We start from the raw sequence: 55,316 nt of genomic DNA, 5'->3' as shown, positions 1-55,316 counted from the left end.
GAGCCCGTGTTCTTCACGAGGACGGACACCGTCGCGTTCGGGTCGTCGTACACCGCGCTCGACCCCGGGTCGGAGATGATCTCTATCTCGGTGTCGATGCGTTGCTCGGCGTCGACGCTCCGCGTGTCTATCGCGTTACTCACCTCCGCGACGTTCGTCACCATCGTCCCGGCGACGCTCGCCGCGATGATCATCGCCGCGATGAACAGGATGAGACTGGAGACGGAGCTACTCGCCATCGCGACCACCTCCGCCGTCGACGGTCGCGCTCGATGACGCCTCGCCGTCCTGGCCCCGTCCCAGCGAACTCGTTCGACCGTCCGTGCTATGCGTATTCATATGTCGGTCTCCGTTTCGGCGATCCCGAACTCGGTGACGACCTTCACGCGATCCGGTCGCGTCGACGTCGACACCTCGATGCGCAGCGTCTCGCCGGGCACCCAGATGGTGCGCGAGCCGTCGCCGTCGACGCTCGTCGCGTACCCCTGCCGGTACGCGCCGTCGACGAGCACGTCCGTGTCCGCCACGGACAGCGTCCGCGACCCCGTGTTGTTCACGCGCACCACGAGCGTGTCCGTCGTCGCGTTGTACGTCACGTTCCCCAGGTCGATGTCGGAGTTCCGCTGGGAGAGCCCGCGGTCGCCGCGGTCGTCGACCGCGGTCTGCACGCGCTCGTTCGCGGTACTCATCATCGGGTACGCGGTACTGATCGCTATCAGGACGCCGACGAACAGGACCGCCATCGACCCGCTCGTACTGAAACCCATCCTATAACCCCGTGTCGTCGATGGTCCGCTGGACCGCGTCCAGCTTCATGATGTACTCGTAGCTCTCTGCGTGATCCTCCGCGGTGAGTTCGTTCGGGTCGCGGCTCGGGTCGACGTTCATGTCGAGGTCCGGCCCCGAGATGACGGACTCCAGGTACGCCTTGACTCGTGGACTGATCCACCCGATCTCCTCGTAGTACGCGACCGCGCGGAGCGTCGCCGCCGGCCCCGCCGTCGACACGAGACTCGTCAACCACTCGAAGACGATTATCTCCGTCGCGTACGTGTCCGCGAGCCCGGCGAGCGCGACCGCGTCGGCCGACCGGCCGCCCTCGTGCTCCCGCGAATCGCCGTCGTCGCGCCACGTGCTGGCGTCGCGTCGAGCGTCGTCGAGCTGACTGCGTTGACTCGTCGGTTCCGGGTCGTGTTGACTCATCGATTCCTCGGCCGTCGTCGGTTCGACCTCGATCTCGTTATCGACTGGTTCATCGTCCTGTCTCGCCCCGGCAGCCGCCGCGTCCTCCTCGACGGCGACGGTCCCGCCGTCGTCCGACGCCGCAGCCGCCTCCTCGTCGGCCGCCGCCTCCTCGTCGCCGGCCTCGTCGTACTCCGCGCGGAGGTCGTCCAGGCCGACCGTCGCCGCGTCGTCTTCCGTCGCCTCCGCCTCCGCCTCCGCGTCGTCTTCCTCGCCTTCCTCGTCGTCGGCGTCCGCGCCGTCGACGACCGCCTCCACGACCTCGCCGTCCGGATCCGGTTCCTCGCCGCCGACGACACCGAACCCGTCCGCGTCCGGGTCGGCGTCGCGCGTCGGTCCTTCCATGAACGGATTCACGTCCGCGGTCAACTGGTCGTAGATTCCGAGCAGCTGGCGGACGGTGTCGTTCACCTCGTTCAGTTGCTCGGCGACGTCCTGCTGGGAGCCCTTGATGGTCTCCAGCTCGGACTGGTTCTGCTGCATGCTGCCTTCCATCTCGTCGAGGCGTCCTTCGAGCGCCTCGACTTGCTCCTCCTGGTCGAGTTCCTCGAGCTCGACGTCGAAACTGGACTCGGGCGGACCCGACGCGTCCTCGCTCCCCTGCGCGTCGATCGAGTCGGAGTCGGAGCCACCGCTGGCGTCGTCGCGGCCAGCGCGGTCTTGGCTCCCCTCCGAACTCAGGAAGTCGGCGAGGACGTCTCGAAGTCCCATCTGTGGTGTGATTCGTGGTCGTGATTCGAGCGAGTCTGCCCGAGCGATACCGGATACGCCACCTGTCAGTACCGTACAGATGACTAAAGAAGCGCGCACACCCTCGCTCCGCGTTTCGAGGCGTGAGTCGAGACTCGAATCGGCCAACGAGGGCATACACGTCTTGAATAACCGAACTCGCGTTCACGTACTCGGGGGCACTCCCCCCGTATCTCGTGATGAACCTTCCCGACTCGCCCCGGCGCGGGGCTCGTGGCCGCTCCCGGTCGTCAGCGGACGACCAGCGAGCAGTCCGGCCCTGCGGCCGACGGACGGCCGAGTCGGGGACAGTGCGTCCTCACGCGAGGCCGCACCTGAGTCGGGTACGTTCGTTCACGGATGGTGAACTACCGATGCACGTACCCGAAGCACACGACAGACGCGGTCAAGTCGGTATCGGGACCCTGATCATCTTCATAGCGATGGTCTTGGTCGCAGCCGTCGCGGCAGGTGTCCTCATCAACACGGCGGGGATGCTCGAAGCGAAGGCGTCTGATACCAGTCAGGACTCGCAAGCACAGGTCTCCAATCACATCATCGTCGTCAGCGCGGTCGGTGAAGTCGACACGTCGGCTAAAACCGTCTCGCACCTGAATCTGACGTTGATGAAGGCAGCTGGTGCCGGCGACATGGACCTGGAGAAAGCGTCGTTCGAGTACATCTCGGACAACGCAGCGAAGAGTCTGAAGTCCACGGATTCAGCGGTGACGCTGTGGAACACGGATAACACCTCAGATTCGAAGGTCCTGACCAGCCGAGACGACCGTATCGTATTGCGTATAGACGTCACCGACGCCGACCTCGAAGGCGGCACTGGTCTACAACCCGGTGAGAAGGCAATGATCACGATCGTCACTGCGTCCGGAGCGAAGTCACTATACGGAGTGAACGTCCCGCAGACGATCAGCGACGAAGAGTACGTGAAAGTCTGATGACCGCCGGCGGTGTCCCTCGCGGGCACACGATAGAAAACAACGTATGACCACGAACGAACCCGACACGAACGACACGACGCCCGAACGCGCTCGCAGCGACGGCAGGTCCTCGGAGCGGTCCGGGGGCGTGCTGTCGCCCGACGAGCTCGCGCTCGACGACGACGAGCACGTTCGGCAGCTCGACGACGACCGCTACCTCGTCTCTACTGGCGGGACTGGGTCGTCGGCGAGTGGTGGGCGAGCACGCCAGACCCGCTCCGATGGGGGTCAGGTGGTGACCGACGGGTCGCCGTCGCCTACCGATGCATTAGCGCAGTCGTCCGCTGGGTTCGGAGTCGATTTGGCCGTCAAAACCGAGGCCGGTGTTTCGAGACGTCGGGTAACGTCGAACGACATTCGGGAGGTGTTCACCGAGATGCTACGCTGGTACGCGCTCCAGCTCGATTCGGACGCAGATCCTGCGGAGACGCTCGCGGTGTTGCGGGCAGCCTCCGAGCTAGACTTCTGAGCGTTCCCTGATACTTTCTGGTAGGTTTTCTAACTTGTTAGCGGTTGCGTTCGTTCGAACGAAATCACACGAACCACACGCAGGCAACGATATACGGGAGCCGTTCTGGGTCTCGTTTCGAGACCTGAGTCGCGCGCCGAAACGGCGACCGAACTGATACACCCCTTGATAGTAACCCGGATGCATGCACTATTCGGGGCGCATCCCCACACGACAAAGAATGATAGTGGAAAACCCTACGAACGACGATACCCGCGGTCAGGTCGGCATCGGCACCCTGATCATCTTCATTGCCATGGTGCTGGTCGCCGCGGTCGCAGCCGGCGTACTCATCAACACCGCCGGACTGCTCGAGTCAACCGCCTCCGACACGGGGTCGGACTCGCAAGCACAAGTCTCCAACCAAGTCGACGTGATCAGCGCCATCGGGCACGACAACGACACCGACGGCACCGTCGAACGGCTCAACTTCACCATCAAGAAGTCCGCCGGGTCCAGCAACATCGACCTGGAGAACCTCACGGTGAACTACCAGTCCGACGCCGCGTCCCAGACGCTCAACTTCACGAGCGGGGACGCCAACGCCGTCCAGTTCAACACGACGGAACTCACGGGCGACGGTGACAACGTCCTCGACGACACGGACGAGCGGTTCATCGTGACCGTCAGCGCCCAGACGATCGAATCCGGACTCAGCGAAGGTGGCGAAGCAACCGTCACGTTCGTCGACCAGTCCGGTGCGTCGACGATCTACGGCGTCAACGTCCCAGACACCATCAGCGGTGAAGAGTACGTGAGCGTGTAACAATGTTCGATGCAATCGATACCAACGAACGCGGTCAAGTCGGCATCGGCACCCTGATCATCTTCATCGCGATGGTGCTGGTCGCCGCGGTCGCAGCCGGCGTGCTCATCAACACGGCAGGCCTGCTCGAGTCCACGGCCTCCGACACGGGGCAGGACTCGCAAGCCCAGGTCTCCAACCAGCTCACGGTCGTGAGCGCATCCGGGCACATCGACAGCGGGAACGTCTCCTCGCTGAACTTCACGGTCATGAAGTCCTCGGGGTCGGGCGACATCGACCTCTCGGCGGCGACGGTGCAACTCAAGACCGACGAGGTCTCGAAGACGCTGACGTTCGCCAACGACACCGCTGCGGGCGCGAGGACGTTCGCCGTCTACGAGATCAACGACACGGACATCAACAACCCGCTGCACGACGGTCCGGACGGCGCGTCCGTCGTCCTCGACAGCAGCTCCGACCGGCGGGTCGTCCGTATCGACCTGAATACGATGAACAACCAGCTCGCGGAACTCCAGGAGGGCGAGGAGGCGACGGTCACGTTCGTCGACCAGTCCGGTGCGTCGACGATCTACGGTGTGAACGTCCCGAACACGATCAGCGACGAGACCACGGTCGCGGTCTGACGCACACCTTCGACCCGGTATCGGCCGGGTGAGCTCGTCCCCGGGCGCATCCCGCTCCGGCGTTGACGCCGGGGATGCGCCGGTGGCACGCGGCAGGATGTGTGCGCCGCTGGCAGCGCGTCTGGCGCCGGCCGGATGCGCTCGTGGACTCGCCATCCGAACAACGGAATGATAGTGGCGAACCCAGTTCGAGGCACGACACACCGACGCCGTCACGCACGCACGTGACGCGGCGTGAACCCAGGAGGCTCACGCCACGTCGGTCCGGTACGCACGAACGATCGAGGAATCGCGAACGACCATACGCTTCGGCGTATCCCACATCGGTAGGCAACCCGAGTCGGCCCGCAACGAGCCGGCTCACAGTTCACCCAACGCGCGGGCCACGGTCGCGTGACGACGCGACCACGGCCCACCTCGCGGTTTTCTTTCGACGCTACGCTCGACAGCGACGGTTCGCGGTCTCGACGCCAGTCGCTCCGCGGCGGCGTCTCCCAGTGCGAGCGCGGGGAACACGCGGAGTTTTTCAGCCTCGACCGTCGAGTACGTTCCATGACCGACGTCAGCGCGCGCCGGGAGGCGTTCCTCGCCGGTGACCGACCGGACGACGTGGCGATCTACCTCGCGGACGACTACGTGGACGACCTCGGGCGCCTGGAGAAGTACGGCGTCCGCACCGCCGACGGTATCGTCATCGTCGTCGACGGCGAGAGCGGCCGGAACGCGTTCCACGCCGCCACGGGGATGGACGCGATGAACTTCGCGCAGGGCGCGATGGGGACCGAGAGCCCGATCGAGCACGACCTCACGACCGGCGAGTGCCCGGACGCCGAGGACGACCCCGACGTCGAGCACGTCGTCGAGTTCGTGTTCGCGTTCAGCGAGGACGAGAAGGACGAGGAGGAGTTCGACGGCCTCTACACCGAAGGCGACGTCGTGCACGCGTACGCCCACTGCGCGTGCGGGACGTCGTACTCGGACAAGTGGCTCGCCGCCGACGACTGACGGACTTCTGGTCGTTCGCCACGCGAACGCGGCTCAGAACGTGACGTCGCTGCTGTCGACGACCTCGCCGAACAGCCAGTCGGCGTGCTCGAGCGCGTACTCCTTGTGGTCGGCTTCTATCGCGCCGATGGCGTCCTCGACCATGACGGGCCGGTAATCTCGGAGGCCCGCGGACCCCGCGGTATGGAGGACGCAGACGTTCGCCAAGGTCCCACAGAACAGGAGGTCGTCGATGCCGCGCGCCGACAACCAGCCGTCGAGTTCGGTGTCGTGGAACGCGTCGTACGTGTGCTTCTCGACGACGTGGTCGTCGTCGTGGACGTCGAGTTCGTCGACGACTTGGGCGTCCCAGGAGCCCTCGAGGACGTGCTCGCCCCACTGCTCGAACTCGTCGTAGTAGTGCGCGTCCGCGAACTGCTCGGGCGGGTGGACGTCGCGCGTGAACACCACGCGAACGCCGGCGTCGTGCGCGCGGTCGACGAGTTCGGCGACCGGGTCGACGGCGTCCTCGCTCCCGGGTGCGTACAGGCTTCCGTCCGGATGACAGAACCCGTTCTGCATGTCCACCACGACGAGCGCTGCGGAATCCGAATCTGCGTGCATACGTGAACGTCGGCTCGCCGCCCTCCTAATCCTTCGGCTCCACCTCGTCGACCACGACCCGACGAGTCGCGTCGGACACGACGACGCCACGGTCGGCCACCAGCACCCGGGTCGCTTCGACCGGGCGTTTCTTTAATTCGTAGCCCCCGATGATAGCCATGAAGCGACTGGCAACCGTCCTCGTGGTCCTCGCGGTCGTCCTCGCCGGCTGTAACGCCCCAGCTGGCCCCGGAACGACGACCGGCGGCGCGACCGAAGCGACCACAGTCCCCGAGACGACCAGTACCCCGCCAACCACGACGACCACCGACGATAGCGACGACGCACCCCCCGACCCGAGCGAGGACGTCATCGGGTGGGAGGACGGCGTGTGGGCGAACGAATCCATCGACGTCGACCAGTCCGACGGCCTCACCGACGAAGAGATCGAGGTGTTCGTCTCCCGCGCGATGGCGCGCGTCGAAGTCATCCGGAACAAGGAGTTCAAGGAACGCGTCCCCGTGGACGTCATCCCGCGCAGCGAGTACGCGAACCAGTCCAGTAACTCCGGGACGCCGAAAGTGCAGTCCGACTGGAACAATCAGGTCTGGGAGGCACTGTTCATCTCCAGCGAAGAGAAGAACGTCACCGACCAGATATCGCAGTTCTACTCCTCGGGCGTCGGCGGCTACTACAGTCCGAGCGAGGACGCCATCGTCATCATCTCCGACAACCCCGACACGCCAGTCATCAGTAACGCGACGCTCGTACACGAACTCCAGCACGCCCTCCAGGACCAGTACTTCGACCTCACGCAAGCGAAGTACGCCGCGCCGACCCAGGACGGGAACCTCGCGGGTGACGGCGTCATCGAAGGTGACGCGAACTACGTCGAGTACGTGTACGAGGACTACTGCATCAACGGCACGTGGGACTGCGTCGCCACGCCGTCCTCCGGCGGTGGCGGTGGCGAGTTCAACTTCGGAATCTACGTCACCATCTTCAATCCCTACGCGGACGGCCCGAACTACATCGACCGCCTGAAGCAAGCCGGTGGCTGGGACCTCGTCGACGAGGTCATCCGGAACCCGCCCGCGTCGACGGAGACGGTCATCCACGCACGGACGCCGGACGAGGCGGAGCAGCCCGCGACCATCGAGTACGAGAACACCGCGACCGACGGCTGGGAGACGTTCCCCGGCCAGGGCGTCGACGGGTACGATACCGTCGGCGAGGTGTCGATCTACTCGATGTTCTGGTACGCGTCGTACCCCGAGCGCGCCGGTGGTCTCGGCCAGGACATCGTCGACTGGCGTGCGCTCCTCAGCGCCGAGGGCGAGTTCGACCGCTACAACTACAGCGCCCCGCCGTCGGACGGCTGGGCGGGCGACCGCGTGTACCCGTACACGTCCCCGAACAGCGACGAGGACGGGTACGTGTGGGTGACCGAGTGGGACACCGAGCGGGACGCCGAACAGTTCCGGGCGGCGTACCTCGAACTCCTGAGTGGTCTCGGCGCGGAACAGGTCGACGAGAACACGTGGCGCGTGCCGAGTGGCGCGTACGCCGACGCGTTCCGCGTCGTCATCGACGGGAAGCGCGTCGTCGTCGTGAACGGGCCGGACGTCGACGCGGTCGACGCCCTCAAACCCGAGTACGCGTCCGGGTCGACGAACGCGACCGCGTCGACGAACGCCGTCGCGGTCCTCGCCTGAGGTCGGTTCGCGAGGCGGTCGAGTCCCGCGTGAACGCGCGACCGACCGCGACCGCTCGCAACACTCCTTTTACACCGTCGCCGCCAAGTGCACGTGATGCGTCGAGTCCTCGTCGCTGTCGCGCTCGTCACCGTCCTCGCGCTCACCGGCTGTTCGGCGTTCCTCGACGTCGGCGGCATCGATGAACCCGAGTCGAACCGCCCGGACCCGAGCGAGGACGTCCTCGGCTGGGAGGACGGCTACTGGTGGAACGACTCGGTCGCCGTCACCGCGAGCGACGGCCTGTCGAAGGCGGAACTCGAGGTGGTGAGTGCGCGCATGATGGCGCGCATCGAGCGCATCCGCGGCCACGAGTTCACCGAGGACGTCGAAGTGCGAGTCCTCTCTCGCGAGGAGTACCGCTCGGGCGGGAGCGACGACCCCGAGGGGTCACCGACCGAGGAGCAGCTCTGGGAGGCGACGTTCGTCGTCGGCGAGGACGCGGGCGTTGCAGCGGCGTTCGACGAACTGTACGGGTCCGCCGTCCAGGGGTACTACACGAACGGCCGGATCGTCGTCATCGGGAGCGGCGCGGACCTCGGTATCTCGCGGGCGACGCTCGTGCACGAACTCGAGCACGCACTCCAGGACCAGCAGTTGACGCTGCGCGTGGACGGTCGAACGCGTGACGCGACGCTCGCCGGCCGCGGTATCGTCGAGGGTGATGCGAACTACGTCGAGTACCTGTACGAGCAGCGGTGCGCGAACGGGACGTACGACTGCGTCGACGTGCCCGAGAGCGGCGGTGGGGCGCCCGCGGAGTACAACCGCGGGTTGTTCGCGTCGACGTTCGTCCCGTACGCGGAAGGGTCGACGTTCGTCGCGGCGATCCACGAACGCGGCGGCTGGGACGCCGTCGACGCCGTGTTCGAAGCGCAACCCGAGAGCACCGAACAGGTCATCCACCCCGAGGCATATCCCGACGAACGCCCCGACGAGGTCGACGTCGAAGACCGGTCGAACGCGGACTGGAACCCTGTCGGAAGCCCGCAGGTCGTCGGCGAGGCGACCGCGTACGCGATGTTCTGGTACAACGGCCAGATACCGAACGACCACTACGCGAGCAACGACGACCCGTTGTCGCGGTTCACGTACGACCACCCCGTCACGGCGGGGTGGGGTGGCGACCAGCTGGTCGCGTACGAGAACGACGGCGCGTACGGCTACGTTTGGCGGACGACGTGGGACAGCGACGCGGACGCTCGCGAGTTCGCGGACGCGTACCGCGACCTCCTCGCGTCGAAGGACGCGACCGCTCGAGGTGACGGCGTGTTCGTCGTTCGCGAGGGCGCGTTCGCGGACGCGTTCCGCGTCGTCCGCACTGGCGACACCGTCCTCGTCGTGAACGCGCCGACCGTCGACGCACTCGACGGCGTGCACGAACCGCGGAATCGGGCACTCGACGGCGTGCACGAACGCCGCGATCGGGCAGTCGCGCGCGCCGGGACCGACTCGCTTTTCGGCGGGCCGCTCGAAGCCGGCGTATGAGCGAGACGTTCGACACGATTCCCGACGATGCGGTGCTGTCGGGGCGGGCGACGGACGCGTACTTCGACCGGACGGTCGAAGCACTCGAAGGTGCTGGCCGGAACCCGCACGTGGTCGCGGAGGTGACGGCGGACCAGTTCCCGGACGGCGAGTTCGAGGTGTTCGCGGGCGTGAAAGACGCGGCGGCGCTCCTCGAAGGACGCGACCTCGACGTGCACGCACTCCGCGAAGGCCGCGCGTTCGACGGCGGGCCCGTGATGCGTATCGCGGGCGACTACCTCGAGTTCGCACGCCTGGAGACGTCGCTCCTCGGGTACCTGTCGCACGCGAGCGGGTTCGCGTCCGCGGCGCTGCACGCGCGCCGGGCGGCGCCCGACTCGAACGTCCTGAGCTTCGGTGCACGCCACGTGCACCCGAGTATCGCGGCGGTCGTCGAACGGAGCGCGCTCCTGGCGGGCCTGGACGGGTTCAGTCACGTCGCCGCGGGCGACGTCCTCGGCCGGGAGGCGAGCGGGACGATGCCCCACGCCCTCATGTTGTGCTTCGGGCGCGGGAACCAGGAGGCTGCGTGGCGCGCGTTCGACGACGCGGCGCCCGCGGACGTTCCACGGGTCGCGCTCTGTGACACGTTCACCGACGAGAAGGACGAGGTGCTGCGTGCGGTCGACGCGCTCGGCGACGACCTCGACGGCGTCCGCCTCGACACCACGGGCAGTCGCCGCGGCGACTTCGAGCACATCGTCCGCGAGGTCCAGTGGGCGCTCGACGTACGCGGCCACGAGGACGTCGACGTCTTCGTCTCCGGCGGCCTCGGCCCCGAGGAGCTACGCGACCTCCGGCGCGTCGTGGACGGGTTCGGCGTCGGGAGCGCCATCACGGACGCGAACCCCGTGGACTTCGCGCTCGACATCGTCGCGGTGGACGGCGACCCGGTCGCGAAACGCGGGAAGCTCGGCGGCGTCAAACAGGTGTACCGCACCGCGGACGGCGCGCATCACGTCGGGCTCGCCGACCGACCCGGCCCCACGGACGGCACGCCGCTGCTGGAACCACTTCTCAAGGACGGCGAACTCGTCCGCGAGTTCGACCTCGCGGACGCGACCGACCGCTGTCTCGCCGACGCCCGCCGCGTCGACTACTGACGCGTCGCTCGTAGCGATTGCTGCAGTCAGGGGGCGAGCAGGCGACTCGTTGCTAGCGGTGGCGTCGACGCGAGTCGCACTCCCGCCTGGACGTCGACGCACCCACGCGTCGGGCACGCCGACCGTCGCCGCGGCTCCGTACTTCAAATCTCGCTCCAGAACCAGCTCGCGGTGCGTCGAGGTCGCTAGCGGAGTTCCTGAACGCTCCCGTTGGGTTCGCGCTCGCGGAACACTTGCCCGTCGAACAGCGTCACCATGACGTCCTCGCGTTCGTACGCGTTCGGCGCCAGGCCGGCCTTCCGGCAGACGCGCGCGAGGTACTCCTCGGCGCTCCAGCCGTGCTCGAGGGGGACGGTCGGGTACAGCCACCCGGACTCGGTGCCGGTATCGATCGCCGCGCCGTGGCGCCCGATCTCGATGTCCGCGACCGGGTCGTCCGTGAGGACGACGTTGTTCACGTAGCACAGCGAGACGGTGAGGTTGTCGAGCTCGGAGGGCGTGATCTCGGAGCCACACGAGTCCTCGCTCGCCGCCTTGATGGCGGCGTCCACGATGACGTGCCCGACGCGTTCGTCGCTCTCGTAGCCGCCCGCGCACCCACGGAGGCTCCCGCGGCCGCGAGTGGATTCCAGGCGGACGAACGCGCCAGTTCGCTCGTAGAAGGCGTCACGCATACTCCCCGGTTGTTCGCGCTGCCCGTTGACGACGAACGACTCGACGGCCTCACGAGCGAGTTCGACCGCTCGTGCACCGTCATCGTACGAGAAACTGGCGGTTGTCGCCTTCGACATACACGTATTACCGGGAGGAACGCTCTTGAACGCTTTCGTTTCGACTCGACCGGTCACCGCAGGAGTTAACCACGCCAGTGGTCTACGTCGAGTCGGTAGAGAGAGCCCGGCCACCGCTGCCCCTCCGGGGCGAGCGAGGAAAGTCCCCCCACCGTCCGGGCAGGCGACTGGACGCAAGTCCAGAGCGGGAGACCGCTGGCGCTGGAACAGAAACGACACCCCGTACCGCGAGCGATGAGGCGCGAGCGGTGACGCGAGTCACCGCTCGGCGCGAACGGCGCGAGCCGTGAGCGTGCGAACCGACCCGTGAGGGGAGGGAGCTAACCCGCCGAGCCGAGACCGGTGCGAACGGATGGAACGGCGAATCCTCGCCGGTGCAAGTCCACACCACAAGGTAGCCCGGACGCGGATGTGGACGCTCAGCCGAATGCCGGGCCGAACAGAAGGGGGCTTACTCCTCTCAACCACAACCGTTCGTCGAGCGACGGCTGTGCAACTCGCGCTCCGCGCGGGTCGCGGCCGTCGCTCGCAAAACGTTGATGGAAAAGTGAACGTGCCCGCGACCAGCGAACGGTGGTTCGTGTGGTCGAGCGTCGACCGCATCGGTACAGCGACCGCGCAGCGTCGCAGCCGCGACCGCGACGCCGCCGGAACCGCGACAGCGTGCCGGCAGCGGCCCCAGGAGGTGACTGCGCCCGAACGCACCGCCAAGGTTTACGTCTCGTGTAAACCTCGCTGTGGTGGCGAGGGCGTGTTCGGTTCCTCGGTTCCTGCCCGCTGCACCGGCGGCAGCGCGCAGCACCGCCACCGCGTCCGCGACCGCACCGCGCCTGCCCTTCCCCTGCTCGCAGCACGCGCGCAGTCCTGCGCGCGCTGCTCGCGGCCGGTCGGTGGCGAATCGACCGTTCGACCACCGGCTGGCGCGCGGTGTCGCGACGCGGCGAACGCCGGTGAGCCGCGTCGCGTCGATACTGCGCGAGGGACGAGGCGCGACCGGTGGTCGCGCCGAGTCGGCTGGGGAGGGCGAGGCTGTGATGCGGTGCGGTCGCGGTCGCATGGCCCGACTCGTCGCCCCACCGAAAGATACCTGTCAGTCTACCGAAAACCAGTCTGCATGGACGAACTCGCCCAGACGGCCCGGGCGTACGAGGCCGACAGCGACGCGTTCGTCGACAAGTACGAGACCGAATCCATCGCCGCGCGCTTCTGGGACGACGTCGACCCGACGTTCCCCGGCGACCGCATCCTCGACGTCGGCTGCGGCCCCGGCACCGACACCGCCACCTTCCGCGAGCACGACTACGACGTCGTCGGCTTCGACCTCACCGCCGCCTTCCTCGACCGCGCCACCGACGCCGTCGACGCACCCTTCGTCCGCGGCGACATGCGAACCCTCCCCTTCAAATCGAACGCGTTCGACGGCATCTGGGCGAGCGCCAGCCTCCTCCACGTCCCCCGCAGCGACGCCCCCAACACACTCGAAGAGTTCCACCGCGTCCTCGACGCCCCCGGCACGCTCGTCGCGACGCTCAAACGCCAGGGTACCGACCGCCACGCCGACGGCGACCGCCACTTCGAACGCTACACGCCCGACGACCTTCGCGCACTCGCCCGCGACGCCGACTACGACACCGTCACCGTCGACGGAAGCGGCGACCGCTGGCTCGAACTCACCGCCAAACGAACCGACTGAGCGGTCGCAATCAGCCCGACCCCGTCACGCCGCCTCGTCGAAGCCGTCCTCCCACCGGAACACGCCGTTACGCTGGACGACCTCGCCATCGACCTCCATGCGCGAGTCCTCGCTCACGTCCGTTATCATATCCACGTGTACCGCCGACTCGTTCCCCGACTCGCCCTCCGGGAGGTTCGCGTCGTACGCACGACCGACCGCCATGTGGACCGTATCCCGCATCTTCTCGTCGAACAGGATGTTGTCCGTGAACCGGTCGATACCCGGATTCATCCCGATACCGAGCTCGCCGAGGCGGCGCGCGCCCTCGTCCGTGTCGAGGATGTCCCCGAGGACGTCCTCGTTCACGCCCGCCGAATAGTCGACGACCTCGCCATCCTCGAAGACGAGGTGGACGTCCCGCACCTGCTTCCCGCGGAACGTCATCGGCACGTCGAACGACACCTCGCCCTCCGTGTCGTACGGCGCCGTGAACACCTCCCCACTCGGGAGGTTGCTCGAATTATACGCCACGCTCGCCGCCGAGTTCACCGCCGTCCGCCCCTCGACGGACATCGAGATATCCGTGTGGTCACCGACGACGAGCCGCACCTCCGACCCGTCGTCCAGGATCTCCTTCATCCCCGCCATCTCCTCGGCCAGCGCCTCCCAATCCCGGAGGATGGCGTCGTACACGAAGTCCTGATACGCCTCGTACGACATCTCCGCCTGCTGCGCGAGCGCCCGCGTCGGATGCAGCGTCGACACGTAATCCAAGTCCATCCACGCCTCCCTGACGGGCTCGTCCGCCTTCGACTTCGCCGCCCGCGTCCCAGCGTCCACGTCCACCGACGCACTCGCGTTCCGACTCGCACCCAACCGCAGCCCGACATCGGCGTTCTCCACGAGCGCCAACTCGTGCTCACCCACTTCGAACTCCCCAGGATGCGCCCGCAGATACGCCCGACTCGCCTCCGCCGACGAATACAACGTCACCACGTTCGCCCCACGCTCCCCCAACGCCTCCGCCACCGCCACCGCCAACTCGTGCGCCCCCTCACTCACCGACACCACCACGTCGTCGCCCTCCTCGACGCGCGCACTCCACTCGACCAGTACCTCCGCATGCTCGCGAACTCGCGAATCCATACCACGACCACCGACCGCCACCCACAAAACCAACCCGCATCCACCGTCCCACACCACACGAACCCGCCTACTGCTTACGCACCGTATAGTTCGTCCCCACCTCGTTCATGTTCAACTCGTCAGCACGCCGCTTCGCCGACTTCCGATCCTCGAACGGGCCCTCCACCTCACGCGAACCCACCATCACGTAGTAGTCGCTCATCGAACCCCCCTATCCAGTCCACGACAAAGAGTCTCACGACTCGACGCGCGAGCGACCGCGAGAACGAAACGGATGGGCCCTGGCGGATTTGAACCACCGATCGCCCGGTGTCCCACAGTCGTGACACCCACGGCGCCGCGTTTGTGTCAGCAAACTGATATGAGCCGGGTGCTGTGAACCAGACTGAGCTAAGGGCCCTCTGTCGGCGTTTTGCAGACAGACCCTCTTGAGTCTGCCGGATACGCACCGCAACGTCGTCTAATCAATCACTGCCCGGCCCGGCGTGCACGAATCTCGGTGACCAGTTCCTCCGCCCCCTCGACGACGACGCAATCCAGGCCCTCCCGCTCGTAGTGGTCGAGTTTCCGCTCGAAATCCGCCTCGTTCGGACGCTCACCCGCAGCGAACCCGTTCACCTCGACCCAGAGGTCGACCTCCGGCAGGTAGAGGTCACTCGTCCAGTTCGTCTCCGGGACTTCGGGATGAACCTCGTACACGACGTCTCGTTCGTGCAACGCGGTCGCGACAGCCAGCTCCAGTCGGCTGTCGAGCGTCGCTCCCTGCGGTCCCTCGCACGAGACGCCGTACCGCTTGCCGGCGTCGACGTCCGCACGTTCGCACGCCTCGCGCCACGACCCGAACCGCTCTTTGATGGTATCGTCACCGTATGCACCCCGCTCGGCGTACTGACGTGACGTCAGGTGGTCGCTCTCGACCGCCTGCTGGACCGCACGGAGGTCCTGTAACATCTCCGCCGTCTCCTCGGGTCCGTACGCCTCTGGCTGTCCACGTTCCAGTCCCACATCTTCGAGCAGGTCGTTCCAGCCCCTATCGAGTCGCTTGTCTATCGTATTGAGCGACGGGAATCGGTCGTCGTTCGCCGCCTCCTCGGTCGTCGGCGCTTCGCCATTCTCGGCAGCATACGCCAGCACGGCCTCCTGCAGGTCCGCGTAATCTCCATCGTCCGTCGCTCCGGTGTGTTGGTTTCCGTAAAACTCCCCCATCGAACGAATTCACGCACTGAACCATCATAAAACTACCATATTAATAACATATTGGTTCGCTTGGTGCCTCCCTGCGCGTCGGTTGCTTCGACAGACCACGGGTGCCGCGTTGAGAGTGCTGCGAGGGTGAGAGTCCGGCGGCTATGGGGTGGTTGGTGTGGGAGGAGCGCCGTCGCCAGGACTCGAACCTGGGACAACCACGTTAACAGCGTGGTGCTCTACCATCTGAGCTACGACGGCTTCTGCATTACTGTGTTGACGCGGGTCGCTGTATAGGGCTTTCGTTTCGCCGTCGGGCGTGTGGGGGTGTGTCGTGTGGTTTGGGCGCGCTGGCGTGGCTGGCTGTGGTGGTTTCGATGGGTTTTCCGTTCGAGGCGGTGAGTGGTGTGGTATGAGCGACGAGGCCGACGCCGGCGAGGGTGACGACGCGTTCGAGCGGGTGGTGGGTGAGGTCCGCGAGTGGGTGGACCCGGACGACGCGGAGTGGGCGCGGATGCGTGAGGTGGCGGGCGAGCTCGCGGCGCGTGCGGAGGCGGCGGTCGTGGAGCTGTGTCCGGCGGCGGACGTGATGCAGGTGGGGTCGACGGCGCGCGGGACGTGGATCGCGGGGGACCGCGACGTGGACCTCTTCGTGCGGTTCCCGCCGGACGTGGACCGCGAGGACCTGGAGGCGTGGGGCCTCGAGGTCGGGCACGCGGTCCTCCCCGACGGACGCGAGGAGTACGCGGAGCATCCGTACGTCAAAGGGGAGTACGAGGGGTTCGACGTGGATTGCGTGCCGTGTTATCGCGTCGAGTCGGCCGCTGACATTCGGTCGGCGGTGGACCGGACGCCGTTCCACAACGAGTACCTGGAGAGCCGACTCGACGACGACCTGGCTGCGGACGTCCGCGTCACGAAGCAGTTCTTGAAGGGTATCGGCGTGTACGGGAGCGACCTGAAGACGCGCGGGTTCTCGGGGTACGTCACCGAGTTGCTGGTCCTCGAGTACGGTGGGTTCCGCGAGTTCGTCGAGGCGGCCGCTGGTTGGCAGCCGCCGGTGGAGTTCGACCCGGAGGGGCACGCGGCGGCGTCGTTCGACGACGCGCTCGTCGTCGTCGACCCGACGGACCCGGAGCGGAACGTCGCGGCGGTGTGTTCGACGCGGAACGTCGCGCGCCTCCAGCATCACGCGCGAGCGCTCCTCGACGAGCCGACCGTCGACCGGTTCCGGCCGCGCGACCCGGAGCCGCTCGACGAGGCGGCGGTCCGCGAGCACGTCGCGCGCCGCGGGACGACGCCGGTCGCGCTCGCGTTCGCGCCACCGGACCTGGTCGACGACCAGCTGTGGCCGCAGCTCCGCCGGTCGCTCGACGGTATCGTCGACGAACTGGACCGCCGCGGGTTCGACGTGCTGCGGTCGGCGGCGTTCGCGACCGACGACCGCGACGCGGCAGCGCTGTTCGCGGAGCTCGAGGTCGCCGAGCGCCCGGCGGTGACGCGCCACGACGGCCCGCCGGTGCACGTCGACGCGCACGCGACGGGGTTCTACGAGACGTACGCGAGCGACGAGGACGCGTACGGGCCGTTCGTCGACGACGACCGGTACGTCGTCGAACGCGACCGCGAGTTCACGACCGCCGTGGCGCTCCTCGAGAGCGACGCCGTGTTCGACGTCCGCCTCGGAACGCACGTCGAGACTGCGCTCGCGGAGGACTACGACGTGCTCGCGGGCGACGCGGTCGCAGCGCTCGCGGACGACTTCGGTGTGGAACTCGCGCGGTACTTCGACCCTGCACCGTGATCACCGAGCATACGGCGTCCGCCAGGACGCCGTTTCTCGCCGCCCGCTACCGCCCGGAGCGGTCGCCAAGTCAGTCGTCGAGCGCGTGGATCTCGCGGGCGTCGTCGAGGAGGTCGCGGACGTCGTCGTCGACGTCCTCGTCGGTCGGGATGGGGTCGCGGCCGTCGAACGTCTCGTGGACCATCGCCACGCCTTCCGCGAGCACGTCGAGGCCGTAGCCGCCTTCGAGCACGAACCCGATGGGGGCGTCGACGGCGTCGGCGAGCGCGCGAAGCCGGTCGGTCATGATGGCGTACCCTTCGGTGGAGACGCGCATCCGCGAGATGGGGTCGTGGCGGTGCGCGTCGAACCCCGCCGATATCAGGAGGAGGCCGGGGTCGTAGCGTTCGATAGCGGGTGCGACGACGTCCGCGATAGCGGCGGCGTAGTCGGCGTCGCCGGCCCCCGCCGGCAGTGGGAGGTTCAGCGTCGTGCCCTCGCCGTCGCCCTCACCGATCTCGTCCACGTCGCCCGTCCCCGGGTAGAGCCCGGACTCCTGGAGGCTCGCGAAGAACACGCGGTCGTCGTCGTACCAGATGTCCTGCGTGCCGTTCCCGTGATGGACGTCCCAGTCGACGATGGCGACGCGGTCGACGTCGCGCTCGTGGAGTGCGTAGTCCGCGGCGACCGCGACGTTGTTCACGAAACAGAACCCCATCGCGTCGTCCTCGACGGCGTGATGCCCGGGTGGCCGCCCGAGCGAGAACGGCGTCTCGCGGCCCTGGTCGCCGTCGAGCGCGCTCTCGGCGACCCACTGCGCGATTCCCGCGCTCTGCATGATCGCGTCCCAGGATTCCGCGACCGCGACCGTGTCCGGGTCCCAGTCACCGCCGCCGTCCGCGCAGAACTCGCGGAGCTCCTGGACGTAGTCGGCGTCGTGCACGCGCTCGACCGCCGAGAGCGCCGCGGGGTCGGGTTCGACGTACGCGACGCCGTGCTTGCGCTTCAAGCCCTCGCGGATCGCACGCAAGCGGTCCGGCGTCTCCGGATGCCGCGGTCCGGTGTCGTGGTCGAGGCACGTCTCGCTGTAACCGAAGTTCATCTGGAGGTCACTCGAAGAGCGCGAAGTACGTCTCGATGTCTTCAGCCTTCACGGTACGTCGGTCCGCGTGTCGCGCGAGCGTCGCCGCCGCGCTCGCGACGTTGTCCGCGTAATCCTCGAGGATGTCCGCGAGCGCGATACGGGCGTCCATCGACACGCGATACGAGTTCCCGATGTCGATGCGCGCGATGCGGTCCACGGGCGCGATCGGGAGTTCGAGGTCGTCGCCGTCGAGGTCGGCTGTCACGCCGAAGTCCGACGCCATCAGCGTCTTCCGGCCGTCCTCGGTGGCGACGTCGGCGGCGTCCACGGCGAGGTCGGCACCGTGCTCCTGGATGCGTCGCGCCAGCTCCTCGGCGGCACCAGCGCTCACGCGGAGATCGCCTGCGTTCCGTCGAATGATTGTATCCACCGGCGCGAACGGCAACTCGACGCTCATACACAACTCCGGGGTCGGCCACGCCTTAGTATTTTCCGTAGACGTAACGAGGTCGGCGGAGAACGCGCTTCGCGGACGCTCGACACGTTACGGATGCTGTCAGATCGACGGGTCTGCGACCACGACGCTGCCGACTGCGGTCAGACGACGCCGTCGAACGGGTCAGGCGACACCGCGGCCCGCGGCAGACGAGGTCTCCGAACCGGTCAGACGACGTCGTCGGCGTCGACGCGACCGTCTACGAGGTCACCGCGGACCGTGACCTCCTGGCCGAGGTGGACGTCCGCGTCCGTGTCGACGCTCATCGTCTCCTCGCCGTCGTCGAGCACCACGGGATTCCCGGCCTGGACGACGGTACCCGTGAATTCCACGCGCTCGCCGTCCTCGCGGGACCGCTGGGCGGCGACCGCGCCACCACCGGCGTCGTCCGCCGTCGCCGTCTCGCCCGCGTCGTCCGTCGAGTCGCCCGCACTCGCGTCGCCGTCGTCCGCGAACGCGTCCAGTCCGGTCGCCTCCTCGTCGCTCGCGCCGTCAGCGTCGGCGGCCGCGCTCGTCGCGTTCCCGTCGAGTACCGTCACCGAGGACCGCCAGCCGGCCGACGCTTCGAGGTCGTCCTGCCAGCCGTCCTGTATCTCCACGTCCGCGAACGCCACGCGGTCGCCGGGTCCGATGTCGTAATCCGCCTTGTCGCCCCAGAGCGCCACGCGGATGTCGCCCGAGTCGTCCTGCACGCGCACGTTCCGCACCTGGCCTTCGCTCCCGTCGTCGCGGTCGAACGTCCGCTTCGGGTCCGAGGACCGCACCACGCCCGCGATGTCCACGGTCGTATCGAGCTCCAGCTCCGCGATCGGGACCGACTCCGGCTCGTACGCGATCTCCTCGTCGAGCTCCTCGATGGCGCCGCGCTCGCCGACGTGCAGCTCGAGGTCGCCGTCGCGCTCGCGCGTGTACCCGTCCACGACCTCGACGCTGTCACCCGCCGCGACCTCGTTCACGGTCTCCGCTTGCCCGTCCCACATCGTCACGCGAACGCGCCCGGTCTCGTCGCCGAGCACGAGGTTCGCGACCTTCCCCTCGCTCCCGTCGTCGCGGTCGAACGTCCGCACCGACTCCGTATCCAGCACTTTGCCCTTCACGTTCACGTCCGACAACCCGAGCGAGAGGCCGTCGATCGTGCTCTCGCCGGAGACGTCGACGTTCACGTCCGTATCCGGCGCCGGCTCGACGTCGTCGACGTTCACCTCCACGCCGTTGTAGCCCTCCTTCGGTCGCCCACCAACCTTGAGGACGTCACCGACCTCGAGCTCCTCCTCGGCCGCATCCGCTTTCTCGTCCCAGAACGCGAGCCGGACGCTCCCCGTCTCGTCCGCCACCTCGACGTTGATGACGCGGCCGTCCGGCTGGTCGTCGCCGTCGCGCTCGAACGCGCGCTTCTCGCCGACCGACGTCACCTTCGCGACGAACTTCACCTCCTCCATTCCCGGTTCGACGTCACTCACACCCTCGACTTCGCCGTCCTCGAGTTCGTGCGCGACGAGCATCGCCGCGGACTCCTCGTCGGCGAGGCCACCCATCTGCTCGACCTTCGCCTCCACCGCCTCCCGGAACTCCTCGATGGAGACGTCTGTCTCGAGGTCCTCGTAGACGTCCTCTATCGCGCCCATAATCGTACGGTTTCGCAGGGTTGGCCGCCGCTTAAGCGTTGTCCTCTCGTCGTTTCGGCGACCGCAGTCCGCGGCGGTCGTCGTCGGCGAATACTCGGCATCGACGACCCTTACGCGGACCGCTACAAGAACCCTCGGCCCGCGGCAGCGACCGCGCCGCGACCGCCCCGTCGCCGACCGTTACCGCGTCGCGTCAGTGTCGACCGTCAGCGCGTCGCGTCGGCGACGACCGTCGTCTCGCCCTGCGCCTCGTGCTTGACCGTCACCGACTTCGGCACGCCGTTCTCCGTCCCGACACCCGCCGAGTACTCGACCATCCCGAGGCACTGCTGGCACGAATCCACGTCCGTCTCCACCGCCTTCATCGTCACCGTCAACGCGCCGTCCTTCAGCTCGATGTCGACGAACGCCGCCTCGTGGCACGGATCACTCGTCGGAATCTTCCCCTCGACCGACGCACCACTATCCGTGAACGACACCGTCGCTGAATTCTCGCTCCCACACCCAGTCTTCACGGTCTCAACCGACCGATCACCGAGCGACATCGGCTGCTCGGTCGTCGACGCCTCCGTCTCCGTCGGCTGCTCGGTCGTCGACTCACCATCGTCCTCGTCGGTCGTCGACCCGTCACCGCTCCCCGTACCGTCACTCAGACACCCCGCAACAGCGAGGGAACCAGTCACCGCACTCGCCCGTTTCAACAGCGTACGTCGCTTCATATCCCACCAAAAGCCCCCTGTTTTCAAAGCCCTTTCCCACGGTGAAAAATCACTTTCAGCCAGCCCCCGCGCTAGCAGCCCCCACGCGCCGCCCCGCGATTCCACCCCACCAACATCGTAACCCTCTTGTGTACCACCGCGAAACGTAGAGATGAGTCCGGGTAGGGTAGTGGACTATCCTCTTGGCTTGCGGAGCCAGGGACCGGAGTTCAAATCTCCGTCCGGACGTAACGGGCGTACGCCCGTACCGCAGTTTTCGGCTGTGGCATGAACTGAGAAAAAGTCATGTCGCAAGCCAACCCACGTAACAACGAACACCGACCAGCCCGCCGTCTGGCGGTTTCGGGAACGTGTCATACCAGGCACAACCCCCGACGCCGTCTATCGATCTCCGAGCGCAAGCCAACTACCAGGGTGCGCGCATGAGCGAGAATCACTCCACCATCGAGGGCATCATCCTCGTTCCCGAACCGTCGCGCGCGGAACTCGGAGAACGCCAACAACTCGACTACCAAGACCACCGTGAGAACCTGCTGGAGTGGCTGCTGGTATTCGGCAAGAATCCCAGCCACGCCGAGGGATACGCGACCGCGACCACGAAGAACACCGCCCAGCGCCTCGACGCGTTCTATCGCTGGGTCTGGAACGAGTTCGACGGCTACACGACCGACATCACGCACGAACACGCGGATGCGTACATGCGGGAACTCGCCCGAAGAGACGACGGGAACTACTCGCGGAACAACACGCAGAGTTCTATCAAGCGCCTGTTCAAGTGGCAACACCACGAGCGCGGTGGCGAACTCTGGGAGCCGGAGATCGTGTTCACGGAACCGTCCGGAACGGGCGAGCCACGGGACTACCTGACGCGCGAGGAACGGAGTCGGATACGTCAGGCGGCCCTGGAGTATGGTTCAATCCCGAGCTACGACAACCTCAGCCCCGAGGAGCGGTCCAAGTGGAAGGCGTACCTCGCCCAGCGACTCAGCAAGCACAAGCGCGACGTCACGCCTGCGGACTGGGAGCGCGCGAACAGTTGGAAGTTCCCCAGTCTCGTTTGGACGAGCCTCGACGCGGGCCTTCGACCTGTGGAGGTTGAGCGCGCACGCACGACCTGGGTGGACGTCGACAACGCAGTTCTCCGGATTCCGCGCGAGGAGAGTTCCAAGAACGACGGCAACTGGACTGTAAGCCTGCAGGAACGTACCGCGAACGCACTCGACCGCTGGCTCACCGAACGAGAACAGTACGACGACTACGCGGACACCGATGCCCTGTGGCTGACGCGCTTCGAGAACCCGTATCAGACGAACTCGCTCCGCCAAGTTCTCAAGCAACTGTTCGAGATCACCGGCATCCCCACGGAGAACCGAAAAGTGTCTTGGTATATGATACGTCATAGTGTTGGCACTTATATGGCCCGCGAGGACGGCCTGGCTGCAGCCCGCGCGCAGTTACGGCATAAGTCCGTTCGCACGACTGCTCGATACGACAACGCACCACCCGAAGACCGCCGCGATGCACTCGACCGCATGGGATAATCATGGACGACAACAACCACCCGGACATCAACGAGAACCGCTTGCTCAAACTCATCGAGGAGTACGCGAACACCACCTCGCGCGAGGAAGAACGTGAGATTGAATCACAGGTGCTGGCCGAAACTGTATGGCGAATCGACAAGGACGGCAAGATGGACAATTGGGTGTCCTTCAGCAAGGGTGAGTGGAGGTCGTTGATGGACAACGTCGAACCCCTCAACGAGAACGGGAAAATGCAACTCAGACGGCCGTTCATCAAGGACCTGTAACTCGGCTCCTCTCCCTTCTGGTGGGCATCCGCGAGAACCCGGCGACCTTCCATACGTCCTGTCACCCGAACCAGAGTGAAACCCTCCAATCCAGGCGGTACGCCGGTTATATTCGAGTCTCGTTTTATACTCAATTCGGCATATTCGCTTACTGTACCGAGACACAGATAGACTGTGTCCCCGACCCTCGTACAGCCACGGACGGCTCTCGTACTGCGTTTCAGCGGCCAAACGTAGGAAGACCCACGGAAACACAGGAAAGCCAGCACGGGCCGCTACAGGACTTCTGTGTGGGTTCTACAGGTGCATCTCTCTCCGCTGTTCTCCCCGACCTCAACAGCGTGCTATAACTCTGTCACACTACAACTGTACACCAGCTGCTATCCACTACAGTCCGTGTAGATATTTCCATGTACTTCAACGAGAAGGCCGCATCTCACACTCAAAAGTGTACATGAGGAGTGTGTTCATGTAGGCTGTCTTATTACCACTATGATTACTACCAGTATGACACCCACTTAGAAGTCCACGGTGTGATTTCTCAAGAACAGGCAGCGCTCCACGGATCTCCCGACCTTCTCGTTGTAGTCCGCCAATGAGTGACAGGACTCTTAGGACACACCGCCGGAGACTGCCTGATTACTAAACGTCTGGTTTCCGGCGCTTTGGGGTATTGAACCGGGTACTAACGACCGACATGGTTAATACCGCTCACCGAGTTATACTACTGTAGAAGAACCACCGAGGCGTAGCCTTGGTCAATCGCTTGTCTGCAGTTTTCAGCGACCAACGATGTTGACGAGTGGGGGACTTCTACGGATCTAAATATATAATGACGACTACAACTGTAGCGCCGAGTGACGACTCCACTCGGTTACTAAACGACGCAAGAGAGCGGTGTTCCCGAGCAATCAGTCAAGGATTCAACCAGGATACGCCAGTTCTCATTGAGGCACTCCCGTCTACCGGCAAGAGTTCTGGGGTGATTAGGTGGGCCGCGGATACCGGACACCCTCTAACTGTACTTACTGCTCGACACGATCTCTATGAGCAGTACGAGGGATGGTGTGACAAACACGAACTGTCGTACAAACGCCTCCCATCGTTCCACAGGGATTGTGAGACGGCAAACGGAGGTTACGGGACGACTTGGGCCAAACGAGTCGGTAAGGTGTATGATGATCAGGGGCTGTTCGGTGGTGAAATCCACAGATTCGCGCATACCCTATTCGATGAAACGTTACCTTGTCAGGAAGGGGGGAAGTGTCCCTTCTACGAGGAACGGGACTTCGATCCCGATGACTATGATGTACTTATTGGATACTACACCCATGCACACTCGTCTAAGTCCCCCTACGGTACCGATATCACCAAGGACCGATTCGTAGCCATTGACGAGTTCCCCGATGGAGCTTTCCTGAAGACCTTCGATACCGGAACGGTCACCAAGGCGGTGAACGCACTACTGGGCGACTGCGATGACAGTCCGTATCAGTTCAAGAAGGAGCTGACCAAACAACGAACCGATACCACCCTACGCGAAGCAGGAACGGAGTGGCTCACGGAGATACTTGCTGAGCGGGATGTGGTGCAGGTTGTAGAAGACATGGCTGGTGGTGCGCACGTTGATGCTGCTACAATCGCTTACGTCGTTCTCAATGCGACGGAATTGGAGAACGGCTGGGAGTACGCTACGCTCCCCAATGGACAAGTCGGGGCTATCAACCCTACTGACGAATCAGTAACCATCCTTACTCGGCCCGATATTGGGGACGCCAAGGGTGTGATTGCCCTCGATGGAACACCTACTGTCGAACTATGGCGGCTTCTGCTTGGCGAGTCGCTTACCCACGAAGCAATTCACTCTGACGAGGAGAAGGGCGAATACCTTGAGGAGGGTCTCGGAATCCGGGTAGTACGCACGAGTGAAAACGTCAAACCGTATTCGAGCGGGATACACGTCACCCCGCCGAAGGATATTGCTCTCATCGAGGGGGTGGGACTCATCGAGGAAGAACTACCATCGCTCATTTCGTCGAGGCGGGCAATCAATCAATACAAGAAACTGGGTCTTGCCGATCTCGTCGACGATTGGACTCACTACGGTGCTACGAAGGGAATAAACAACTTCGGAAAGAAGCGGGTCGGAATCGTAGTTGGAAGCCCGCACTATGGCGATCAGGAACTACAGAAATGGGGTGCGCTGGCGGGGAAATCTCTCTCACGAGCTGAAGACCAGTACGGTTCTAACGTGGACTTCGGTGACTACGGTAACAAACTGCTGTACGGGATGAGAGAGCAGGCTGTTCTCCAAGCGCTGATGCGATTCGGTCGTGATGGAGGCGGTGCGACTGTCTACGTGCATACCTCCGCTCTCCCCGAGTGGGTCCGATATAAGGCCGTTAGCCCGCAAGTACACACTTGGGTTGGTGAAAAAGAGGGGATGAAGAAGGTGATCGCCGCAATTGACGAGTTGGAGGAGAGGGAGTGGCGGTGCAGTCAGATTGTCGATGCTGTACCGCTATCGCCCCAGCAAGTCCGCACCCACCTGAACCGACTCGAAGAGTTTGGGTTTCTGAAATCACGCCGTGGAAGTGGTCGCGGAAGACCCTACATCTGGAGTGACCATGGAATCGACTCAATCGGAGATTGGGGCCATGTGAACTTCGACGTCTGACAGGGTCTTCGAAAGTCCGGCATATACACGACTATATGCGAGACTTTCGTGAACCGTGTAGTGCCGTTGGGGGGGAGTGTAAATATTTCCGCGCTCAATATTCACACGTACTTCCACGAGAAGGGCGCGAGCGAAGCGAAGCGGTTTCCACCGGGAAGGAGGCTGAGCGTAGCGAAGCCGACTGAACCGATTCACACTTGCTCACCACGGAGTCATGTGCTCCGCGACTGTGCTACTGACCCTTCGAAACTACGTGATTTCGGGGAAAATTCTCATACGATGTAACGTTTGTTGGCGGCCTCCGATTACGTCTGGTGTTGCAACCTCCCGTCGCCCGCCGCTTCTCGCTGTCTTCCACTCAGTCAGACAGCCACCAGATGGTGTTCCGCCCGCCAATCTGTTTCCGGGTGAGTTGCCCGGCCTCCTCCAGTTGTACGAGACGATTGTACACAGACCGCCGTTGCAGCGGGAGTGCGTCCGCTACCTCAGCTGTCGATAGAACTGGGTCGTCAGTCTCCTCGAACACGGCCAGGATTTCCTCGTCGGTGACGCGCGGCTTTCGCCCTGGTTTCGAGTCGCCCACATGTGAGAGGTCGTCACTCCGGCGATTAAAGATTCCGTCTAAGGGAGTAACGCGCGCACTCTGGCGTGTCAGCGGGCAGAAGATAGGTTTACTATTACTGCCGTCTAAGGAATTAACGTAGAAGGGCCGGTCCCTCGGGGCGTGAATCATCGGAAACGCCCGTGCGTTAGAGGCGCACGGACTGGCCTTCTTGGAGCAGAAAGCCAATGTCAAGTACGAAGTCTGGAAGTCAAAAGCATACCGCCGTCGAACACCTGACCTTCACCGCGCGCACCAGTCAAAGAGTATCGTGGGAGTCCTGGGAGTTCACCGTCGTCGGCCCGTACCAGGTCAAAGTCACGAACGCCAGTTACGGCTACCTGAAGGAGGACCATGCGTATGTGGTCGGTGTCGAGGAGCGCGAGGGTGTGATTGTGCCCGCGGAGTGCGAGTGTCCGGCTGATGTCCATGGAGACAAGGACTGTAAGCACAAGGTCGCGCTCGCGACGGTCGCTGGCCCGACTGTTCTTAATGCAGCGGTCGACTTCGAGAGGCCCGCGTCCAACTCCGACGCGCTGGAGAGTGCCACGACCGCGAAGGACCTGCTAACCTCGGACACGGACGTTCTCGCCGATGACCACCAAGATTGTGCGGAGTGTGCTGGCCTGTCCACGATGCCTTGCTGGGAGTGCGTCCGCGACGGGAAGCGCCATCTGAAACTCTGAGGTCTCGACTTCTACCTCCGGGGGTAACGTACTCTGTGGAAACACCTCGATTTGAGCATCTCACTATTAGTGATGCACTGAGACGATCTGAGTTGTCAGTTACAGTGCCTGCCGTCCCCGAACAATCGGGAGAGTGTTGGTTTACTCCTCAGGCTTCGTCAGGATCAGGATGTTTTCTTCAATGTCGTCGTAGTCCGCGGTCGTCGCCGCCATGTTGCGCCAAAGACGGATCTCAGGAGGTTCAAACCCGACTCGCTCTTCGGCAAGTTCACCGAGAATCTCTGCCGTCTCTACCTCAACTTGCCAGTACGAACCGGAGTCACCTACAACATACGCAGCCTTGCCACCAGGAGCAAGCAAGTCATACACTTGTTCGAAGTGGTGTTGCATCCCTGCAAAGTACTCCTCGATCACTCGGGGGTAATACTTCCCGAACCCGTGAGAGATGTCTTCATCAACAATGATCTGCTCCATCTCAGACACAATCGAGTCTACTTGGTCGTTCTCTCGGATGTCGACCTGTTCGCCTTCATCGTCGGCAACGTAGATGTTCTTCGTGTGCGAGCGGATGTTCGCCTTCTTGATTTTTTGCAAGTCCTTGTTGTCGTCAGCGGCATTAAGCCAAATGAGTTCGAGCCGCTGATTTCTCGTGTAATCGTGTTCTGCAGGGTATGGCGGGGAAGTGATGAGATAGTCCACTTCACCATTGTGTTTGTCCGTGTTTAGTAGCTCAGATTCCTCACGGAGAGTCTTCGCTAGCTGGCGAGCGTCTGCACGAATAACCTCGGTCTCGCCCGGATCAAGGTCCCCTGACTCGACAGCTGATTGGACAGTCTCCAAATCTTCCTCGATCTCGGCGAGTTTCGATTTGAAGATCGTGAACACGTCCTTATCCCCTTCCTGCTTGCGGTCACGGGTTGCTTCAGGGCCGAATCGAACGTTACCCACGTCTTCAGGCAGAATCGCAATCATCGCCAGCTTGAACAAGTCAGTCACATCGTCGTCAGGCAACTTCTCGATGTGATACTTCAGGACCTTCATCTTCTTCAGTGGCTTCTCGGAGAGCCACCCTTTCGGCGTCTTCTTGGGTTCGCTGAAGTCGTACTTGCTCAGGTCAACATCTTCGCTGTCTTGATTCCCGAAGGAGTCGAGTGTCGTGTTCCCCTGTGATGAGATCTGTTTAAAGATTGGCTCGACAGTGGCTAGAAGGTCGGCCCGCCGGTCACGGTAGTCATCAAGATCTACGTCCCAATTCGTCTTACAGCGTGCGCTTAGGACGGATGCTGGTGAGGTATCCGTGCCGATGCAATCAATACCGAGTTTCTTGGCGGCGAGTGTGGTTGTTCCCGTCCCGTTGAACGGGTCGATAATCAGGTCTTCCTGCTCGATATCAAATTCGTCGACTAAGCCTGTGATGACTCTATCTGAGAAGGCGTAGACGAACCGATACCAATCGTGGATATCTACGTCGTCTAGACGCCCGATATTTGATTGGTGCTTCAAGCTATCTGCCTCGTTGGTTTGTGTGGTCTTCATGGTTGGCGTTTAAGTTTGTGATTGTAGCGGTGGCCAGTATCTTCGCAAACACTCGGGTTATACCAAGAGCGTCTTCGCAGACAGTCGTATTATAGCTAACTTTTCTCTCTGGTGTTGGCGAGAGATTATAACTTCAGCTTCTGGATTCTGAACCATGAGCGAAGAGATCGACAGAGAAGATTTTCGTAGTCAGGCGAAGGTATTCAAGGCACTCCAATCAGAAGGCCGACTGAAGTTACTAAAGGAGGTGAGTGATCGGCAGCCCGTTTCAGCACCCGAACTAGACGACGAGTTTGAGGTTACGAGTGAGAGCATCAAGAAGAGGCTGAATCAGTTAGAGGAAGCTGGATTGCTCAAATCGTCACGGGAACGTGGACCCGGCAATCGCCCCAGGGATGAGTACGTTCTCGCATACGAAGAGAAGGGTGTGATGGTGCAGCTCGATGTTGTGCCTGACGACTATCACTTCTATCTTGGTGAATCTGACGTAGCGCCTCCGCGCTAACTCTCTTTTTTCGTTCGAGATACGACCAACTGCGAAGACTATCGCCGATTAAATTCGCAGATATGTCGGCTCTGTGTTAGTTTTACCACCCACCCCTGCCAAGGCACATGTGTCGATGGCAAAATACAAACCAATCATCAAATGGGTGTTCGACCACCAATCCGAAGAGTACGGCACAGAAGAAGAGATCCCGTTCCATCGAGATCACATCGAGATGGCGATGGAGGACTTGGATATAAGCGTCGGAAACGTACCTGACATCCCGTATGCGTACCGTAGCCGTCGCCCGCTCCCTGACGAAATCTCTAAGCATGGGTACACGGCAGTTGTCATTGATGACAAACGTGAGGGTGAAGATCCGACCTACATGTTCACGAAGACGGAGCAGTTGATTCCCGTTCCCGATACCGTGGACGAGACCCATCAAACCAGTACCAGTGTACTCCCGGAGGCTGTCCGTAAGTACATCGGGAAAGACGAGCAGGGTGCGCTCACTCAGGTGAGGTATGCTGGCCTGCTGGATGATTTCACGGAACTCGATACTTATCATCTTCAATCGCACCTCCGGATGCGTGTCCGTGGGCGTGAGGCCGAACTTGACGACCTGTATGTCGGCGTCGATGAGGACGGGAGTCACATCGCTCTAGCTGTCGAGGCGAAGGGAGAAGGTGAGACATTGAACAGGAATCAGCTCATCCGCAACACTCGGGGGATACAAGACAAGAGCGAGTACCCTAATTCGGTACGGACGCTGGCGGTCAAGCTGGACGAAGACGGCTACTTCTACCTGTTCGAGTTCGAGGTATACCAAGATGATGAGGGGGAAGACAAGTTGGAAACCGATCAAGTCTGGAAATACGACTTCCAGTCAGAGTAAACCACTATGAGCAAGTACAAAACCGTTATCGAGCGAGTGTTCGAGGATGAAGTAGAAGCAAACGGTGTAAACAGAGAGTTGAGGTTCACTCTGGATGATTTGGAGGAAGCAATCAAAACGATGGGTCTCGAAGTGCGCTGTGCGCCTGACATCCCCTACATGTACGGGGCGAAGCGTCCCCTCCCTGAATCAATCGCCGGTCATGGCTACACCGGCATAGAAGTTGCCGAGAACGGAGACGAAGCCCAAGTGATGTACAAGTTCGCTCGGTGATCGAGAGCAACCCGCGTTCGTTCTCGACGACTTCCACCAGGTCCAGAACCCGCGCGTGATGGACGACGACTACTTCGACATGGTGCTGGAGAAGTAGGACGAGCTGGCTTGAGGATTGTGACTCAAAGTTAGACGCTAAACCCCATCTTCCGGCTAATTACATCCCCTCCAGTTGGTCCTATCCAGGGGGTTTCACCCTACAACTAATATAGGACTTTACCGTGGTTGTCGCCACCGCCAGCGCAGTAGGTTTTATGTAGTCTCGCCCCTTCTAACCTATCGTCACAGCCGAAACACGGCTCGCAAGACCACCATACTTGGGCCGATTCAAGTACTATCACTTCCTCGGAACGAAGTGACGAGGCGGCTTGCGGAGCCAGGGACCGGAGTTCAAATCTCCGTCCGGACGTTTTCAGCGGACAACAACGACGAGCGTAGCGAGGAGTGCGTCCGCTGAAAACGGACGCGCGGAGATTTGAGCAAGCGAGTCGCAGCGCGCGAACGCAGTGAGCGCGACCGTCTCGCCCAGTTCAAATCTCCGTCCGGACGTTCCTTCGTTCCTTCACTTCGTTCAGTCACTTCGTCACGTCCGGACGTGCCCCCGCTCGCTGGCGCTCGCGGGGACTCCGTCCGGACTTGCTAGTTGGTTTGTGTAGTGGTCGCTGCGATTGTGGGGACTCCGACCGAGCGTGAGCGCTCGGTCGTGCTCGACGCTCGCGGTGCTCGCGTCGAACTCCGTCCGGACGTTCCTTCGTTCCTTCACTTCGTTCAGTCACTCAGTCACGTCCGGACGTGCCCCCGCTCGCTGGCGCTCGCGGGGACTCCGTCCGGACTTGCTAGTTGGTTATTGTGTAGTGGTCGCTGCGCTCGTGGGGGACTCGGTCAGTCGTCGCGGGTCTTGTCGGTGACGACCTCGGTGACTGGTTCGTCGCTGTCTTCGGGCGTGTATTCGTGGGCGACGACGAGCGAGTGGGGGTCGCGGTTCGTCTGGATGGTGGCGGTGTACTCGACGTGCCCGATGCAGGACTGGCAGCTGTCGGCGTCGGTCGGGGTCGTCCCGATCGTCACTTCGAGGACGCCGCCGAGAACGCGCTCGGCGACGAACTGGGCGTCGTGGCAGGGCGTCGACGCCTGCACGGCGCCGGTGACCGTTGCGCCGCTGTCGGTGAACTCGATGCTACCGGTGTTCTTCGCGCCGCACGCGGTACTCGTGGTCTCGATAGCCTTCGACTCCACGGTGAGTTCGGGTTGCGTCGTCGTTCGCTCGGTGTCGCTCGTGGTCGTGTCGGTGTCGTTCGTGGTCGTGTCGGTGTCGTTCGTCGTGGGCTCGGTGCCGTCGCCACCGAGGCTGTCGAGACAGCCGGCGAGGGAACCGAGGGCGGTCGTTGCGGTCGTCGCTCGGAGGAGGGCACGGCGTCGCATACCTGTGCGTGAGGGAGCGACCGGCGGAAGTCTTGTGTTGACTGAAAGAACGAATTGACCGAAGTCAGGGCTCGGCGTGTGGTCGCCGAGTCTGTGTGGTTCCGTCGAGAGGGAAGGTGGTTTGTCCGTCGCGGCCGTACGAGGTGGCGTGCGAGCGAACGTTCGTGCGGGCGTGGCGTTGTTCAACGACGGGTACTATCACGCGGCCCACGACCCGCTGGAGGCGGCGTGGTTGGCGAGCGACCGCGACGACCTCGATGGCCGGTTCCTGCAGGGGCTCGTGCAGTTGACGGCGGCGGTGCATCACGCTCGCGGCCGGAACTGGGTGGGTTGCGTCGGACTGGCGTCGAGTGCGCGCGAGTACCTCGACGACGTCCCCGACGCGTACGGGGGCGTTGACGTGGCACTCGTGCGGCGCGTGCTCGAGACGCTCGCGAGCGACCCCGAGGTCGTCGAACGCCGCCCGATGCCCGAACTCGCGGTCGACGGCGAGCGCGTGACGCGCGACCGCCTCGACCTCGACGCGGTCGAACTCGTCGCCGAAGCGCTCGCGGAGGAACGCGGACTCGACGAATCGGTCGTCGAGCGCGCCGCGGCGTACGCTCGCGAGGACCGCGACCGCGAGCAGGCGGCGGACGACCTCGCCGCGAGCGGCCGGAACGAGGCCGCGAAGCTCGAACGGTTCCTCGTGGACTTCGCGACCGCGGACGACGACTACGGTATCGTCTACCAGCGGCTCAGCGAGCACGTCGAGCGCCGCGACCACCGCGCGAGCGACGTCGACGGACTCTTCGACTGAGCGCTCTCGACCACGACCCACCGACGAGGTTTACGTGTACTGTAAACTCGGGCTGTGGTCGCTGGACGGTCGCGGTTGCGGTCGAGTCACTCGCCGCCGGCGCGGCGCTTCCAGTCGCGCTCCTGCGCTCGCTCCTTCACGTGTCGTTGGCCGTCCGCGAGGTCGTCGCTGGCGCGTTCGCCGAACGCGACGATGTCGTCGAGGAACGCGTCCTGGTACGTCTCGAGGATGTCGTACGACCAGCGGCCCTGGTCGTCGGGGTGCGTGCTCTCGATGACGCCACGCGGGAGGAAGTCGTCGCGGATGGCGTTCGCGAGGTCGTCGTGGCCGGCGTCGCGGAGGCGGGCTTCGGCGTCGGCGAGGTGGTCCATGCCGCGGCCGGTCGCGTGGTGGAACGCGACGAGGTGGCCGTGCGCGCGGTGGAGGTGCTCGATACCGAGGTCTATCTCGTGGAGCGCGTCGACCTCCACGTCGGTCAACCCCGAATTATGGGCTTCGTTACCAGTACTCATATGATTGGGTACGTGCTGCTCGGACTTAGCGTTCATTCGTTCCCGGGGGTCGCCGCGAGAACTCTCACGGAACCAACACCTATGCGTGTGGCGTGCGTCGACCGGAGCATGCCAGAGGAGACCCTGCACAAGTCGACGCGGACAGCGTCACGCGAAGCGATCGGCGCGTACCTGCACCGCGTCGCGAACGCGTTCGAGCGCGGCGAGCCGTCCCCCGTCGACGACGGCGTCGCCGTCGACCTCCCCACCGAGGCCGAACTGGAGGTCGACGTCGAACGAACCGGCGACCAGCTGACGTACGAACTCGAGTTCGCGTGGCCCGCGAACGACGGCGGCGTCGACACCGACGCCAGCGTCGACGACGGCGTCGACGAGGACGCCGGCGGCCCCGACAGCCAGGCGACGTTCGAGCTCTACGCGGACCGCGCGAGCGAGTGGCGATGGCGACTCCGCCACGACAACGGGAACATCATCGCCGACAGCGGCGAAGGCTACGGGAAGAAGGACAACGCCCGGAACGGCATCCAGAGCGTCCAACGGAACGCCGCCGGCGCCGCCATCGAAGAGCAGGACTGACCGGCGCGGTCGGAACTACCGGCGAGCGCTCAGGCGTCCGGGAACGTCGCGGAGTTGTCCATCGGCTCGTACCCGAGGACCTCCTTGGCGTTCCGGAGCGAGTAGTACTTGCGGTCGTTGTCGCTGATGCCGTAGACGATCTCGTAGTCGTAGTCGGCTTCGATGCAGCGCTGGAAGAGGTGCCCGCAGTCGCGGTAGGAGAGCCACATCGCTTGCCCGCGCTCGTAGTCCTTCGGCGGGTGTTCCTCGGTGAGGTTCCCGATGCGGACCGCGACGAAACTCAGGTCGTGTTCGTCGTGATAGTATCGACCGAGGAGTTCGCCGCTCGCCTTCGAGACGCCGTAGAGGTTCCCCGGACGGGGGAGTTCGCTGCCGTCGAGCAGGAAGTCGTCGTGCTCGCGGTAGAGGTCGGGCTTGCGCTCGGTCTCGAAGTGCTTGACGGCGTGGTTCGAGGACGCGAACGCGACCTTCTCGACGCCCTCGTCGACCGCGGCCTGGAGGACGGTGTGCGTGCCGTCGATGTTGTTCGAGAGCACCGACGACCACGGCGCGGTCTTCCGCGGGTCGCCCGCGAGGTGGACGACCGCGCCACAGCCCGCGACGGCGTCGCGGACCGCGTCCTCGTCCGTGATGTCCGCGACGACGAACTCGCCGGGGTACGCGTCGGGGTCCGTCGGCGGGTCGCGGTCCAGCAGCCGCCAGTCGTAGTCGTCGCCGGCCCAGTCCAGGAGCGCGGTGCCGACGTGCCCGCGAGCGCCGGTGAGGAGGACGGGGTCGTCCATTCGATTGATGGCATGATTGGCGCGGGTAAGAAGAATCCGGTTCCGCTCCGGCCGCGACCCGAACGGGTTTCCGAATCCGGGCCGACCGTCCGCGTATGACCGACGAGGAGACCGAGGGCGGTGCGTCGGCGCCGACGACCGGCGAGGAAGCGGCGTTCGAGGCGGGTATCAAGTTCGGGTCGCTCTACCACCAGTTCGCGGGGACGCCGGTGTCGCCGTCGAGCGCGGGGAGTCTCGCGACGGCGATGGAGGAGGCCATCGAGAACCAGCCCCATTGCGAGGACGTCCAGGTCGCGATCCGCGAGGACGCGCTCGCGGCCGCCATCGACGACGCTGGCGCGGACTACGTCGAGCTCACGGGGTCGCTCGTGGACGTCTCGATGCGCATCGAGTACGAGGACGTGACGGTGTACACGAGCATGGCGATGCAGGACGGCTACCCGCTGATGCAGGTCGATTCGGTCGAACGCGACTGACCACCAGACGGGAACGTCGAGGAGTCCCGTTTGACCTCGCATGGGGGTCGGTCGTCGCTGTCGGTCCACGACTCGGATTCGACGGATATGAGGGCTCTCGACGCTGGTTTCACTTTCACTTTCAGGCGGGTATTTAACCTCCTCGCGGGCGTCGGTAATGGCATGAGTCAAGCAAGTCTCGACGACGACGAGCTGTTCGGCGAGATGGCGTCGGAGATGCGCGAGGACGTCGAGGAGGCCCTCGAGAAGGCGCGCGAGAACCTCCCGGAGGCGGACGACGTCTGGGAGACGGACGCGGATAACGTCCTCGGCGTCCTGAACGGCCTGCGGTCGGCGCTCGACGTCGGCGACGCCGAGGACCACCTGCGTGACGCGAAGAAGGCGTTCGTGATGGGGAAGCGCGCGGACGCGTTCGAGGACGCCGAGGACCTCGAGGAGGCCATCGAGACCGTCGAGGACCTCGTCGGGACGATCGAGGAGGCGCACGATCAGGTCGGCGACCTCGCGTCGACCGTGCCGGAACTCCGGAGTACGCTCGAGGACGCCCACGCCGACGAGGACGAGGACGACGAGTAACGTCCCTGGCGGTTGTCGCGTGACGCGGCGAGCGGTCGCGAGCGGTTCGGCGTGTTCTCAGTAGGCGTCTTCGAGCGACCGGAACGGTGCGTGGTCGACGGTGTTCGTGGTGACCGAGAGCGGTGCGACGCTGACGTCGGCGTCGGCGAGCGCGCGCCGGTCGGTCCCGACGGGGTCGGTGACGGCTTCGTCGCGGTCGGGGCGGAGCGGGTCGTAGAACGCGCTGGTGACGGCGTAGCCGTCGTCGCCTTCGTCGACGCGCAGCGAGTAGTCGTGGACGGGTTCGGTGAGTCGCAGGCGCGTGCTCGAAGTGGTTCTGGTGGGGGCGTTCACGCTGAGGTACGCGTCGCTCTCCGTGAGCGTCGATGGGTCGAGTGCGTCCACGAGGCGGCGCGTGACGGTCCGGGCTTCGTCGAACGCGCTCCGGTCGGGGTCGACGAGCGCGCCTTCGACGGGGTCGTACGCGGAGACGGCGACGGCGGCGTGCCCGAGGAACGCGGCTTCGGCGGCGGCGCCGACGGTCCCCGAGCGGCCGACGTTGTCGGCGCCGACGTTCGGGCCGTCGTTACAGCCGGCGACGACGAAGTCCGGGTCGTCGACCAGATGGAGGCCGTACGCGACGCAGTCCGCGGGCGTGCCGGTGACGGCGTGCCCGCGGTCGTGCTCGTGCACCTGGAACTCGCGGGTGGCGCGACGGCCGACGCCGCTCTGGTTCTCGACGGGCGCGACGACGGTGACGTCCGCGACGTCGCGGAGGGCGTCGTGGAGGGCGGCGATGCCGGGCGCGTCGATGCCGTCGTCGTTCGTGAGGACGACGGTCGGGTCGGCGGCCATGGTCGCCGGTAGTCCGCGAGCGCTCCAGAAGGTACCGGTTCGTGGCGCCTGCGAGTCCGTGGTATCGGTTCGTGGCGCCTGCGAGTCCGTGGTATCGGTTCGTGGCGCCTGCGAGTCCGTGCGCGGTCAGTCGCCAGGGTGGCGGACGTCGAGGTCGGCGGTGACGGTGACGGTGGTGTCGGCGTCGAGCGAGACGGTCGCTTCGAGCGGGCTGGTGCCGGTTCGGTCGACGTGCGCGTCGCCGACGAGTTCCGGGAGACGCCAGTACGGGCGGTCGACGAGGTCGACGCCGCGGTCGGCGGCGAGCGCGAGCGTCCGCGGGTCGGCGAGGAGCGCGCAGCCGACGGGGAGCGTGAGGTGGTTCCCGCACGTCTCGCAGTCCGCGACCGCGTGGATGGCGTGCCCGTCGCCGCGGGTTGCGGTCTGGCTCGCGCTCGCGTCGTCGTCGACGGCCGCGAGCGCCGTCCGCGTGCGTCCGGCGCACTCGGGGCAGACGCCGTCGACGGCGAGTGCGAAGTGCGAGCGCACGCGGTCGTCGAACGCCGAGAGCAGCGCGTCGACGCCGCCGTCGTCGAGGTGCGCGGCGGCGGCCCCGGGCGGGAACGGGTAGCGCGTGAGGACGCGCTCGCAGCCGTGGCACGCGACGGTGAGCCACGCGTCGCCGTAGCTCGCGTGCAGCGCGGCGACCCGGCAGTGCGCGCACTCGCCCGGGACCGCCGTCGGGCCGAACGCGCGCTGGTCGGTGTACGTCCCGGCGGCGAGCGCGGCCGCGGCCTTCCACCCCGGGTAGCGGAGTCGATAGCCGTCGCCGGTCTTCGCGACGAACGCGCCGACGAGCGCGTCGAGGTGGTACGCGAACTGCGCGGAGACGTCGACGCCAGCGCGCTCACGGAGGGTCGCGAACGACGTCGGGTACGGCGTCTCGGGGTCGGCGTGCGCGGCCAGCAGCGCGCGGAGGATGGCGACGCGGTGCTCGTTCCCGACGAGCGCGAACGCGTCCGCCGTCGCGTCGGCTGCGTCCGTCCGCGGCGCGTCGGGTGCGTCCATACGCGCCCTCGCGGGCCCAACCACAAATCCGTTCCTGTCGAATAGCCTACTAAAACGCGGGGTAGATTACGGTTACAAACCACCAGCACGTGTCTCGGTCCGATGCGAACGCCCTCGCTGCCCTCGCGGCCGCCCAGGGTCGTCGCGACGTACTACGCGTACCGAGCGACCGCCACGTTCGGGTTCTTCTGGCCCATCTTCACCGTCTTCCTGCTCTCCAGGGACCTCTCGTACACGCAGATCGCGCTCCTCGGGTCGCTCTCGGCCGCGGTCTCGGTCCTCGGCGAACTCCCGACGGGGTACGTCGGCGACCGCGTCGGCCGGCGGAACAGCCTCCTGCTCGGCGCCGTCGCCCGCGCCACCTCGGTGTACGCGCTCGCGTTCGCCGAGACGTTCCCGGGGTTCGTCGCGCTCTACGTCGCCTGGGCGGTCGGTGGCGCGTTCACGTCCGGCGCGGGCGACGCCTGGCTCTACGACGTCCTCGACGACCGACTCGACGCGTCCGCGTTCACGCGCGTCCGCGGTCGCGGCGGCGCGGTCAACATGATTGTCAGCGCCGCCAGCATGCTCGCCGCCGGCGTGCTCTACGCCGCCGACCCACGCCTCCCGTTCCTCGTCGGCGGCACCGTCAACGCCCTCGGGATACCCGTCCTTCTCTCGATGCCACGCGTCGACGCCACCCGCGACGGCGACGCCGGGGGCGACAGCGACGGCGACGCCGGGGGCGACCACCTCGGCGTGCGCGACGCTGCTCGCATCGTCCGAACCCAACTCCTCCGCCCGCCCGTCCGCTCGGTCGTCGTCGGCGTCGCGCTGTGCTTCGGCGTCGTCGGCGCCGCCGACACGTACGTCCAACCGATCGCCGTCGACGCCGTCGGCCTCTCCGAACTCGCGCTCGGGCCACTCTACGCGGGATTCTCCGTCGTCGCCGCGGTCGCGAGCTATCACGCCGACCGCCTCGAACGCACCGTCGGGACCGCGGGCGTCCTCGTCGGCCTCCCCGTGGTCGTTGGCGTCGCGCTCGTCGTTCCAGCGGCGGTCGCGCCCGTGCTCGCGGTGCCGGCGTTCGTCGCGATGAAAGGCGCTCGCGAGGCCCTCGCGCCGGTCGCGAGCGGATACCTGAACGAGCACGTCGACTCCGTCGGCCGCGCGACCGGCCTCTCCGCGGCCGCGATGTGCTACGGGACCGTCCGCCTCGTCCTCAAACCGGTCGGGGGCGTCGTCGCCGACGCGCTCGGCCCGCTCGCCACCGTCGCCGGCCTCGGCGCGTTCCTCGCCGCGGGCGTCCTCGTCGTTCGCGGCGTCGCGGCGCTCCGCAGCACGCCCGACGCGGACCCCGCCCGCGCCTGACCAAGCGATCAGTTGCTCGTTCGCTCGACGAGTGCGTCGAGCACGCGAACGAGCGCGTCGGCGGCGTCGTCGAGCATCGCCTCGCCCGTCGCGGCGTCGCCGTCGCGCGGGTCGCCGACCACGCCGTTCGCGCTGAACGCGTCCGTATCGTGGGCGACGTTCACGCCCGCGACCCAGTCACCCCACCGTTCGCTCGCGCCCTCCGCGGCCCCCTCGACGCGGTCCTCCCGGACGAGGTGCGGGGCGACGTGCCGCAGCAAGGCGGTCTCGCGTCCGCCGCCGTGCCCCATCGGGACGTCCGCGTCCACGACGTCGAACCACGTGAACGCCGCCGCCACAGCGGTCCCGTCCCGCGAGAGGCGCGCCGTCACCTCCCGTAACGCGTCGACGTTCCCGCCGTGCCCGTTCACGACCACGACCGCGTCCACGCCGTGACTCGCGAGGCTCTCCGCGGTCTCGCGGACGTACGCGCGGAACGTGTCCGGCGACACCCACAGCGTCCCCGCGAACGCCCGATGCTCCTCGGCGACCCCCACGGGAATCGTCGGTGCGAGCGCAACCGGCGCCTCGCCGTCGTGCTCGCGCTCGTACGCCTCGACGCCCGCCTCCGCGACCGCCTCGGCCGCGATAGCGTCCGTTCCGAGGGGCGCGTGCGGCCCGTGCTGTTCCGTGCTCCCGACCGGCACCACGCCCACCACCGGGTCGGCCTCGCGCACGTCCGTCCACGTCGCATCCGCCAGGTCCATACCCCCACCGTCGCCCCCCGGTCGCAAGAAACGCACGCCCCACCGTCGACTCCCGTGCAGCGGACGCGACCGCGACGCCACCCCCGCGCGACCCTATTCGTTTCGGCAGGGAACCTACGTAAACTCGACGCCAACGTCGAGGTATGACGCGCACCGTCGAACGCGCCGACGCGCGACCGGCAGGCGACCAGCCGACCGCCCTCTCCGGCGAGCACGACGCCGACAGCGACGAGTACACGGTGTACCCGGCGTGCGCCGGCGACGACGACCTCGTCACCACGTGGCTCACCGTCGACGCCGACGCCGTCGTCGACGCCACCGACTGGCGGTGACTCCCGCTCGCAACCGCGAACGACGCCGAGGAACGTGACAGTTCGCTCTCACCCACTGGGAACGACCGGTCTTTTATATCCGGTGCCGCGGCGAAGTACGGAACGAGGCGAGCCACGATGCCAACCCCAGCCCCCAACTCGGACGCCGACCGCAGCATCACCGCTGCCGAACGCATCCCCGACGACACCCCGCACGACCCACAACCCGAGGACACCCCGCTCGTCGCACTCCCCAGCGACACCCCCGACGGCCGCGAATACACTCTCTGCCCCGCCAGCGCCGACGCCGAAACCATCATCACAACGTGGCTCACCGTCGACGCCGACCTCGTCTACGACCTCGACGAGTGGCGATGACACAGCAATCACCGAGACACGGAACCGAACAGTAACGGCGTCGTGGCGGCGATGACAGCGAGAAACAGCCGCCTGGGTGGCGGGATACCGAAGAAACGGCCGCCTGGGTGGCGGGATACCGAAGAAACGGCCGCCTGGGGGCGATGACAGCGAGAAACGGCCGCCTGGGGGCGGCCGTATGCTAGAGGAGTCCGTCAGTCGTCCTGGTCGACTTCGATCCGGTTCTCGCGGTTCTTCGCGCGTTCGACGAACTCCTCGGGGAGTTCGTCTATCTCGCCGGCTTGGACGCCCCAGAGGTGCGCGTAGAGGCCGTCGTTCGCGATGAGGTCGTCGTGCGTGCCGCGTTCGACGATGCGGCCGTCCTCCAGCACCACGATCTGGTCGGCGTCCTTGATGGTCGAGAGGCGGTGCGCGATGGCGAACGTCGTGCGGTCCTCGGCGAGTTCGTCGATGGAGCGCTGGATGAGCATCTCCGTCTCCGTGTCCACGTCGCTCGTGGCTTCGTCGAGCACGAGCAGGCTCGGGTCCTTCAGGATGGCTCGCGCGATCGAGATGCGCTGGCGTTGTCCACCGGAGAGTTTCACGCCGCGTTCGCCGACCTCGGTGTCGTAGCCCTCGGGGAGGTTCTGGATGAACTCGTGCGCTTCCGCCATCTTCGCCGCCTCCACGACGTCCTCGCGGTCCGCGTCGAACGTCCCGTACGTGATGTTCTCCTCGACCGTCCCGTAGAACAGGAACGTGTCCTGGCTCACATACCCGATGTGGCGGCGGAGACTCGGGATGGTGACGTCACGGAGGTCCTGCCCGTCGATCTCGATGCCACCGTCGTTCACGTCGTACATCCGCAACAGGAGCTTCAGGACCGTCGACTTCCCCGCCCCCGTGGGGCCGACGAGCGCGAGCGTCTCCCCGCCGTCGACGTCGAAGTCGATGTCCTCCACGATGGTCTCGTCGTCGTCGTACCCGAACGAGACGTCGTCGTACGTGACCGCGCCGTCGTCGACGACGAGGTCGCTCGCGTCCGGGTCCTCCGCGATACGCGACGGCTCGTCCATCAACCCGAAGATGCGTTCCGAGGATGCGCGAGCGCGCTGGTACATGTTGATGATCTGCCCGAACTGCGCCATCGGCCAGATGAACCGCTGACTCAGGAGGATGAACGCCACGAACTCGCCAGGCGACAGTTCGCCCGTGAATATCCACGGCGCCGGCTGGTCGTTCAGCGTGTTGAACACCCAGAGCCCGCCGACGAAGAACGTCACCACGAACCCGACGCCCGCGAGCACGCGGAGCGCGGGGAAGAACTTGATGCGCGTGTTGATCGCGTCCCAGTTCGCGTCGTAGTACTCCTGGCTGACGTCGTCGACGCGGTCGGACTCGAAGTCCTCCGTGTTGTACGTCTTGATGACCTGGACGCCACCGAGGTTGTTCTCCAGGCGCGAGTTGAGTTGGCCGACAGAGGAGCGGACGTCCGCGTACTTCGGCTGGATGATGTTCACGAACTTGTACGTCGTGTACCCGATGAGGGGGACGACGACGAGCGTGACGAACGCGAGCTGGGCGTTGTAGTAGAAGAGGATGGCGGCGATACCGAGCACCATCACGGAGAGGCGGAACGCGGAGTTCATGCCGTCGTTCAGGAATCGCTCCAGGCGGTTCACGTCGTTCGAGAGGATGGACATCATCTCCCCGGTCTGCTTGTCCGCGAAGAAGTCCATGTTCAGCCGCTGCATCTTGTCGTACGTGTCCGTACGGACCGCGTGCTGGATGTGCTGCGCGAAACTGTTCCACCCCCAGTTACGCGTCCAGTGGAACGCCGCCCCGCCGAAGAACCCGAACGCGATGAGGCCCGCCGACAGCATGAGTTGCGCCTCCGGGTCGTTCAGTGGGAGCCACGCGTCGGGGACGAGCCACAGCGAGAACTGCTGGTCGCCGTCGGGGTTGAACGTCGTATCGAGCGCCATCGCGAGGATGACCGGCGGCATCAGGTCGAGGAGGCGCGCGACGACGCTCGAGAGCAGGCCGACGACGAACGCGAGCTTGTTCTCCGCGCCGTACTCGAAGAACAACCGCTTCATCGGGTTCTCGGCTTGCTCGCGTTGTTCTTCGAACGGGTCGTCGTCGGCGTCGTCGAGTTCCATTGACTTACTCCTCGAACTGTGGACGGTTATGGCTTGTTACGTTTCGAAACTCTTGCCGGTGGTTCGACCGGGGAGGACGCGGCTGGATCGGTGACATGGCCGCTTCGTCGAACCCTCGTACAAAAAATCGGTCTGTGGTTCGGTAACGTCCCACGGTCGCGGTCGTGGTTGCCGGAACCGGCGCGTCGTCCGACGGTCGGTCGCACCGTCGCGCTCCACTCGGGCGGCCGTCAGCTCGGGCACTCGGTCCGATTCGTCGTCCCGTACGTCACGTTCACGCGGTCGCCCGCGTCGATGCCGTTCGCGGCCGCGTACCCTCGCGGCACCTCGAGCACCCACTTCGCGCGGCCCGGCGCGCGGATGGACTCGCCGTCCTCGCCCGGGTCGGGCGCGCGGAGCGACGTCACCGAGTTCACGCGACCGTCCGCGCCGACGTAGATGATGTCGAGCGCGAAGTCCATGTCGCGCATCACGTACGTCACGTCCTCCTCCTGGGGATGCACGAACCACATCCCGCTGCCGTTCGCGAGCGACTCGTGCTCGCTCAACCCCGTGATGCGTTCCGGGCGTCGGTCCGCGACCTCCACGACCACGCACGACGCCACGCCAGATTCGGCGTCGGTCACCGAGACGACGCCGACCTCGTGGTTCGTCGCCCACGGGAGCGCGAACCCGCCGAGCTGGTAGACGACCGCGGCGACGAGCACGACGAGGACGAGCACGACAGCCGCTCGCCCGAGCTGCGTTCGGTCCAGTTGCACGCGCGAATCGACGCACTCGACGAGGAAAGCGCTTCGGAAGCAAGCGAAAGCGGTATGAAGACGCGTCCGCTCTCGTCGACTGCGGGCACGTGGTCTAGTTGGTCATGACGCTTCCCTTACAAGGAAGAGGCCGACGGTTCGACTCCGTCCGTGCCCACTCCTCGGTCGCGGCGACCACCCGCGGCACCCGCGGCACCCGCTCACGTAGCCGCGAAGCACTTTTCGGGCGTTCGCGACACCAGTACGCGTATGCATCCCACCGTCGACGTCCGCCCAGCCACCTTCAGGGACGTCCCCGGCATCCGCCGCGTCGCCCACGACGCCTACCACGCCGCGTACGGCGACCTCGTCGACGCCGACGCGCTCGACGCCCAGCTCGACGAGTGGTACAGCGAGGACGGCGTCGAGAACCGCGTGCTCCGCGACGCCTCGACGCTCCTCGTCGCCGACCACCCCACCGACGGCGTCGTCGGCTACGCCAGCGGCGGCCCCACGCCCACGAGCGAGAGCGACCCCGACCCAGCCCCGGAGCAGGCGACGCTGTACACGTGCTACGTCCACCCCGACCACTGGGGCGACCGCGTCGGGCACGCCCTCCTCACCGCCATCGAGGACGCGCTCTGCGACCGCGGGTTCGAGCGCATGGTCGTTCCCGTCCTCGCCGCGAACGACCGCGCCCGAGCGTTCTACGCCGACCACGGCTACACGCACACCGACGACGACACCATCACGTTCGCCGGCACCACGCTCGACGAAGCCATCCACACCGGCGACCTCTAACCCACACCGCACCGATTCGAAATCCTTTTACAACGAACCGCCCGACGTAGAAGCGTAAGCCGCCTTAGCTCAGACTGGGAGAGCACTCGACTGAAGATCGAGCTGTCCCCGGTTCAAATCCGGGAGGCGGCATACTTCTGCGGCCGACAACGCGAACGAGCGTAGCGAGTGAGCCGTCGGCCGCGAAGTCTCCAGCGACTGGATTTGAATCAGGGAGCGAACGCAGTGAGCGACCGAGGTTCAAATCCGGGAGGCGGCATAGACTTCTCGGTTCACATGCCCGAACGACAACCCCCGTAGAGAGGGGTTCGTTCGCCGGTTCTCTGAATGGGGGTGAGCGGCGGTGCAGTTGATCGAGACTGCACCCCACGAGTTCGCCGCGCACTTCCTCTTCGAGAAGCGCGGGCTCGAACCGTTCTTCGCGTGCGACCGGCGCGTGAAGGACGGTGGTGGCAGTCAGAACGCGACCTTCGAGCGCGACGACGAGACGTGGGAGGCGACGCTCTCCTACCGCGACTCCGGACTGAAGCATCCCGGACGGCAGCTCCCGAGCGGGACCGAGTTCTGGCTCGACGAGATGCGCGAGTTTGAACTGACCATCGCGAGCGACGACGATCCCGTCGGCGAGCAATCTGTCTACAAAACTCCTTTTCTACGGGTTGCAGGAGTACATCCATTGCGTCCCTCTAGTATTGCTGCCCGCTTAACCACTCGCCGAGAGAATTCAGGATCACGACTAAAAATGGGTGTAAAGTTGCTCACTTCTATCGGCGAGAACAGTATACTGTAGCCACCGAGGATATCCGTCGGCTATCAGCACGGACTGTTCACTTTCACTCTGGCTTACACGATTTTAAGTGTCTCCCACTGGAAGAGATTAACATTCAAAGAACCAGAATATCTGACTACGCCAACAATCCCTGCTGGACTGCGGGTGCGCTCCAGAGAGAACATCATAGTGCAATCAATCGACGAAGTTAACCAATGAAATTCGGACACCTTGCCGACATCCATCTCGGCCACCGTCAGTACGGACTGAACCAGCGCGAAGACGATATGACGAGCACGTTCAAGGCAACGTTACAGCTCATTATGCGGGACGACCCAGACGCCATCCTTCTACCGGGGGATCTGTTCCACTCGCGGGACCTCCGCCCAAAGGTTCTCGAGGCGGCTGAAAAGGGCCTCAGTGTCGTCCCCGACGATGTCCCTGTCCTCGTCTCTCGTGGAAACCACGACGAGAACTTGACCCCACGCGACGTCACGTGGCTGAACTACCTCCACCGTCGCGGGCACATCGTTCTCCTCGAAGCTGACCTGGAGAGCCATCCGGAAGTGGCGACGTTCGAGCCGCACGACTCAAACGAGCCTGGTGAAGACGCTGGGTTCTACGACATCGAGACGGACTCCGGAACAGTCCGCGTGTTCGGATTGCAGTGGCGGGGTGCACGAACAGACACCGCGCTGGAGAAGGTCGCAAAGGGCATCCAGGAGACGGCAGATGAACACGGCGAGCCCGACTACACGGTACTTCTGGCTCACTTCGGTATCGAGGATGAAGTGCCTGCGCTCGGCGGAAACGTGACACATGCGGAACTCCGGGAGGTGCGTGAGGTGGTTGACTACCTCGCATTAGGACACATCCACAAGCGATACGACGCGAGTGGATGGATCTACAACCCCGGATCGCCGGAAGCACACTCCACGTCAGAGGCCAGAGACGACTGGGACCACGGCTACTACAGCGTAGACTTGACCGAGGCCGACGACGAGCACGACGGCCCAGGGAGACTCGCACACGCCGTTGATCACAATCACTCGCGACGCCGTCCGTTCTATACCATTGATTTCGACGTCACCCCTCACGACTCGGCGGGTGAACTCGAGACGGCGTTCCTCGACCACTTGGAGGACGAGCAGGGAGCTCTTCAGAGTTACATAGACCGCGAGGAGTTCTTGTGGGGGAGTGACCGTCGCGAATCGATGATCGATCTCCGGTTCGAGGGAACGCTCCAGTTCGACCGAGGAAGCTTCCGAGTGGACGAACTCGCCGACCGAGCGGAGAGTGTTTGCGACGCGCTGTACGTGCAGACGAACACCAGCCGGGTCACTACCGCTGAAATCCAGGAACTGCTGGCGGAGCTTGACGACGACGAGGTGTTCGTCGACGGGCGATTACAGACCGCAGCACTGGAGCAACGAGTGTTTGAGACGATCGCCACCGAGTCCGAGTATAGTGATCACGCTGACGAGGTGGCGACACTCCTCGGTGATGCCCACCGGATGGCACAGAGCGGGGAGAGCACAGACGACATCGTCGACGTCGTCTCAGACAGTCGCCAGGAGCTATTCCCCGACGCTACAGCGGATGTCTCACTGGACGTGACCGAGGCTCCCTTCGCCGAACGTGAACATACCGATGAGAGCACGGCTGAACAACAGAGTGCTGCTGCTTCTGGAGGTGATGCAGAATGAAGATACTCGGTGTTACCTTGGAGAACATCAAGTCGTACGAAGACAGAACGGAGGTGCCGCTACAGGAGGGCGTCACTGCAATCCTCGGGGAGAACGGCTCCGGTAAATCGACGATACAAGAGGCGATTGGGTTCGCCCTCTTCGACTCGCTTCCGTTCAACAACAGCGAGTTCGTCCGTGAGGGCGCCTCGTCCGGCACCGTCGAAGTCACCATTGAGTTGGATGAGCGCGAAGACGGACAGCAGTACCGCGTGACTCGGTCTGCGGGATACTCGAAGTACGGTGTTGCACGGTACGACAGCGAGAACGACGAGTGGGTCGACCAGGATATCGACTCGAAGAAGTCACTCGTTCAGTGGCTTTGTACGAAGTTCGACCTCGAGGACGGAGACGAACTGAGCAAACTCTGGGAGTCGTGCGTTGGTGTTCCGCAGACACGGTTCCTCTCTGACTTCGCACAGACTGCTCGGAACCGACAGAAGACGTTCGACGAACTCCTCGGCATCGACGCCTACGAGGAGTCTTGGGACGTTCTGAAAGGAGTCCCGGATGAGATTGGAGCGGAGCGCCAGCGCGTGCGGGAGAACATCCGGGAACTCACCGGCGAAGTACAGAGCCTTCCCAAGGAGCGTAAGGAGAAGCAGGAACTCGAGGAGGAAGTCGAGCGGATTGTCGGTGAGATCGAGTCGGCCCAGTCTGACCTTACCGACGCCGAGGAGCGACACGGAGAACTGGACGAAACCCGTGAACGTATCGCGGATCTCGAAGCGGAGATCCAGCAGAAGGAGCAGGCCATCGGGGCGAAAGAGGACGCCCTTGAAGACGCGGAAGACGATCTGGGGGCTGCACAAAACGCGGCCGACAAGTGTGAGGCTGCTCGTGAGGGATACGAACAGTACACCGAGGCGAAGGAACGCCAAGACGACCTCGAAGACGAACTCGCGGAGCTGAACGAGTTGCGCGACGAGCGTCAGGAACTGGAGGGCGAGCGTGGGCGTCTCAAGACACGAAAAGAGACCCTTCAAGAGCAGGTCGAAAAGTACGAACAAGCCAAGGAGAACATCGAGGAACACCGGGCAAACAAAGAGCGCTACGAGGAACTCGACGAGCGAATCTCCGACCTGAAGTCGGACCGCGAAACCGTCGAACGGCTTCGTGACGAAGTCGAGTCACTCGACGCCGATGCGCGGGATGATCTCGCTGAACTCCGCCGAACGGTTCAAACGATCGAAGAGATCGACCGAGAGGCGGCCGAGGTGGCGGATGCCGGCGAGATTCGGGACCGAATTAGTGACGTGAAGGGCGAATTGGCGTCACTGAAATCAGAAGCGTCTGAGCTCCGCGAACGACTCGAACGCCTCCGAGACGCTGATGCAGATGCCCCGTGCCCGACCTGCGGGAAACCGCTGGAAGGTGAGCATCGGACGGAAACCATCGAAGAGCGGGAGGGACGCCTCGAAGAGATTCAATCCGAACGCCAAGACCTCGAAGAGGAACTTTCCGAACTTCAAGACAAACTCGAGGAGGCCGAGCGGGTCGAAAAACGAGTCGCACAGTTGGATATGCACAGGAACCGGGCAGAGGATCTCCGAGAAGACCTCGGTGATCTCGCCGAAGAACGCGAAGAGACTCGTGAGGAGATAACCTCACTTTCCGAGCGGATCGGGCAGATCTCCGGCCTTGAGGACGAGCGCGACTCGCTAGAGGAGGCGAAGGACGCCTTCCAGACGGCGAAGGTCCAAGCGGACGAGTACGCCGATGCCCCGGACGACCTCGTAGATGTCGAAGAGTCGATCGAGTCGGTCGAAGCCGAGATGGTCCAGCTGGACGAAGAAATAGCCGGGCTCGGTGATGTCGAAGACGAACTCAAGGGCGTAAAACAGACGCTGAAGGAGAACGAGGACGATTACCAGCAGTTCGAACGAAACCGGCAGACGGCCGATAAAATGGAAGCGCGAGAGGAGAAGGTAGCGGAGATTGAACAGGAGCTCGTGGACCTTCGTGACGAACACGAGCAATTGAACGAGGATCTTGAGAACGTACAGGAATCGTTCGACGAGAACGAGTTCGAGTCCCTCTCCGAGGAGATAGAGGAACTCAAGGGACGAATTAACACCCTCGATGGCACGAAGGGCGCGAAGGAAGACGAACTCAAGGGAGTCGCAGCCAAAGTCGAGGAGTTAGAGGAGAAACTGGCGGAACGGGAAGAGAAAGTCGAAACGCTTCGCGAACTCGCTGCGGACCAGCAGTTCGCCACGTGGGTGCGCGACAACGTCCGTGCAGCCGGACCGAAGATGCGCGACGTAATCACCGACCGCATCGGAAAGCGCGCTGACACCATCTTCCGGTCGATTCGTGGCCGGAAGGCCGAGCAACTGGAATGGACGTCGGACTACGACATCGTCGTCGTCGACGCCGATGTTCGGAAGTCCTTCTCCACACTCTCCGGCGGCGAGAAGATGGCTGCGGCTCTCGCAGTCCGACTGGCCATTCTGGAACAGATCTCCGGGCTCGGTATTGCGTTCCTCGATGAACCGACGGCGAACCTCGACGAGGACAAAAAGGCGAACCTCGTCGGACAACTCAACAGGTTGGACGCGTTCGATCAGTTGACAGTCATCAGCCACGACTCCACGTTCGACTCGATGACCGACTACAGCATCACCATCGAGAAACCCGACCAGACGTCGGAGGTGATGAGCGACTGATGGCGTTCGACAAAGCCGAAGTCGCGGCGGCGCTCGACGACAACGTCGACGTCATCCGATCGTATCTGGAGGACGATGACGACCTCGTCGCACGCTATCAAGACGCATTTCGCCGACTTCCAGAGATGAGTGACGCGAGTGAGCTCCGCTCCGATCTGTCGTCTTCGTCGTACCCGGGAGCCCTCCCGACAGACAGATTCGACAGTGCAGACTCACTCGTGATTCACCACGAGACATCCGACGGGTGGGACAGCCACGAGGCGGTCAACGACTGGGCACGGGATCTCCTGATGGACGTCCCGATGCTGGCAGTCGACGGATCTGAGATCCCTCCGACGACCCAGTTCAATGTCCCACTCGCGTACGTGCAGGCTGCGTGGTGCCTCAACTACCATTCCCCTGAGGGAAAGCTCGAACGCGGGAGGGAGGGACGGCTCCTCGGCCCGATGGACGTGACCCGTTCAGGGGGTGACAACGGCGGCGACGAGTACCGCTTCGTCGACAGTTCGCTCGTCGGCCTCGAACGGTACGAACACGAAGCATCCCTCCTCGTCGAACGGATTGAAGACCTGGCAGGGGAGTACGAGCGTGGGGAACTAGAACGTCGCCCGGTCGTCCTCTACGACGGCCCGCTCGTGGCGTCGTTCGCGAACCCAAAGCGACCGGGAGTCCGAGATAGGTACCTCTCGGCCATCAGTCGACTCCTCGCAGCGAGTCAGCATCACCGGATTCCAGTTGTCGGGTACGTCGCAGGCACAAACGCCGTCGAACTGTCGAAGATGACCCGGCTTCTGCTTCAGGACGAACTGGGTGCGGACCGTACCATCCCTGACGCACGTGTGCTGGCTGGGATGATGAGCTCTTGGGGAGATTCGACGGTGCCGTTCCTCTGTCGACGTGATGGGAGTGTCGATGCCCTCACCGTGTCATACCGTGGAGTGGAGTACGATTTCGGCCACGAGATTCACTTCTCGTATCTCAAAGTCCCACCAGGCGATGGCCTCGACAGACTGGAGTTCCCCGGCTGGATGCTGGAGGCGGACGGACCGTCCGGATACGCGGACCTGTACGAATACACGCTGGACGTCGTCCGCGCCGAGTCCGGAGTCGGACGGGGATACCCAGAGGTACTCCAGCAAGCGGACACCGACGCCGTCCTCGATCAGCGTGACCGACAGCAGTTCCTCCGTCTGCTCCAGAAGTGGGCCGAGACGAACGACGTACCGCTGGAGTGGGACGCGAAGGCACTGAGCAAGGAACTCCGACGACGATGATTCGGGCGCCACACAGAGAAGCGACAGAGTCGCTCTCCGATCACGGCAGTGGAACCGTCACTTCCACGACTACCCACAACCAATGAGCGACACACCACTGACGGAGCAGTCCGACACACAGCGAGACCGAACCGACGACTGTCTCGCGATCGGTAGTATCGTGAGTTCGAACAGCCACATGGATTACACGGTCGAAATCTACAACGAGACCGACCGCGAGCGCGCCCCTGCCCCTGACGAGTGTGGGTTCGGCCAGCCTGTGTTCATCAAGAAGACGATCCGAGGAGACGAGTACATCGTGATGGGCGTCATCTACGACACCCAGCTGGTCGATCCCGACCAGGGTCGGTCCGGTCCGCGACTCGCACAGGGTGACCAACCGCAGTTCACACCGGGATACGTCGAGGAACGGACCAAGTTTGCGGGGGTCGCATTGTTGGGAACTGCGGAGGTTACCGAAGATGGGACAATTGAGAACTCCAGCCACCAGATGCCGCGGTGGACTCTCGCGGTCGAGGATATCGTCGAGCAGTGCCCAGACGGCGTAACCCGCGACTTCCACTCCACTGAAGACGGCCGGCTTCAACTCGCGTACATCGAACGCCTGCTAGACGTCGCCGGTCCACTCGGTGCTGAGGTGACACTGGCACTGGTGGGACGCCTCCGTGACTCGTTCCCCGCGGAGGAACACCAGCGGGTTCTGAACGTCATCGAGAAGGATGTCCGGTGGCAGTCGTCTGTCGACCGGGGGGGTGATGCGATGAGTACACCATCCACCTCGTCCGCGAGGACCGGGAGCGATGGAGATCTTATCGGTACCGTAGCTGGCCCAGGAGATGGCCCGAACGAGTTCTTCATCGTCACTCCGGACGAGCAGGCGGTGAAGACGGGTGAGTTCATCACATACTCGGTGACTGTCGAGGGGACGCCTCGAGATGTCATCGCTCGCGTGACCAATCGGGAGCAGGCGCGGGGACTCCCCGAGGCGTTCATGGCAGACCCCCATGTCGCGCCGGAGGCCGTCGCTGGAACGCTTGGAGTCCCGACAGAGGACATCGACCTCTATCGGCTCGAAGCCACTGTCATCGGTTTCTACGACACCAAAATGGAGACGTTCTCCAACCCGCGCCAACTTCCGCGGCCGGGAACGCAGCTTCGCACTGCCCCTGACGCGATGTTGGAAGCGGTCCTCCCGAACCTCGGTATCGGTGCCGAGAACGCTCGCACCGAGAGCGGAGAAGTAGACTTGAGTTCGGTCGACGTCGCCACGCGAGATGGACTCGCCCACATGGGATGGTTACTCAATCGCGAAACGGGTGCCGTAGACGTCCACGTCCCCATCGACGAATTCGCTGCGACACACCTGGCAATCCTCGCGTCCACTGGCTCTGGGAAGTCGTACACTGCCGGTGTCCTGATGGAAGAGATGATGAAGCCAGACGTTCGGGCGTCACTGCTGGTGTTCGATCCACACGGGGAGTACGGGAGTCTCTCGGAGATTCGAGGAGAGGAGAGATTTGCTGGCGAAGATGGGTACCGACCCGAGGTCGAGTACTTCAATCCCGAAAACCTCCGCATCCGGATTTCGGAATTGAGCGTCGGAGACGTCATGGCTATTCTGGACAACCCCAGCGACCGGATGCAGGAACGACTCGCCGGAGGGTGGCGAGCAATGCAACAACGCGAGTCTCGCACGTGGGGTGTCGATGAGCTGCTGGATGAGATGCGGAACCAGTACGGTCCAGATGATGCAAGTGTCGGAGCACTGGAGTGGCGTCTTCGACGCTCAATCCAGCGGAACGAGCTGTTCACGACGGACGTGAACGTCCCGCTCGATGACTTGGTTGCTCCAGGACGATGTACAGTCCTCCAGATGGACACGCTGAGCCGTCGTGACCAGCAGATGATCGCGACGGTACTTCTCCGCCGCCTGTATCAGGCACGACTGGCTGCCGTTCGTGAGCGCGGTGACGATCCGAACTTCGACGGCGACATCATCGACTTCCCGCTGTTTTCCCTGTTCGAAGAGGGGCACAGATTCGCGCCAGCGACCGGTGATGCCCCCTCGTTGGGTATCATGCGGACGATCACCTCCGAGGGTCGAAAGTTCGGATTCGGACTTGGAATCATCAGTCAGCGTCCATCCAAAATCGACCAGGACGTCCTCTCACAGTGTGGGACACAGGTTACGATGAAGATACAGAATCCGACCGACCAGAAGGCGATCGAGAGCAGCGTCGAAGCTGCTGGTGAGGACGTCCTCCGCGAGTTGCCAGGTCTCACTCCGGGACAGGCAGTCGTATCGGGAGATGCCATGAATACCCCTGTTCTGATTCAGGTCCGTGAGCGTCACACCCAACATGGTGCCGACAGCATCCCTGCGACACAGAGATGGCGAACTGCGAACGAGCAGCGACGAGAACAGCCAACACGTTCTGAAGGGGCGGATATGGGTGGTGGTGAGTCTACTGGTGATGTTGACCTGTTGGGCGATGGCTGACTTTCTTTTGTCCGAATCTGCAAATGTCACGAAGTCTGGATAACTCTCCCGCGTGCCTTCTTTTTAGTATTCTGACGACCTCTGGGAGACTATGTTCGACAGATTCACTAGCATCTTTGGCACTGGTTCTGACGTCCCGGAGTTGATTATTGGTCTTGGATTGGAGGACTGGTACAAAGACCTCGATGAGAATCAGCGACAGAAGCTCCGTCAACATAGCACCTTCTTTGGGACTGGTGGCGAAACCAACCTCCTCGAAGTGGGGAGACGGGAGACGTCTCAAACGGCACAGGAGTATCTGAAAGGGGTCGGTTCTACCGCAGCCAACGAAGGTGATTATGACTTCGCAGAAATGGTTCTACTGACAGCGCTTGAGCGTGAAGATGGGTCTGCCACAAGCACCCATTTCACGTATAACGAGCTGATTGACGTTTATTACAAACAACGCGATAGCCGAGAGGATGCTATTGAGAAATGCGTTGAGTGCTGCGAAAAAGACATTCAGATTGCTGATGAGTTCGTTAGGGAATTTGGTGAGGTTCCTAGAATTCCTGCATTCAAACGCTTAGCAATTATTTATGAAAAGCAAGAGAGGTACGAAGAGGCCCTTGATGTCTGTGACAAAGCACTCGAAATAGGAACAACCGACGGCACGAAAGGCGGCTTCGAAGGTCGCAAAGAACGGATTCAACGAAAGATGAATTGATGTAAGCTGAACTCAATTTGGGTGCCCTCTCTAACACGGTAGATCTGAGTGCTAATTAAATTGAATCAGATGGATTTGCCCTCAAGAGATGTGTGACTGGGCGAAGGAGAATCTGAGCAGTGCGTCTTTTTCATCAGGTGTTAGTGTTTCGGGGGCCCTTGGTCCGTGAGTGGAGGGCTTCGGTCTCCGGCGGCAAGTTCGACATCTATAAATTAGAGTAGGTCGGCATTTGGAATTTCAGTTCAATACCGGGAGGCGGCATAGCCTTCTCGGTTCACATGCCGGAACGACAACCCCCGTAGAGAGGGGTTCGTTCGCCGGTTCTACGAACGGGGGTGAGTTGGTGGTGTTCCGGAACGTTTTCGGGTGCGTTCTGCTGATGGTGGGTCGTGCAGTGGGTGGTTCGGGGTGGTGGGTTCGTGGCGTTGGTGGGGACGGCTCTGGCGTTGGTTGCTGGGGCGGTCGTGGAGCCGGTGGTGTCGGTGGCGTCGGTGGGCGTTGGTGGGTGGGTGGTGGTCGTCGGTGGTGTGGTCGTGGGTGCGGAGGGTCGGTCGCTGTTCGGTGACGGCGATGGTCGTGTGGTGTTCGGTGGCGGGGAGGTGCTGGCGCGTGGGGGCGTGGTGGAGGTGGTGGCTGTTGCGGGTGCGGCTGCGGTGACGTACGCGTTGAGCGTGCATGCTGGGTTCGGCCCGGTTCTCGCGTCGGCGGTCGTCGGGCTCGTGGCGGGGGTCGTGTTCTCGGACGTCGATGCGGCGGCGTACTGTGGGTCGTTCGTGGGGATGGTGTCGCCGGTGGTGTTCCCGTCGGTCGGGGTGGTCCTGGTCGCGGGATTGGTTGCGGGTGTCGGGTTCGTCGCGACGCGGGAGTCGTTCGCTGGGTTCGGTGGGAAGCTCGGGACGCTGGCGCTGTTCGGGTGTGCGTCGACGGGACTGGTGTTGGGCGTGGAGTACGCGGCGGCGAGTGGCGTGCCATGGGCGAGTGCGGTCGTGGTGGTGCCGACGGCTGCGGTCGCGGCCGTGCTCACTGCGGGCTTGAGCCAGCGGTTCGGGCTCGGTGCGGTGGTGGCGTCGGCGGTCGTCGGGGTGGTGGCTGGCGTGACGCTTCCGGTCGTCGTCGATGGTGGCGGGCGGTTGGCGGCGGTCGCGTTCTGCGCGTCGTTCGTCGGGATGTCGTCGCGCGAGCGACTCGGGAGCGCGCGCTCGGTCGGGGCCGCTGGCGTGGTGTGCGGGGTCGTGTTCGTCGTCGTCGCACCTGCGTTCGCCGGCGCGGGCGGGAAGCTCGGGACGACCGCGTTCGTCTCCTGTCTGGCGGTCGCGGGCGGCAGTCGGTCGGTCGCGGCGGTCCGCGAGCGCGTCGCCGACGCCACGTAGCGCGCGCACACCGTGGCTTTCGGGAACGCGAACGGTTTTCGGTGTTCGTTCGCTTGCGCTACACATGAGCGAGCGTGCTTCTGGGTTGTCGCGGTTGAAGCGACCGTTGTTGTACGTGATGGGACCGCTGTACGTGCTGGCCGGTATCACGCACTTCGTGGCGCCGGACGCGTACGAGCGCGTGGTGCCGCCGGGGTTCCCGCGGCCGCGCGAGCTCGTGTACGCGTCGGGGGTCGCGGAGATCGCGCTCGGTCTGGGCGTGCTGCATCCGGAGACGCGGGAGGCGTCGGCGTGGGGGCTCGTCGCGCTGCTCGTGGCGGTGTTCCCGGCGAACGTCTACATGGCGGTGGACGACGAGGCGGTCGATGAACTACCGGGGGGTGTCGAGCCGTCGGACGCGGCGCTGTGGGCGCGATTGCCGCTCCAGGCGGTGCTGGTGGCGTGGGCGTGGTGGTACACGCGACCGATGGAGGACGCTGCTGACGCGAC

56 protein-coding genes, 5 tRNA genes and 1 other RNA gene (2 of these 62 cut by a window edge) are annotated in these 55,316 nt (G+C 64.2%); 37 read left to right on the top strand and 25 right to left on the bottom strand.

What is annotated here, in order from left to right:
- From arlG to ACZ48X_RS10925, 3 genes are all read right to left on the bottom strand, one after another.
- Positions 1-239, bottom strand: the 5' portion of a protein-coding gene (arlG, locus tag ACZ48X_RS10935; RefSeq protein ID WP_336351068.1) for an archaellum stator protein ArlG. The gene continues 214 nt to the left of window position 1, outside the view; 239 of the gene's 453 nt are visible here — the first part of the coding sequence; it begins with the start codon at positions 237-239; its stop codon lies off the left edge, out of view.
- Positions 240-335: 96 nt separating this feature from the next.
- Positions 336-767: an archaellum stator protein ArlF gene (arlF, locus tag ACZ48X_RS10930; protein WP_336351067.1), complete on the bottom strand. Its 432-nt coding sequence runs from the start codon at positions 765-767 to the stop codon at positions 336-338.
- A 1-nt stretch (position 768) separates the two neighbouring features.
- A complete protein-coding gene (locus tag ACZ48X_RS10925) occupies positions 769-1,953 on the bottom strand; it encodes a FlaD/FlaE family flagellar protein (protein WP_336351066.1) in 1,185 nt (394 codons plus the stop codon).
- A gap of 392 nt (positions 1,954-2,345) precedes the next feature.
- Here ACZ48X_RS10925 and ACZ48X_RS10920 point away from each other — a divergent pair, with 392 nt between their 5' ends.
- From ACZ48X_RS10920 to ACZ48X_RS10900, 5 genes are all read left to right on the top strand, one after another.
- Complete coding sequence (locus ACZ48X_RS10920) at positions 2,346-2,924, top strand: archaellin/type IV pilin N-terminal domain-containing protein (protein ID WP_336351065.1); 579 nt, start codon at positions 2,346-2,348, stop codon at positions 2,922-2,924.
- Positions 2,925-2,970: 46 nt separating this feature from the next.
- Positions 2,971-3,435 (top strand): DUF7500 family protein, encoded by a 465-nt coding sequence (locus tag ACZ48X_RS10915; RefSeq protein ID WP_336351064.1) that lies wholly within the window; start codon positions 2,971-2,973, stop codon positions 3,433-3,435.
- Between the two features lie 220 nt (positions 3,436-3,655).
- Positions 3,656-4,240, top strand: a complete 585-nt coding sequence (locus tag ACZ48X_RS10910; RefSeq protein WP_336351063.1) for an archaellin/type IV pilin N-terminal domain-containing protein — start codon at positions 3,656-3,658, stop codon at positions 4,238-4,240.
- Positions 4,241-4,242: 2 nt separating this feature from the next.
- Positions 4,243-4,863, top strand: coding sequence for an archaellin/type IV pilin N-terminal domain-containing protein (locus ACZ48X_RS10905; protein WP_336351062.1), 621 nt, complete (start codon positions 4,243-4,245; stop codon positions 4,861-4,863).
- A gap of 552 nt (positions 4,864-5,415) precedes the next feature.
- On the top strand, positions 5,416-5,868 hold the full coding sequence (locus ACZ48X_RS10900) for a DUF5807 family protein (RefSeq protein WP_336351061.1): 453 nt from the start codon (positions 5,416-5,418) through the stop codon (positions 5,866-5,868).
- Positions 5,869-5,901: 33 nt separating this feature from the next.
- Here ACZ48X_RS10900 and ACZ48X_RS10895 read toward each other — a convergent pair whose 3' ends face one another.
- Positions 5,902-6,471 carry a cysteine hydrolase family protein gene (locus ACZ48X_RS10895; RefSeq protein ID WP_336351060.1) on the bottom strand — a complete coding sequence of 190 codons (570 nt, stop codon included), beginning with the start codon at positions 6,469-6,471 and terminating at the stop codon, positions 5,902-5,904.
- Positions 6,472-6,496: 25 nt separating this feature from the next.
- Positions 6,497-6,631: a hypothetical protein gene (locus tag ACZ48X_RS10890; protein ID WP_336351059.1), complete on the bottom strand. Its 135-nt coding sequence runs from the start codon at positions 6,629-6,631 to the stop codon at positions 6,497-6,499.
- Between ACZ48X_RS10890 and ACZ48X_RS10885 the strand changes: the two genes are divergently transcribed.
- From ACZ48X_RS10885 to ACZ48X_RS10875, 3 genes are all read left to right on the top strand, one after another.
- Entirely contained in the window at positions 6,621-8,165 is a 1,545-nt protein-coding gene (locus ACZ48X_RS10885) for an Hvo_1808 family surface protein (protein WP_379762489.1), read from the top strand. The genes ACZ48X_RS10890 and ACZ48X_RS10885 overlap by 11 nt on opposite strands.
- A 96-nt stretch (positions 8,166-8,261) precedes the next feature.
- A complete protein-coding gene (locus ACZ48X_RS10880) occupies positions 8,262-9,692 on the top strand; it encodes an Hvo_1808 family surface protein (RefSeq protein WP_336351057.1) in 1,431 nt (476 codons plus the stop codon).
- Positions 9,689-10,834, top strand: a complete 1,146-nt coding sequence (locus ACZ48X_RS10875; RefSeq protein WP_336351056.1) for a nicotinate phosphoribosyltransferase — start codon at positions 9,689-9,691, stop codon at positions 10,832-10,834. The genes ACZ48X_RS10880 and ACZ48X_RS10875 overlap by 4 nt, the downstream gene beginning before the upstream one ends.
- Positions 10,835-11,019: 185 nt before the next feature.
- On the opposite strand, the gene ACZ48X_RS10870 is transcribed toward ACZ48X_RS10875, so the two are convergent.
- Positions 11,020-11,625: a TIGR00296 family protein gene (locus tag ACZ48X_RS10870; RefSeq protein ID WP_336351055.1), complete on the bottom strand. Its 606-nt coding sequence runs from the start codon at positions 11,623-11,625 to the stop codon at positions 11,020-11,022.
- 94 nt (positions 11,626-11,719) lie between these two features.
- On the opposite strand from ACZ48X_RS10870, the gene rnpB reads away from it, so the two are divergent.
- Positions 11,720-12,091, top strand: an RNA gene (rnpB, locus tag ACZ48X_RS10865) — RNase P RNA component.
- 648 nt (positions 12,092-12,739) lie between these two features.
- Positions 12,740-13,318 carry a class I SAM-dependent methyltransferase gene (locus ACZ48X_RS10860; protein ID WP_336351054.1) on the top strand — a complete coding sequence of 193 codons (579 nt, stop codon included), beginning with the start codon at positions 12,740-12,742 and terminating at the stop codon, positions 13,316-13,318.
- Positions 13,319-13,342: 24 nt separating this feature from the next.
- Here ACZ48X_RS10860 and ACZ48X_RS10855 read toward each other — a convergent pair whose 3' ends face one another.
- The 5 genes from ACZ48X_RS10855 to ACZ48X_RS10835 form a co-directional block, all read right to left on the bottom strand.
- Positions 13,343-14,446 carry an aminopeptidase gene (locus ACZ48X_RS10855; protein ID WP_336351053.1) on the bottom strand — a complete coding sequence of 368 codons (1,104 nt, stop codon included), beginning with the start codon at positions 14,444-14,446 and terminating at the stop codon, positions 13,343-13,345.
- 67 nt (positions 14,447-14,513) lie between these two features.
- The gene (locus ACZ48X_RS10850) at positions 14,514-14,648 is read right to left on the bottom strand and encodes a hypothetical protein (protein ID WP_336351052.1); all 135 of its coding nucleotides are present in this window, start codon (positions 14,646-14,648) and stop codon (positions 14,514-14,516) included.
- 73 nt (positions 14,649-14,721) lie between these two features.
- Positions 14,722-14,846: transfer RNA gene (locus ACZ48X_RS10845), tRNA-Ile, on the bottom strand.
- 68 nt (positions 14,847-14,914) lie between these two features.
- Positions 14,915-15,652, bottom strand: coding sequence for a homing endonuclease associated repeat-containing protein (locus ACZ48X_RS10840; RefSeq protein WP_336351051.1), 738 nt, complete (start codon positions 15,650-15,652; stop codon positions 14,915-14,917).
- 167 nt (positions 15,653-15,819) lie between these two features.
- Positions 15,820-15,892, bottom strand: a tRNA-Asn gene (locus tag ACZ48X_RS10835).
- Positions 15,893-16,043: 151 nt separating this feature from the next.
- Here ACZ48X_RS10835 and cca point away from each other — a divergent pair.
- Positions 16,044-17,435 (top strand): CCA tRNA nucleotidyltransferase, encoded by a 1,392-nt coding sequence (gene cca, locus ACZ48X_RS10830; RefSeq protein WP_336351050.1) that lies wholly within the window; start codon positions 16,044-16,046, stop codon positions 17,433-17,435.
- 70 nt (positions 17,436-17,505) lie between these two features.
- Here cca and ACZ48X_RS10825 read toward each other — a convergent pair whose 3' ends face one another.
- The 4 genes from ACZ48X_RS10825 to ACZ48X_RS10810 all read right to left on the bottom strand — a co-directional run bounded on the left by ACZ48X_RS10825 (position 17,506) and on the right by ACZ48X_RS10810 (position 21,338).
- Positions 17,506-18,516: a histone deacetylase family protein gene (locus ACZ48X_RS10825; RefSeq protein WP_336351049.1), complete on the bottom strand. Its 1,011-nt coding sequence runs from the start codon at positions 18,514-18,516 to the stop codon at positions 17,506-17,508.
- Between the two features lie 7 nt (positions 18,517-18,523).
- On the bottom strand, positions 18,524-18,955 hold the full coding sequence (locus tag ACZ48X_RS10820) for a histone (protein WP_336351048.1): 432 nt from the start codon (positions 18,953-18,955) through the stop codon (positions 18,524-18,526).
- 206 nt (positions 18,956-19,161) lie between these two features.
- Entirely contained in the window at positions 19,162-20,619 is a 1,458-nt protein-coding gene (locus ACZ48X_RS10815; RefSeq protein WP_336351047.1) for a single-stranded DNA binding protein, read from the bottom strand.
- A 206-nt stretch (positions 20,620-20,825) separates the two neighbouring features.
- Positions 20,826-21,338, bottom strand: coding sequence for a hypothetical protein (locus tag ACZ48X_RS10810; protein WP_336351046.1), 513 nt, complete (start codon positions 21,336-21,338; stop codon positions 20,826-20,828).
- 155 nt (positions 21,339-21,493) lie between these two features.
- Between ACZ48X_RS10810 and ACZ48X_RS10805 the strand changes: the two genes are divergently transcribed.
- From ACZ48X_RS10805 to ACZ48X_RS10790, 4 genes are all read left to right on the top strand, one after another.
- A tRNA-Arg gene (locus ACZ48X_RS10805) sits at positions 21,494-21,566 on the top strand.
- A gap of 194 nt (positions 21,567-21,760) precedes the next feature.
- Positions 21,761-22,879: a tyrosine-type recombinase/integrase gene (locus ACZ48X_RS10800; protein ID WP_336351045.1), complete on the top strand. Its 1,119-nt coding sequence runs from the start codon at positions 21,761-21,763 to the stop codon at positions 22,877-22,879.
- A 2-nt stretch (positions 22,880-22,881) separates the two neighbouring features.
- Positions 22,882-23,148 (top strand): hypothetical protein, encoded by a 267-nt coding sequence (locus ACZ48X_RS10795; RefSeq protein ID WP_336351044.1) that lies wholly within the window; start codon positions 22,882-22,884, stop codon positions 23,146-23,148.
- Positions 23,149-24,319: 1,171 nt separating this feature from the next.
- Positions 24,320-25,825, top strand: a complete 1,506-nt coding sequence (locus ACZ48X_RS10790) for a helix-turn-helix domain-containing protein (RefSeq protein WP_336351043.1) — start codon at positions 24,320-24,322, stop codon at positions 25,823-25,825.
- Between the two features lie 358 nt (positions 25,826-26,183).
- On the opposite strand, the gene ACZ48X_RS10785 is transcribed toward ACZ48X_RS10790, so the two are convergent.
- Positions 26,184-26,408, bottom strand: a complete 225-nt coding sequence (locus tag ACZ48X_RS10785) for a FaeA/PapI family transcriptional regulator (RefSeq protein WP_336351042.1) — start codon at positions 26,406-26,408, stop codon at positions 26,184-26,186.
- A gap of 206 nt (positions 26,409-26,614) precedes the next feature.
- Here ACZ48X_RS10785 and ACZ48X_RS10780 point away from each other — a divergent pair, with 206 nt between their 5' ends.
- Complete coding sequence (locus ACZ48X_RS10780) at positions 26,615-27,112, top strand: SWIM zinc finger family protein (protein WP_336351041.1); 498 nt, start codon at positions 26,615-26,617, stop codon at positions 27,110-27,112.
- Between the two features lie 141 nt (positions 27,113-27,253).
- On the opposite strand, the gene ACZ48X_RS10775 is transcribed toward ACZ48X_RS10780, so the two are convergent.
- Positions 27,254-28,648: a DNA methyltransferase gene (locus tag ACZ48X_RS10775; protein WP_336351040.1), complete on the bottom strand. Its 1,395-nt coding sequence runs from the start codon at positions 28,646-28,648 to the stop codon at positions 27,254-27,256.
- A gap of 154 nt (positions 28,649-28,802) precedes the next feature.
- Here ACZ48X_RS10775 and ACZ48X_RS10770 point away from each other — a divergent pair, with 154 nt between their 5' ends.
- From ACZ48X_RS10770 to ACZ48X_RS10760, 3 genes are all read left to right on the top strand, one after another.
- On the top strand, positions 28,803-29,153 hold the full coding sequence (locus ACZ48X_RS10770; protein ID WP_336351039.1) for a winged helix-turn-helix domain-containing protein: 351 nt from the start codon (positions 28,803-28,805) through the stop codon (positions 29,151-29,153).
- Between the two features lie 115 nt (positions 29,154-29,268).
- Entirely contained in the window at positions 29,269-30,030 is a 762-nt protein-coding gene (locus ACZ48X_RS10765; protein ID WP_336351038.1) for a hypothetical protein, read from the top strand.
- A gap of 6 nt (positions 30,031-30,036) precedes the next feature.
- On the top strand, positions 30,037-30,303 hold the full coding sequence (locus tag ACZ48X_RS10760) for a hypothetical protein (protein WP_336351037.1): 267 nt from the start codon (positions 30,037-30,039) through the stop codon (positions 30,301-30,303).
- A gap of 882 nt (positions 30,304-31,185) precedes the next feature.
- Here the strand turns inward: ACZ48X_RS10760 and ACZ48X_RS10755 are convergent.
- Positions 31,186-31,725, bottom strand: coding sequence for a hypothetical protein (locus ACZ48X_RS10755; RefSeq protein WP_336351036.1), 540 nt, complete (start codon positions 31,723-31,725; stop codon positions 31,186-31,188).
- A 148-nt stretch (positions 31,726-31,873) separates the two neighbouring features.
- Here ACZ48X_RS10755 and ACZ48X_RS10750 point away from each other — a divergent pair, with 148 nt between their 5' ends.
- The gene (locus tag ACZ48X_RS10750) at positions 31,874-32,524 is read left to right on the top strand and encodes a DUF309 domain-containing protein (protein WP_336351035.1); all 651 of its coding nucleotides are present in this window, start codon (positions 31,874-31,876) and stop codon (positions 32,522-32,524) included.
- A gap of 86 nt (positions 32,525-32,610) precedes the next feature.
- Here the strand turns inward: ACZ48X_RS10750 and ACZ48X_RS10745 are convergent, their stop codons facing one another.
- The gene (locus ACZ48X_RS10745; RefSeq protein ID WP_336351034.1) at positions 32,611-33,036 is read right to left on the bottom strand and encodes a hypothetical protein; all 426 of its coding nucleotides are present in this window, start codon (positions 33,034-33,036) and stop codon (positions 32,611-32,613) included.
- 108 nt (positions 33,037-33,144) lie between these two features.
- Between ACZ48X_RS10745 and ACZ48X_RS10740 the strand changes: the two genes are divergently transcribed.
- The gene (locus ACZ48X_RS10740; protein ID WP_336351033.1) at positions 33,145-33,612 is read left to right on the top strand and encodes an HVO_2922 family protein; all 468 of its coding nucleotides are present in this window, start codon (positions 33,145-33,147) and stop codon (positions 33,610-33,612) included.
- A 29-nt stretch (positions 33,613-33,641) separates the two neighbouring features.
- On the opposite strand, the gene azf is transcribed toward ACZ48X_RS10740, so the two are convergent.
- Positions 33,642-34,394 (bottom strand): NAD-dependent glucose-6-phosphate dehydrogenase Azf, encoded by a 753-nt coding sequence (gene azf / locus ACZ48X_RS10735; protein WP_336351032.1) that lies wholly within the window; start codon positions 34,392-34,394, stop codon positions 33,642-33,644.
- Positions 34,395-34,489: 95 nt separating this feature from the next.
- Here azf and ACZ48X_RS10730 point away from each other — a divergent pair, with 95 nt between their 5' ends.
- Both ACZ48X_RS10730 and ACZ48X_RS10725 read left to right on the top strand, forming a co-directional pair.
- Positions 34,490-34,870 carry a dihydroneopterin aldolase family protein gene (locus ACZ48X_RS10730; RefSeq protein ID WP_336351031.1) on the top strand — a complete coding sequence of 127 codons (381 nt, stop codon included), beginning with the start codon at positions 34,490-34,492 and terminating at the stop codon, positions 34,868-34,870.
- 162 nt (positions 34,871-35,032) lie between these two features.
- Complete coding sequence (locus ACZ48X_RS10725) at positions 35,033-35,446, top strand: DUF5790 family protein (protein WP_336351030.1); 414 nt, start codon at positions 35,033-35,035, stop codon at positions 35,444-35,446.
- A gap of 57 nt (positions 35,447-35,503) precedes the next feature.
- Here the strand turns inward: ACZ48X_RS10725 and surE are convergent, their stop codons facing one another.
- Positions 35,504-36,280, bottom strand: a complete 777-nt coding sequence (gene surE, locus ACZ48X_RS10720; protein WP_336351029.1) for a 5'/3'-nucleotidase SurE — start codon at positions 36,278-36,280, stop codon at positions 35,504-35,506.
- A 126-nt stretch (positions 36,281-36,406) separates the two neighbouring features.
- Entirely contained in the window at positions 36,407-37,327 is a 921-nt protein-coding gene (locus ACZ48X_RS10715; protein ID WP_336351028.1) for a DUF7351 domain-containing protein, read from the bottom strand.
- Between the two features lie 102 nt (positions 37,328-37,429).
- Here ACZ48X_RS10715 and ACZ48X_RS10710 point away from each other — a divergent pair, with 102 nt between their 5' ends.
- Positions 37,430-38,677: an MFS transporter gene (locus ACZ48X_RS10710; protein WP_336351027.1), complete on the top strand. Its 1,248-nt coding sequence runs from the start codon at positions 37,430-37,432 to the stop codon at positions 38,675-38,677.
- An 8-nt stretch (positions 38,678-38,685) separates the two neighbouring features.
- Here ACZ48X_RS10710 and ACZ48X_RS10705 read toward each other — a convergent pair whose 3' ends face one another.
- Positions 38,686-39,423, bottom strand: coding sequence for a creatininase family protein (locus ACZ48X_RS10705; protein ID WP_336351026.1), 738 nt, complete (start codon positions 39,421-39,423; stop codon positions 38,686-38,688).
- A gap of 143 nt (positions 39,424-39,566) precedes the next feature.
- Here ACZ48X_RS10705 and ACZ48X_RS10700 point away from each other — a divergent pair, with 143 nt between their 5' ends.
- Together ACZ48X_RS10700 and ACZ48X_RS10695 are read left to right on the top strand one after the other, a co-directional pair.
- A complete protein-coding gene (locus tag ACZ48X_RS10700) occupies positions 39,567-39,755 on the top strand; it encodes a DUF7511 domain-containing protein (RefSeq protein WP_336351025.1) in 189 nt (62 codons plus the stop codon).
- A 117-nt stretch (positions 39,756-39,872) separates the two neighbouring features.
- Positions 39,873-40,112: a DUF7511 domain-containing protein gene (locus tag ACZ48X_RS10695; RefSeq protein WP_336351024.1), complete on the top strand. Its 240-nt coding sequence runs from the start codon at positions 39,873-39,875 to the stop codon at positions 40,110-40,112.
- Positions 40,113-40,306: 194 nt separating this feature from the next.
- On the opposite strand, the gene ACZ48X_RS10690 is transcribed toward ACZ48X_RS10695, so the two are convergent.
- Complete coding sequence (locus ACZ48X_RS10690; protein WP_336351023.1) at positions 40,307-42,253, bottom strand: ABC transporter ATP-binding protein; 1,947 nt, start codon at positions 42,251-42,253, stop codon at positions 40,307-40,309.
- A 230-nt stretch (positions 42,254-42,483) separates the two neighbouring features.
- Positions 42,484-43,014 (bottom strand): DUF192 domain-containing protein, encoded by a 531-nt coding sequence (locus ACZ48X_RS10685; RefSeq protein WP_336351022.1) that lies wholly within the window; start codon positions 43,012-43,014, stop codon positions 42,484-42,486.
- Between the two features lie 83 nt (positions 43,015-43,097).
- Between ACZ48X_RS10685 and ACZ48X_RS10680 the strand changes: the two genes are divergently transcribed.
- From ACZ48X_RS10680 to ACZ48X_RS10630, 11 genes are all read left to right on the top strand, one after another.
- Positions 43,098-43,171 (top strand) — tRNA-Val (locus ACZ48X_RS10680).
- Between the two features lie 92 nt (positions 43,172-43,263).
- Positions 43,264-43,794, top strand: a complete 531-nt coding sequence (locus tag ACZ48X_RS10675; protein ID WP_336351021.1) for a GNAT family N-acetyltransferase — start codon at positions 43,264-43,266, stop codon at positions 43,792-43,794.
- A 58-nt stretch (positions 43,795-43,852) separates the two neighbouring features.
- Positions 43,853-43,926 (top strand) — tRNA-Phe (locus ACZ48X_RS10670).
- Between the two features lie 211 nt (positions 43,927-44,137).
- Positions 44,138-44,584: a DUF7845 domain-containing protein gene (locus ACZ48X_RS10665; protein WP_336351020.1), complete on the top strand. Its 447-nt coding sequence runs from the start codon at positions 44,138-44,140 to the stop codon at positions 44,582-44,584.
- Positions 44,585-44,778: 194 nt separating this feature from the next.
- Positions 44,779-46,269, top strand: coding sequence for a metallophosphoesterase family protein (locus ACZ48X_RS10660; RefSeq protein ID WP_336351019.1), 1,491 nt, complete (start codon positions 44,779-44,781; stop codon positions 46,267-46,269).
- The gene (locus ACZ48X_RS10655; RefSeq protein ID WP_336351018.1) at positions 46,266-48,977 is read left to right on the top strand and encodes an AAA family ATPase; all 2,712 of its coding nucleotides are present in this window, start codon (positions 46,266-46,268) and stop codon (positions 48,975-48,977) included. The genes ACZ48X_RS10660 and ACZ48X_RS10655 overlap by 4 nt, the downstream gene beginning before the upstream one ends.
- On the top strand, positions 48,977-50,251 hold the full coding sequence (locus ACZ48X_RS10650; RefSeq protein ID WP_336351017.1) for a DNA double-strand break repair nuclease NurA: 1,275 nt from the start codon (positions 48,977-48,979) through the stop codon (positions 50,249-50,251). Before ACZ48X_RS10655 ends, ACZ48X_RS10650 begins: the two co-directional genes overlap by 1 nt.
- Positions 50,252-50,333: 82 nt before the next feature.
- Positions 50,334-52,751 (top strand): ATP-binding protein, encoded by a 2,418-nt coding sequence (locus tag ACZ48X_RS10645; RefSeq protein ID WP_336351016.1) that lies wholly within the window; start codon positions 50,334-50,336, stop codon positions 52,749-52,751.
- A 91-nt stretch (positions 52,752-52,842) separates the two neighbouring features.
- A complete protein-coding gene (locus ACZ48X_RS10640) occupies positions 52,843-53,457 on the top strand; it encodes a tetratricopeptide repeat protein (protein ID WP_336351015.1) in 615 nt (204 codons plus the stop codon).
- 389 nt (positions 53,458-53,846) lie between these two features.
- On the top strand, positions 53,847-54,827 hold the full coding sequence (locus tag ACZ48X_RS10635; protein ID WP_336351014.1) for a hypothetical protein: 981 nt from the start codon (positions 53,847-53,849) through the stop codon (positions 54,825-54,827).
- Between the two features lie 64 nt (positions 54,828-54,891).
- Positions 54,892-55,316: the 5' portion of a DoxX family protein gene (locus tag ACZ48X_RS10630; protein ID WP_336351013.1), read on the top strand. The gene runs 19 nt beyond the window's last position; the window shows 425 of its 444 coding nt (coding positions 1-425); its start codon is at positions 54,892-54,894; the stop codon falls past the right edge of the window.

The sequence above is a fragment of the Halorubellus litoreus genome (assembly GCF_055378595.1).
This window is presented reverse-complemented; position numbering and strand designations above follow the sequence as displayed.

Excerpts from the sequence above, each read along its gene's own strand:
- ACZ48X_RS10730 (WP_336351031.1), top strand. The coding sequence starts at position 34,490 with ATGACCGACGAGGAGACCGAGGGCGGTGCGTCGGCGCCGACGACCGGC.
- ACZ48X_RS10915 (WP_336351064.1), top strand. The coding sequence starts at position 2,971 with ATGACCACGAACGAACCCGACACGAACGACACGACGCCCGAACGCGCT.
- ACZ48X_RS10920 (WP_336351065.1), top strand. The coding sequence starts at position 2,346 with ATGCACGTACCCGAAGCACACGACAGACGCGGTCAAGTCGGTATCGGG.
- ACZ48X_RS10705 (WP_336351026.1), bottom strand. The coding sequence starts at position 39,423 with ATGGACCTGGCGGATGCGACGTGGACGGACGTGCGCGAGGCCGACCCG.
- ACZ48X_RS10910 (WP_336351063.1), top strand. The coding sequence starts at position 3,656 with ATGATAGTGGAAAACCCTACGAACGACGATACCCGCGGTCAGGTCGGC.
- ACZ48X_RS10710 (WP_336351027.1), top strand. The coding sequence starts at position 37,430 with ATGCGAACGCCCTCGCTGCCCTCGCGGCCGCCCAGGGTCGTCGCGACG.
- ACZ48X_RS10885 (WP_379762489.1), top strand. The coding sequence starts at position 6,621 with ATGATAGCCATGAAGCGACTGGCAACCGTCCTCGTGGTCCTCGCGGTC.
- arlF (WP_336351067.1), bottom strand. The coding sequence starts at position 767 with ATGGGTTTCAGTACGAGCGGGTCGATGGCGGTCCTGTTCGTCGGCGTC.
- ACZ48X_RS10825 (WP_336351049.1), bottom strand. The coding sequence starts at position 18,516 with ATGAACTTCGGTTACAGCGAGACGTGCCTCGACCACGACACCGGACCG.
- ACZ48X_RS10725 (WP_336351030.1), top strand. The coding sequence starts at position 35,033 with ATGAGTCAAGCAAGTCTCGACGACGACGAGCTGTTCGGCGAGATGGCG.
- ACZ48X_RS10650 (WP_336351017.1), top strand. The coding sequence starts at position 48,977 with ATGGCGTTCGACAAAGCCGAAGTCGCGGCGGCGCTCGACGACAACGTC.
- ACZ48X_RS10855 (WP_336351053.1), bottom strand. The coding sequence starts at position 14,446 with ATGGATTCGCGAGTTCGCGAGCATGCGGAGGTACTGGTCGAGTGGAGT.
- ACZ48X_RS10780 (WP_336351041.1), top strand. The coding sequence starts at position 26,615 with ATGTCAAGTACGAAGTCTGGAAGTCAAAAGCATACCGCCGTCGAACAC.
- azf (WP_336351032.1), bottom strand. The coding sequence starts at position 34,394 with ATGGACGACCCCGTCCTCCTCACCGGCGCTCGCGGGCACGTCGGCACC.
- ACZ48X_RS10870 (WP_336351055.1), bottom strand. The coding sequence starts at position 11,625 with ATGTCGAAGGCGACAACCGCCAGTTTCTCGTACGATGACGGTGCACGA.
- ACZ48X_RS10900 (WP_336351061.1), top strand. The coding sequence starts at position 5,416 with ATGACCGACGTCAGCGCGCGCCGGGAGGCGTTCCTCGCCGGTGACCGA.
- ACZ48X_RS10645 (WP_336351016.1), top strand. The coding sequence starts at position 50,334 with ATGAGCGACACACCACTGACGGAGCAGTCCGACACACAGCGAGACCGA.
- ACZ48X_RS10655 (WP_336351018.1), top strand. The coding sequence starts at position 46,266 with ATGAAGATACTCGGTGTTACCTTGGAGAACATCAAGTCGTACGAAGAC.
- ACZ48X_RS10640 (WP_336351015.1), top strand. The coding sequence starts at position 52,843 with ATGTTCGACAGATTCACTAGCATCTTTGGCACTGGTTCTGACGTCCCG.
- ACZ48X_RS10810 (WP_336351046.1), bottom strand. The coding sequence starts at position 21,338 with ATGAAGCGACGTACGCTGTTGAAACGGGCGAGTGCGGTGACTGGTTCC.
- ACZ48X_RS10755 (WP_336351036.1), bottom strand. The coding sequence starts at position 31,725 with ATGCGACGCCGTGCCCTCCTCCGAGCGACGACCGCAACGACCGCCCTC.
- ACZ48X_RS10765 (WP_336351038.1), top strand. The coding sequence starts at position 29,269 with ATGGCAAAATACAAACCAATCATCAAATGGGTGTTCGACCACCAATCC.
- ACZ48X_RS10775 (WP_336351040.1), bottom strand. The coding sequence starts at position 28,648 with ATGAAGACCACACAAACCAACGAGGCAGATAGCTTGAAGCACCAATCA.
- ACZ48X_RS10760 (WP_336351037.1), top strand. The coding sequence starts at position 30,037 with ATGAGCAAGTACAAAACCGTTATCGAGCGAGTGTTCGAGGATGAAGTA.
- surE (WP_336351029.1), bottom strand. The coding sequence starts at position 36,280 with ATGGCCGCCGACCCGACCGTCGTCCTCACGAACGACGACGGCATCGAC.
- ACZ48X_RS10860 (WP_336351054.1), top strand. The coding sequence starts at position 12,740 with ATGGACGAACTCGCCCAGACGGCCCGGGCGTACGAGGCCGACAGCGAC.
- ACZ48X_RS10715 (WP_336351028.1), bottom strand. The coding sequence starts at position 37,327 with ATGGACGCACCCGACGCGCCGCGGACGGACGCAGCCGACGCGACGGCG.
- ACZ48X_RS10815 (WP_336351047.1), bottom strand. The coding sequence starts at position 20,619 with ATGGGCGCGATAGAGGACGTCTACGAGGACCTCGAGACAGACGTCTCC.
- ACZ48X_RS10700 (WP_336351025.1), top strand. The coding sequence starts at position 39,567 with ATGACGCGCACCGTCGAACGCGCCGACGCGCGACCGGCAGGCGACCAG.
- ACZ48X_RS10895 (WP_336351060.1), bottom strand. The coding sequence starts at position 6,471 with ATGCACGCAGATTCGGATTCCGCAGCGCTCGTCGTGGTGGACATGCAG.
- ACZ48X_RS10890 (WP_336351059.1), bottom strand. The coding sequence starts at position 6,631 with ATGGCTATCATCGGGGGCTACGAATTAAAGAAACGCCCGGTCGAAGCG.
- ACZ48X_RS10740 (WP_336351033.1), top strand. The coding sequence starts at position 33,145 with ATGCCAGAGGAGACCCTGCACAAGTCGACGCGGACAGCGTCACGCGAA.
- ACZ48X_RS10795 (WP_336351044.1), top strand. The coding sequence starts at position 22,882 with ATGGACGACAACAACCACCCGGACATCAACGAGAACCGCTTGCTCAAA.
- ACZ48X_RS10820 (WP_336351048.1), bottom strand. The coding sequence starts at position 18,955 with ATGAGCGTCGAGTTGCCGTTCGCGCCGGTGGATACAATCATTCGACGG.
- ACZ48X_RS10925 (WP_336351066.1), bottom strand. The coding sequence starts at position 1,953 with ATGGGACTTCGAGACGTCCTCGCCGACTTCCTGAGTTCGGAGGGGAGC.
- ACZ48X_RS10690 (WP_336351023.1), bottom strand. The coding sequence starts at position 42,253 with ATGGAACTCGACGACGCCGACGACGACCCGTTCGAAGAACAACGCGAG.
- ACZ48X_RS10660 (WP_336351019.1), top strand. The coding sequence starts at position 44,779 with ATGAAATTCGGACACCTTGCCGACATCCATCTCGGCCACCGTCAGTAC.
- ACZ48X_RS10905 (WP_336351062.1), top strand. The coding sequence starts at position 4,243 with ATGTTCGATGCAATCGATACCAACGAACGCGGTCAAGTCGGCATCGGC.
- ACZ48X_RS10745 (WP_336351034.1), bottom strand. The coding sequence starts at position 33,036 with ATGAGTACTGGTAACGAAGCCCATAATTCGGGGTTGACCGACGTGGAG.
- ACZ48X_RS10840 (WP_336351051.1), bottom strand. The coding sequence starts at position 15,652 with ATGGGGGAGTTTTACGGAAACCAACACACCGGAGCGACGGACGATGGA.
- ACZ48X_RS10850 (WP_336351052.1), bottom strand. The coding sequence starts at position 14,648 with ATGAGCGACTACTACGTGATGGTGGGTTCGCGTGAGGTGGAGGGCCCG.
- ACZ48X_RS10875 (WP_336351056.1), top strand. The coding sequence starts at position 9,689 with ATGAGCGAGACGTTCGACACGATTCCCGACGATGCGGTGCTGTCGGGG.
- ACZ48X_RS10675 (WP_336351021.1), top strand. The coding sequence starts at position 43,264 with ATGCATCCCACCGTCGACGTCCGCCCAGCCACCTTCAGGGACGTCCCC.
- cca (WP_336351050.1), top strand. The coding sequence starts at position 16,044 with ATGAGCGACGAGGCCGACGCCGGCGAGGGTGACGACGCGTTCGAGCGG.
- ACZ48X_RS10800 (WP_336351045.1), top strand. The coding sequence starts at position 21,761 with ATGAGCGAGAATCACTCCACCATCGAGGGCATCATCCTCGTTCCCGAA.
- ACZ48X_RS10695 (WP_336351024.1), top strand. The coding sequence starts at position 39,873 with ATGCCAACCCCAGCCCCCAACTCGGACGCCGACCGCAGCATCACCGCT.
- ACZ48X_RS10770 (WP_336351039.1), top strand. The coding sequence starts at position 28,803 with ATGAGCGAAGAGATCGACAGAGAAGATTTTCGTAGTCAGGCGAAGGTA.
- ACZ48X_RS10880 (WP_336351057.1), top strand. The coding sequence starts at position 8,262 with ATGCGTCGAGTCCTCGTCGCTGTCGCGCTCGTCACCGTCCTCGCGCTC.